This is a genomic window from Pseudomonas sp. SWRI179 (genome assembly GCF_014268705.1).
Lineage (GTDB): Bacteria > Pseudomonadota > Gammaproteobacteria > Pseudomonadales > Pseudomonadaceae > Aquipseudomonas > Aquipseudomonas zanjanensis.
In genome coordinates, this window is sequence record NZ_JABWRA010000011.1 from 56300 (window position 1) to 113526 (window position 57227).

The 57227-nt window shown below is 62.2% G+C and carries 51 protein-coding genes (2 of these 51 running past the window's edge); 26 read left to right on the forward strand and 25 right to left on the reverse strand.

Annotated features, from left to right (window positions below; all coding sequences use genetic code 11):
* Positions 1-244, reverse strand: the 5' portion of a protein-coding gene (locus tag HU767_RS08640) for a cupredoxin domain-containing protein (RefSeq protein ID WP_186729278.1). The gene continues 101 nt to the left of window position 1, outside the view; 244 of the gene's 345 nt are visible here — the first part of the coding sequence; it begins with the start codon at positions 242-244; the stop codon falls past the left edge of the window.
* Positions 245-246: 2 nt separating this feature from the next.
* Complete coding sequence (locus HU767_RS08645) at positions 247-777, reverse strand: iron transporter (protein ID WP_186705794.1); 531 nt, start codon at positions 775-777, stop codon at positions 247-249.
* Between the two features lie 204 nt (positions 778-981).
* Here HU767_RS08645 and HU767_RS08650 point away from each other — a divergent pair, with 204 nt between their 5' ends.
* Positions 982-1209, forward strand: coding sequence for a DUF3079 domain-containing protein (locus HU767_RS08650; RefSeq protein ID WP_186729279.1), 228 nt, complete (start codon positions 982-984; stop codon positions 1207-1209).
* Between the two features lie 158 nt (positions 1210-1367).
* Here the strand turns inward: HU767_RS08650 and HU767_RS08655 are convergent, their stop codons facing one another.
* From HU767_RS08655 to HU767_RS08665, 3 genes are all read right to left on the reverse strand, one after another.
* Entirely contained in the window at positions 1368-3107 is a 1740-nt protein-coding gene (locus HU767_RS08655) for a dipeptidase (RefSeq protein ID WP_186729280.1), read from the reverse strand.
* A gap of 319 nt (positions 3108-3426) precedes the next feature.
* Positions 3427-5427, reverse strand: coding sequence for a U32 family peptidase (locus HU767_RS08660; protein ID WP_186705797.1), 2001 nt, complete (start codon positions 5425-5427; stop codon positions 3427-3429).
* Between the two features lie 118 nt (positions 5428-5545).
* Positions 5546-7114 (reverse strand): sensor domain-containing diguanylate cyclase, encoded by a 1569-nt coding sequence (locus tag HU767_RS08665; protein ID WP_186729281.1) that lies wholly within the window; start codon positions 7112-7114, stop codon positions 5546-5548.
* 127 nt (positions 7115-7241) lie between these two features.
* Here HU767_RS08665 and HU767_RS08670 point away from each other — a divergent pair, with 127 nt between their 5' ends.
* On the forward strand, positions 7242-7700 hold the full coding sequence (locus HU767_RS08670; protein WP_186729282.1) for a YfcE family phosphodiesterase: 459 nt from the start codon (positions 7242-7244) through the stop codon (positions 7698-7700).
* A 4-nt stretch (positions 7701-7704) separates the two neighbouring features.
* Here HU767_RS08670 and HU767_RS08675 read toward each other — a convergent pair whose 3' ends face one another.
* From HU767_RS08675 to HU767_RS08685, 3 genes are all read right to left on the reverse strand, one after another.
* Positions 7705-8607: a sugar phosphate isomerase/epimerase gene (locus HU767_RS08675; protein ID WP_186729283.1), complete on the reverse strand. Its 903-nt coding sequence runs from the start codon at positions 8605-8607 to the stop codon at positions 7705-7707.
* Between the two features lie 151 nt (positions 8608-8758).
* On the reverse strand, positions 8759-9928 hold the full coding sequence (locus tag HU767_RS08680; protein ID WP_186729284.1) for a Gfo/Idh/MocA family oxidoreductase: 1170 nt from the start codon (positions 9926-9928) through the stop codon (positions 8759-8761).
* A gap of 18 nt (positions 9929-9946) precedes the next feature.
* Positions 9947-10870: a TIM barrel protein gene (locus HU767_RS08685; protein ID WP_186729285.1), complete on the reverse strand. Its 924-nt coding sequence runs from the start codon at positions 10868-10870 to the stop codon at positions 9947-9949.
* Between the two features lie 127 nt (positions 10871-10997).
* Between HU767_RS08685 and HU767_RS08690 the strand changes: the two genes are divergently transcribed.
* Positions 10998-12050 (forward strand): LacI family DNA-binding transcriptional regulator, encoded by a 1053-nt coding sequence (locus HU767_RS08690; RefSeq protein WP_186729286.1) that lies wholly within the window; start codon positions 10998-11000, stop codon positions 12048-12050.
* Positions 12051-12527: 477 nt separating this feature from the next.
* Here HU767_RS08690 and HU767_RS08695 read toward each other — a convergent pair whose 3' ends face one another.
* Together HU767_RS08695 and HU767_RS08700 are read right to left on the reverse strand one after the other, a co-directional pair.
* A complete protein-coding gene (locus tag HU767_RS08695) occupies positions 12528-13622 on the reverse strand; it encodes an alkene reductase (protein ID WP_186729287.1) in 1095 nt (364 codons plus the stop codon).
* A gap of 51 nt (positions 13623-13673) precedes the next feature.
* The gene (locus HU767_RS08700) at positions 13674-14513 is read right to left on the reverse strand and encodes a pirin family protein (protein WP_186729288.1); all 840 of its coding nucleotides are present in this window, start codon (positions 14511-14513) and stop codon (positions 13674-13676) included.
* 123 nt (positions 14514-14636) lie between these two features.
* On the opposite strand from HU767_RS08700, the gene HU767_RS08705 reads away from it, so the two are divergent.
* From HU767_RS08705 to HU767_RS08730, 6 genes are all read left to right on the forward strand, one after another.
* A complete protein-coding gene (locus HU767_RS08705; protein WP_186729289.1) occupies positions 14637-15551 on the forward strand; it encodes a LysR family transcriptional regulator in 915 nt (304 codons plus the stop codon).
* Between the two features lie 429 nt (positions 15552-15980).
* Positions 15981-17306, forward strand: a complete 1326-nt coding sequence (locus HU767_RS08710; RefSeq protein WP_186729290.1) for an NAD(P)/FAD-dependent oxidoreductase — start codon at positions 15981-15983, stop codon at positions 17304-17306.
* Positions 17306-17716 (forward strand): RidA family protein, encoded by a 411-nt coding sequence (locus HU767_RS08715; RefSeq protein WP_003201555.1) that lies wholly within the window; start codon positions 17306-17308, stop codon positions 17714-17716. The genes HU767_RS08710 and HU767_RS08715 overlap by 1 nt, the downstream gene beginning before the upstream one ends.
* Before the next feature lie 10 nt (positions 17717-17726).
* Positions 17727-18401 carry a DUF1028 domain-containing protein gene (locus HU767_RS08720; protein ID WP_186729291.1) on the forward strand — a complete coding sequence of 225 codons (675 nt, stop codon included), beginning with the start codon at positions 17727-17729 and terminating at the stop codon, positions 18399-18401.
* Positions 18394-19563: an acetylornithine deacetylase gene (gene argE / locus HU767_RS08725; protein ID WP_186729292.1), complete on the forward strand. Its 1170-nt coding sequence runs from the start codon at positions 18394-18396 to the stop codon at positions 19561-19563. Before HU767_RS08720 ends, argE begins: the two co-directional genes overlap by 8 nt.
* Before the next feature lie 183 nt (positions 19564-19746).
* Positions 19747-20787, forward strand: coding sequence for an ABC transporter substrate-binding protein (locus tag HU767_RS08730; RefSeq protein WP_186705811.1), 1041 nt, complete (start codon positions 19747-19749; stop codon positions 20785-20787).
* A 715-nt stretch (positions 20788-21502) separates the two neighbouring features.
* On the opposite strand, the gene HU767_RS08735 is transcribed toward HU767_RS08730, so the two are convergent.
* From HU767_RS08735 to HU767_RS08755, 5 genes are all read right to left on the reverse strand, one after another.
* On the reverse strand, positions 21503-22414 hold the full coding sequence (locus HU767_RS08735) for a LysR substrate-binding domain-containing protein (RefSeq protein WP_186729293.1): 912 nt from the start codon (positions 22412-22414) through the stop codon (positions 21503-21505).
* A gap of 212 nt (positions 22415-22626) precedes the next feature.
* On the reverse strand, positions 22627-23829 hold the full coding sequence (locus tag HU767_RS08740; protein WP_186729294.1) for an NAD(P)/FAD-dependent oxidoreductase: 1203 nt from the start codon (positions 23827-23829) through the stop codon (positions 22627-22629).
* A 236-nt stretch (positions 23830-24065) separates the two neighbouring features.
* A complete protein-coding gene (locus tag HU767_RS08745; RefSeq protein ID WP_186705814.1) occupies positions 24066-24440 on the reverse strand; it encodes a response regulator in 375 nt (124 codons plus the stop codon).
* Between the two features lie 101 nt (positions 24441-24541).
* A complete protein-coding gene (locus HU767_RS08750; protein ID WP_186705815.1) occupies positions 24542-25186 on the reverse strand; it encodes a response regulator transcription factor in 645 nt (214 codons plus the stop codon).
* Positions 25183-26634, reverse strand: a complete 1452-nt coding sequence (locus HU767_RS08755; protein WP_186729326.1) for an ATP-binding protein — start codon at positions 26632-26634, stop codon at positions 25183-25185. The genes HU767_RS08750 and HU767_RS08755 overlap by 4 nt, the downstream gene beginning before the upstream one ends.
* Before the next feature lie 678 nt (positions 26635-27312).
* Between HU767_RS08755 and HU767_RS08760 the strand changes: the two genes are divergently transcribed.
* Positions 27313-28254 carry a LysR family transcriptional regulator gene (locus HU767_RS08760; protein WP_272972215.1) on the forward strand — a complete coding sequence of 314 codons (942 nt, stop codon included), beginning with the start codon at positions 27313-27315 and terminating at the stop codon, positions 28252-28254.
* 25 nt (positions 28255-28279) lie between these two features.
* Here HU767_RS08760 and HU767_RS08765 read toward each other — a convergent pair whose 3' ends face one another.
* Positions 28280-29299: a GlxA family transcriptional regulator gene (locus HU767_RS08765; protein WP_238349436.1), complete on the reverse strand. Its 1020-nt coding sequence runs from the start codon at positions 29297-29299 to the stop codon at positions 28280-28282.
* 141 nt (positions 29300-29440) lie between these two features.
* Between HU767_RS08765 and HU767_RS08770 the strand changes: the two genes are divergently transcribed.
* The 4 genes from HU767_RS08770 (at position 29441) to HU767_RS08785 (ending at position 34180) form a co-directional block, all read left to right on the forward strand.
* On the forward strand, positions 29441-30433 hold the full coding sequence (locus HU767_RS08770) for a helix-turn-helix domain-containing protein (RefSeq protein ID WP_186729295.1): 993 nt from the start codon (positions 29441-29443) through the stop codon (positions 30431-30433).
* Between the two features lie 70 nt (positions 30434-30503).
* Positions 30504-31436: a transporter gene (locus HU767_RS08775; protein WP_186705817.1), complete on the forward strand. Its 933-nt coding sequence runs from the start codon at positions 30504-30506 to the stop codon at positions 31434-31436.
* Between the two features lie 12 nt (positions 31437-31448).
* Positions 31449-32705 (forward strand): MFS transporter, encoded by a 1257-nt coding sequence (locus HU767_RS08780; protein ID WP_186729296.1) that lies wholly within the window; start codon positions 31449-31451, stop codon positions 32703-32705.
* Positions 32706-32722: 17 nt separating this feature from the next.
* Positions 32723-34180 (forward strand): amidase family protein, encoded by a 1458-nt coding sequence (locus HU767_RS08785; RefSeq protein WP_186729297.1) that lies wholly within the window; start codon positions 32723-32725, stop codon positions 34178-34180.
* Between the two features lie 185 nt (positions 34181-34365).
* Here HU767_RS08785 and gstA read toward each other — a convergent pair whose 3' ends face one another.
* Positions 34366-34965, reverse strand: a complete 600-nt coding sequence (gene gstA, locus HU767_RS08790) for a glutathione transferase GstA (RefSeq protein ID WP_186729298.1) — start codon at positions 34963-34965, stop codon at positions 34366-34368.
* Positions 34966-35078: 113 nt separating this feature from the next.
* On the opposite strand from gstA, the gene HU767_RS08795 reads away from it, so the two are divergent.
* Together HU767_RS08795 and HU767_RS08800 are read left to right on the forward strand one after the other, a co-directional pair.
* Complete coding sequence (locus tag HU767_RS08795; RefSeq protein ID WP_186729299.1) at positions 35079-35984, forward strand: transcriptional regulator GcvA; 906 nt, start codon at positions 35079-35081, stop codon at positions 35982-35984.
* 84 nt (positions 35985-36068) lie between these two features.
* Entirely contained in the window at positions 36069-37424 is a 1356-nt protein-coding gene (locus HU767_RS08800) for a PAS domain-containing methyl-accepting chemotaxis protein (RefSeq protein WP_186729300.1), read from the forward strand.
* Here the strand turns inward: HU767_RS08800 and HU767_RS08805 are convergent.
* The 3 genes from HU767_RS08805 to HU767_RS08815 all read right to left on the reverse strand — a co-directional run bounded on the left by HU767_RS08805 (position 37405) and on the right by HU767_RS08815 (position 40603).
* Positions 37405-39054 (reverse strand): hybrid sensor histidine kinase/response regulator, encoded by a 1650-nt coding sequence (locus tag HU767_RS08805; RefSeq protein WP_189656154.1) that lies wholly within the window; start codon positions 39052-39054, stop codon positions 37405-37407. The genes HU767_RS08800 and HU767_RS08805 overlap by 20 nt on opposite strands.
* 93 nt (positions 39055-39147) lie before the next feature.
* Positions 39148-39645 carry a hypothetical protein gene (locus HU767_RS08810; RefSeq protein WP_186705823.1) on the reverse strand — a complete coding sequence of 166 codons (498 nt, stop codon included), beginning with the start codon at positions 39643-39645 and terminating at the stop codon, positions 39148-39150.
* A gap of 319 nt (positions 39646-39964) precedes the next feature.
* Positions 39965-40603, reverse strand: coding sequence for a response regulator transcription factor (locus tag HU767_RS08815; RefSeq protein ID WP_186729301.1), 639 nt, complete (start codon positions 40601-40603; stop codon positions 39965-39967).
* A gap of 101 nt (positions 40604-40704) precedes the next feature.
* Between HU767_RS08815 and HU767_RS08820 the strand changes: the two genes are divergently transcribed.
* Positions 40705-42312: a hybrid sensor histidine kinase/response regulator gene (locus HU767_RS08820; protein WP_186729329.1), complete on the forward strand. Its 1608-nt coding sequence runs from the start codon at positions 40705-40707 to the stop codon at positions 42310-42312.
* A 174-nt stretch (positions 42313-42486) separates the two neighbouring features.
* Complete coding sequence (locus HU767_RS08825; RefSeq protein ID WP_186729302.1) at positions 42487-44541, forward strand: pyridoxamine 5'-phosphate oxidase family protein; 2055 nt, start codon at positions 42487-42489, stop codon at positions 44539-44541.
* A 330-nt stretch (positions 44542-44871) separates the two neighbouring features.
* Here the strand turns inward: HU767_RS08825 and HU767_RS08830 are convergent, their stop codons facing one another.
* Positions 44872-45513, reverse strand: coding sequence for a LysE family translocator (locus HU767_RS08830; protein WP_186729303.1), 642 nt, complete (start codon positions 45511-45513; stop codon positions 44872-44874).
* 151 nt (positions 45514-45664) lie between these two features.
* On the opposite strand from HU767_RS08830, the gene HU767_RS08835 reads away from it, so the two are divergent.
* Entirely contained in the window at positions 45665-45919 is a 255-nt protein-coding gene (locus HU767_RS08835) for a YceK/YidQ family lipoprotein (protein ID WP_225917585.1), read from the forward strand.
* 78 nt (positions 45920-45997) lie between these two features.
* Positions 45998-46612, forward strand: coding sequence for a LysE family translocator (locus HU767_RS08840; RefSeq protein ID WP_186729304.1), 615 nt, complete (start codon positions 45998-46000; stop codon positions 46610-46612).
* Between the two features lie 152 nt (positions 46613-46764).
* Here HU767_RS08840 and HU767_RS08845 read toward each other — a convergent pair whose 3' ends face one another.
* Positions 46765-47634 carry an NmrA family NAD(P)-binding protein gene (locus HU767_RS08845; protein ID WP_186729305.1) on the reverse strand — a complete coding sequence of 290 codons (870 nt, stop codon included), beginning with the start codon at positions 47632-47634 and terminating at the stop codon, positions 46765-46767.
* Between the two features lie 141 nt (positions 47635-47775).
* Here HU767_RS08845 and HU767_RS08850 point away from each other — a divergent pair, with 141 nt between their 5' ends.
* The gene (locus HU767_RS08850) at positions 47776-48651 is read left to right on the forward strand and encodes a LysR family transcriptional regulator (RefSeq protein WP_186729330.1); all 876 of its coding nucleotides are present in this window, start codon (positions 47776-47778) and stop codon (positions 48649-48651) included.
* 6 nt (positions 48652-48657) lie between these two features.
* On the opposite strand, the gene HU767_RS08855 is transcribed toward HU767_RS08850, so the two are convergent.
* The gene (locus HU767_RS08855) at positions 48658-49116 is read right to left on the reverse strand and encodes a helix-turn-helix domain-containing protein (RefSeq protein WP_186729306.1); all 459 of its coding nucleotides are present in this window, start codon (positions 49114-49116) and stop codon (positions 48658-48660) included.
* Positions 49117-49383: 267 nt separating this feature from the next.
* Between HU767_RS08855 and HU767_RS08860 the strand changes: the two genes are divergently transcribed.
* A complete protein-coding gene (locus HU767_RS08860) occupies positions 49384-50625 on the forward strand; it encodes an MFS transporter (RefSeq protein ID WP_186729307.1) in 1242 nt (413 codons plus the stop codon).
* On the opposite strand, the gene HU767_RS08865 is transcribed toward HU767_RS08860, so the two are convergent.
* The gene (locus tag HU767_RS08865) at positions 50550-51440 is read right to left on the reverse strand and encodes a LysR family transcriptional regulator (RefSeq protein ID WP_003200706.1); all 891 of its coding nucleotides are present in this window, start codon (positions 51438-51440) and stop codon (positions 50550-50552) included. The two genes, HU767_RS08860 and HU767_RS08865, sit on opposite strands and share 76 nt — an antisense overlap.
* 168 nt (positions 51441-51608) lie before the next feature.
* On the opposite strand from HU767_RS08865, the gene HU767_RS08870 reads away from it, so the two are divergent.
* From HU767_RS08870 to HU767_RS08885, 4 genes are all read left to right on the forward strand, one after another.
* Positions 51609-52691 (forward strand): 4-oxalomesaconate tautomerase, encoded by a 1083-nt coding sequence (locus tag HU767_RS08870; RefSeq protein ID WP_186729308.1) that lies wholly within the window; start codon positions 51609-51611, stop codon positions 52689-52691.
* Positions 52692-52746: 55 nt separating this feature from the next.
* Positions 52747-54051, forward strand: coding sequence for a citrate:proton symporter (locus HU767_RS08875; protein WP_186705833.1), 1305 nt, complete (start codon positions 52747-52749; stop codon positions 54049-54051).
* 94 nt (positions 54052-54145) lie between these two features.
* The gene (locus tag HU767_RS08880; RefSeq protein ID WP_186729309.1) at positions 54146-55399 is read left to right on the forward strand and encodes an OprD family porin; all 1254 of its coding nucleotides are present in this window, start codon (positions 54146-54148) and stop codon (positions 55397-55399) included.
* Positions 55400-55697: 298 nt separating this feature from the next.
* Complete coding sequence (locus HU767_RS08885; protein WP_186729310.1) at positions 55698-56954, forward strand: MFS transporter; 1257 nt, start codon at positions 55698-55700, stop codon at positions 56952-56954.
* Positions 56955-57089: 135 nt separating this feature from the next.
* Here the strand turns inward: HU767_RS08885 and HU767_RS08890 are convergent, their stop codons facing one another.
* Positions 57090-57227: the final stretch of a histidine kinase gene (locus HU767_RS08890; RefSeq protein WP_186729311.1), read on the reverse strand. 606 nt of this gene lie beyond the right edge of the window; 138 of the gene's 744 nt are visible here — the last part of the coding sequence; its start codon lies beyond the right edge, outside the window; its stop codon occupies positions 57090-57092.

Consider the following 57227-nt stretch of genomic DNA (forward strand, 5'->3'; position numbering starts at 1 on the left):
CGCCGGGCGAGAGCACTTTCTCGACGCGCAATGGCGTGCTTTCGAACTCCGCCGGGCCCTGGCCGACATTTTTCAATACGATCTTGAAGCGTTGCCCGGCCGGTACTTCCAGTTGCGGCGGCGTGAAATGCCCGTCGCGGATGCTCAATTCATAAGTGGGCAGTTCGGCCTGGGCGATGGATGGCAGCAGCAGACCGGCCAGCGTCAGCCAGGCCAGGCAGGACGGCCAGGATCGGTGGCTCATGTTCAGTACCCGCCTTTTTTACCGATCCCGGCGTAGACGAATTCGTAGTGCAGTTCGCAGCGTTCGAACCACGGCGCCACGCCGGTTTCCTTGTCGGTATGACGACCGAGGGAGGCGTGGCCGCCCGGTGGCAGGACGGTGAAGGTCAATTGATATTTGCCAGGGCCGAGCAGCTTGACGTTGTCGCCGTAGTGCGGCCCGTCGTTGGCGACCATGGCGTGGAAGTCGCCCTTGAGCGCGGTGTCGTTGCCTTGTTTCTTCAGTTGGAACGACACGTTCAGATAAGGCACGAAACTGCCTTCCTGGAAGCCTTGCTGGTTGTCCGCGGTGGCGCGGATGTCGGCTTCCAGGTGCACGTCGGACTCGGCCGTGGCGCGCATCATCCCGGCGGGGGCCATTTCGATCGGTTGCAGGTACACCGCGCCGACTTCCAGCCCCGGGCACAGTTGCGGTTCGCCGATGGGGTATTCCTTGGCCTGGGCCAATGTTGGCAGCAACAGCAGGGCGAGGGACAACGGAGCAAGGGTACGCATGATGACTTCCTGGTTGGCTAAAGGATGGCGCCGAGTCTAGGAAGCTTCGCTGCGAATAATAATGATTCTTGTCAATTTTCAGCGTGAATTTTTGATCGGTGAACGTCAGTTCGTTCCCGTGCGGCTGTTCTTGATCAGGATCAAGGGCGGCAGTGGCCCGCCGGAGTAGGGTACGGGTACACCCATTGGTTATACGGGGGCCTCATGGCAAAGCCGTTTCCCATCAGTCCCAAGCATCCCGAGCGCATTTGCTGGGGGTGTGATCGTTACTGTCCGACCAATGCGCTGGCCTGCGGCAACGGTGCCGATCGCACGATGCACCCGGCCGAGATGATCGGCGAGGACTGGTACCTGCATGGGGATTGGGGGCTGGAGTTGGTCGACGTTACCGCGAAGGTCATCGATCCAAGCGCTACTCACCTGAAGGAATAAGGTGAAGGAATAAGGGTAAACCTGTGGCCAGAGATTGCTCCCGCTGGACTGCGCAGCAGTCCCAAAAAACTTGCGGTCGCTGCGCAACCGAGCGGGAGCAAGCTCCCTCGCCACAATGATCACCCACAGGCCTTGATAACCGTCTCGCTCAGGGCCGATCAGAGCTTCGGCAACTGCCCGATCCGCCCCATCATCTCGGTCACGATCTGCAAGTCCAGCAGGAACTGCTCCACCGTCTTGAACTCATTGTCGTTGTGCCCGGTGTACTTGACGTTGGGCATCGCCAGGCCGAATTGCACGCCGTTGGGCAGGTCATGGACCGAGGTGGCGCCGGCGGAAGTGCCGAACGTGTGCTCCATGCCCAGGTTCTCCGTGGCGACGGCGAGTAGCGCCTTGACCCATTCACCTTCGGGATTTCGGTACATCGGTGCGTCGATAGTGTTGTCGAAGGCTACGGCGACCTGGGACTTCTTGGCCCAGGCGGAGAGCTTATCGTTGATTTCAGTCTTCAGCGTTTCGGTTGGCTTGCCCACCGGCACCCGCAGGTTGACCGCCAGCTTGAAGGTCTGCTCATCCATGCCGACGTAGGTCAGGGACGCGGTCAGCGGCCCCATGAATGCATCGGAGAAGCCAATCCCCAGCTTGTTGCCCAGATAGTCCAGCCCCCAGTTGTCGGCGGCGTAGCGGGCGGCGTCGGTGATATGGTTGTGCTTGAGGGCGACCTTGCCGTCGAGACCGTCGATGAACACCAGCATTCTGGAGACCGGGTTGACGCCTGATTCGGGCTCGGAGGAGTGGGCCGAAACGCCAGTGAAGGTCAGCTTGACCGCGTTGTCGGCCACTGCGCTTTTTACCTCAAAGTTGCCGCCATTGGCCTTGGCGAATTCGGTGCCGGCCTTGAGCAGGTTCGCTGCCAGATCTGTGGGCTGGTCGGTCACGAATGTCGCCACCGAGGTCGACGGGATCTGGTTGGTCGCCATGCCCCCCGTCAACGCGATGATTTCGGCGCCCTTGCCCTGGGCCGCGCGGCGAGGGAAGTTGGCCATGACCGTGCCGTAGCCTTTCTCGGCGATCACCACGGGGTAGCCGCCATCCAGCGCCAGGTTGTAATTGGGCGTCGGGTTGCGTTCGAAATAATAGGGGATGGCGTCGCCGGTGGTTTCTTCGGTGGTGTCGACCAGCAGCTTGAAGTTGCGCGCCAGCGGCAGTTTTTCTTCCTTGATGATTTTCATGGCGTAGAGCGTCACGACGATACCGTTCTTGTCGTCCTCGGTACCGCGGCCATACATGCGATCACCCACCAGGGTGACCTTGAACGGATCGAGGCGCGTACCGTCTTTCAACACCCAGTTCTCCGGCGTGACCGGGACCACGTCGGCATGGGCGTGGATGCCAACGACTTCATCGCCGCTGCCTTCTAGGGAAATCTCATAGACGCGGTTGTCGATGTTGCGGAAGTTCAGGTCGAAGGATTCGGCGAGGCGCTTGATCTCGTCGGCGATCTTGAGGAATTCCGGGTTCTCGTGCTGGGCAACGCCGTCCTTGCGATAGGTCGGGATGGCGACCAGTTCCTTCAGCGTCTCGGTGGCGGCTTCGCCGTATTTCACCCGAGCGTAAAGGCCCAGCAAGCGGTGGATTTCGTTCTGTTGTTCAGCGGTCAGCGTCTTGTTGTCTTGGAAGGCGCTGATGGCCGGGCCGAGGTCGGCGGTTTTGGCCAGGTCGCTCTTGGCGACCTCTCCAAGGAAGTGCCTGAAATCCTTGACGGAGGTGTCGGAGAAGGTTTTGACGATGGCCGCGCTTTGTTGTGCGGTGATGTTGGCGCTGGCCGACATCGCGAATGACGACAGGCTGGACAGTATGAGGGTGGCAATGGCAAGACGCTTGAACGGGAAGTTCATGGTGGCAGGCATTCCTTTGCAGGGGAGAAGTGTCGTTTGATGGAAACAATCACTTACAACCTAACACCATGAGCGCGCGGCGGGGGAGCCCCTTGAACACGATTTGTCGCCCGGAAAAGCGAAAGCGACGTAGAAATGAAACATCCATTCCAAGCACCCGATACTCTGTGTGGGAGCGGGCTTGCTCGCGAAGAGGCCAGCACATTCAACATCATCGTTGACTGTTATGCCGCCTTCGCGAGCAAGCCCGCTCCCACAGGGACCTGTGGTGGATGCATGTTTTGTGAACGCCCGAAACCCAATGTGGGCTTGCTATTGCTTAATGCGGTGCGCGCGGGATCGTCTTGAGCAGGTCTTCCGGGCTGATATGGCCTACCACGGGCTGCGCCGTGCTGCCGGGCAATGGCAGGTCGAGGATGTGGCCCTTGATCTTGCCGACCACGTGCATCTCGCAAGGTTTGCAGTCGAACTTCAGCGTCAGCACTTCATCACCGTGGATCAGCTGCATCGGCGCGACCTTGGTGCGCACGCCGGTGACGCCCTTGGCCTGCTTGGGGCACAGGTTGAACGAGAAGCGCAGGCAGTGTTTGGTGATCATCACCGGCACTTCACCGGTTTCCTCGTGGGCCTCGAATGCCGCGTCGATCAGCTTGACCCCGTGGCGATGGTAGAAGTCCCGGGCCTTCTGGTTATAGACGTTGGCCAGGAACGACAGGTGCGACTCCGGGTACACCGGTGGCGGGCTGGTCTCGGCCTTGCGGCCACCGCGTGGGTGGGCCTCGATGCGGGCGGCGGTCAGGGCTTCGATGGCTTCGCGGCGCAACGCCTTGAGCTGCGAGTTGGGGATGAAAAACGCCTGGGGCGCATCCAGCTCGATGGCGGTGGCGTGGTATTCGGTGGTGCCCAGTTGGCCGAGCAGGTCGTGCAGTTGCTCCAGGGCCTGTTCCGGCTTGTTCGCCAGGCCGAACGGCCCATCGAGGGCAACACTGGCGCTGATGCCTTCTTCGCTGGTGGCGGTCAGTTCCAGGCGTTCTTCACGCAGACACGCCACCCAGGCCAGGCCGACCCGACGCTCGGAAGAGGTCTTGAGCAATGCTTGCTGCCAATTGTGGTCCAGGTTGCGGCTCAACGGATGGTTGGGGCGCAACTGGTACATACCGGCTGGCATCTCGTTGGGTTCGACGCGGTAGCGGTAACGCTTCTGGCCGTCCTCTTCGAACTCACCCTTGGGCTCGGCGATGTTAGCGCGGAAACCGACGACTTCGCGCTTGACCAGCACGTTGAGGCCGTCGCCGTTGGACAGCGGATCGAAGGTCACCACTTGCAAGTCGCGCTTGCCGACTTTTTCCACCACGCCCACCGGCACGCCGGTGAAGGTCGGCGAGTCGAAGGCGCCGATGTCGATCTTGCGCTCGCTGACGAAATAGTCGGTGCTGCCACGGTGGAAGGTCTTGTCCGGGTCGGGAACGAAGAAGTGTGCGGTGCGGCCGCTGGACGCACGGGCCAGGTCCGGGCGGTCTTCAAGGACATCGTCCAGGCGCTGGCGGTAATAGGCGGTGATGTTCTTCACATAGCCCATGTCCTTGTAGCGCCCTTCGATCTTGAACGAACGCACGCCGGCTTCGACCAGGGCGCGGATGTTGGCGCTCTGGTTGTTGTCTTTCATCGACAGCAGGTGTTTTTCATAGGCGACCACCCGGCCCTGGTCGTCCTTCAAGGTGTAGGGCAGGCGACAGGCCTGGGAGCAGTCGCCACGGTTGGCGCTGCGGCCGTTCTGGGCGTGGGAGATGTTGCACTGGCCGGAAAAGGCCACGCACAACGCGCCGTGGATGAAGAACTCGATGGCCGCATCGGTCTCGTCGGCGATGGCGCGGATCTCCTGCAGGTTCAGCTCACGGGCCAGGACCAGTTGCGAGAAACCGGCCTGGTCGAGGAACTTGGCCCGGGCCAGGGTGCGGATGTCGGTCTGGGTGCTGGCGTGCAGCTCGATGGGCGGGATATCCAGCTCCATCACCCCCAGGTCCTGGACGATCAACGCGTCGACGCCGGCATCGTACAACTGGTGGATCAGCTGGCGGGCCGGCTCCAGTTCGTTGTCGTGCAGGATGGTGTTGATGGTCGTGAACACACGGGCGTGGTAGCGGTGGGCGAATTCCACCAGCCGGGCGATATCGCCCACCTCGTTGCAGGCGTTGTGACGTGCGCCGAAACTCGGGCCACCGATGTACACGGCGTCGGCGCCATGCAGGATGGCCTCGCGGGCGATGGTCACGTCGCGGGCGGGGCTGAGCAATTCCAGATGATGTTTGGGCAAGGACATTTGTTTTTAGTCAGGCTGGTCACGGTCGAAGCGCGCATTGTAGCCGCCAGGCGCCTCGCCGGCACCTGTGGACTTGGGTTTGCACGATTCTGACCGATGCGCGGCGCTCTCGCGGCGTTCACCCCGACGTCGTGCCAGCGCTGCACCAACGGTTTCGCCCGGTGTTTTTCGCCAGGTACAAGAAGGCGTCCGCGGCCTTGATCAGCACCGCCGGGGTTGCATCCTCGTCGCTCGGCTGGCTGGTGGTGATGCCGGCGCTGATGGTCACGATGCCCAGGGGATGATCGCCATGTTCAATGTTCAAGGCCCTGACGGCTTCGAGGATTTGCTGCGCGACCTTGGCCGCCCCGGCACTGTCGGTGTTGGGCAACAACACGGTGAACTCTTCACCGCCGTAGCGCACCGCGAGGTCGCCCGGCCGCTTGATGGTCTGCCCGATCGCGTCCGCAATCGCCCGCAGGCAATCGTCGCCGGCGGCATGGCCGTACCGGTCGTTGAAACGCTTGAAGTAATCCACATCCAGCATGATCAGGGCCAGGGATGAGCCCTGGCGCCTGGCCAGGCGTAGTTCATCGGCCAGGGCGATGTCCAGCCGCCGGCGGTTGCCCAGCCCGGTCAGGCTGTCGGTCAGCGCCATGTCGCGCATGGCCTGGTGGGCACTGCGAATCTGCTTTTCCATGGTCATGCGGTAGCGCAGCTGGCTCAACACGATGAGCCCGAAGCCCACCAGGATCGCAATGAGGAAAATCAGCACCAGGCCGGTCTTGAGCAGGTCCCGGCGCCAGGGCGCGATGATCGACTCGCGGGACAAGCCGGTTTCCACCACCAGCGGATACGTGGTCAAGGCCCGGTAGCCATACAGGCGCTCGGTATCGTCGACGACGGCCCTGGCTTCGGCGATCCCTTGGTTGGAGGTGGGTAAATGCTCCCTGAAGATCACGCTGTTGACGAGGCTCTTGCCAATCACCGAGGCGACGAAGGGACGTCGGACCAGGATCGTTCCGCTGCGCTTGGCCAGGACCAGCGCGCCTTTGCCATCGATTTTGAAGTCGCCGTAGTAGTCGACGAAATAGTTGACCTTTACGGTCCCCAGCATTACGCCGGCAAACGAGCCATCGGGGTTGTTCAGGCGGCGGGAAATGGGAATGATCAGGTCGTGGGTGGAACGGCTCTGGACCACGTCACCGATGCGCACGCCTCGATCTTCATGGGTGCGGTGGTATTGGAAGTAGTCGCGGTCGGCGTTGTTCGCCATTTCCGGGATGACTTCCTTGTCCGTCACCAGCCATTGGCCGTCCGGGCCGTAGATAAATAGCCCGTGCAATTGCGGCATGATCGCGGCTTGTTGCACCAAGAGCTTATGGATGCGCGGGACGTCCATGTTCTGCAGGCCATCGCCCTCCACCCGTTCGGCGAGGGCGGCGGTGACCACATCCACTTGTCGAATGGTGTCTTCGGCGTGCTGGGCCGTCGCCCGTGCCAGGTTCGTCACCGAGTCCCGGGCAGACGCAAACGCGGCACGGTAATCGCGCCAGGTTCGCCAGCCTTCGACGGCCAGGAACGCGATGACGACCACCAGCATGAAACTCACCGTCAGCCGAAATGCAGCTCCGGCCCGCACAGCCTGCTGGGAGAAGGCTTCATCCGGGCTTTCGATCTTGGGCTCTGGCTGCTTGCGTCCGAGCATTCACATATCCTTTCCACGACGGGTCTGCGCCTTTCCAGGCGTAGCCTATCCTATTCGATTTCAGCACGTTAGCTAACTGCGACGAGTCAGGTATAACCGGCGACACACGATCGAGGAGAAAGGTTTCGTGAAAATTGGCGTGATTTCGGACACCCACGGCCTGCTGCGCCCTGAAGCGCTTGCGGCGCTGCAAGGCTGTGAGCGGATCATTCATGCGGGTGATATCGGCAGCCCGGAAATCCTCGATGCCTTGGCTTCCATTGGCGAGCTGCGGGTGGTGCGTGGGAACAACGATCTGGACGCCGAATGGGCGAGACACCTTGCCGATTGCCTGCAATTCGACTTGGGGGGATGGCAGGTCCTATTGGTCCATGACATCGCGGACGTGCCGGCGCCACTCGACCCGGGCGTGCGGCTGGTGATCACCGGCCATTCCCATAAGCCGCTGATCGAGTGGCGTGGCGAGCGGCTCTATCTCAACCCAGGCAGCGCCGGCCGGCGACGGTTCAAGTTGCCGGTGACGCTGGCGCTGCTGGAGGTGAGCGAACAAGCGATCGAGCCGCGGATCGTGCCATTGCTCCCGTGACGATCTACCTGAAGTACTTGTCCACGTAGGCCTGTATTTCCTTGCGCATGAAACGCCCGGATTCGTCCGCCCGTTCTTCCCAGCCGAACACGCATGCGGTGACGATGCCGTCGAAGCCAGTCTTGGCCAGTTCGCTGAAAAACAGGTCCCAGTCGATCTCGCCCTGATGCATGTCCATGTGTTGGTGGACGGTGACCTTGGCGCCCGGGGGGTTGACGATGTAGCGCAGGCCGGACGAGGCCTTGTGGTTGTAGGTGTCGGCGATGTGGACATGGGCGATCATCGACCCGGCCTCGGCGATCATGGCTCGCATGTCGTCGCCGAAGTAGAAGGTGTGCGGCGTGCAGTACAGGAACTTGACGTTGTCCGAACCAATGGTCTTGAGCATGTCGAGGGCCGGGTGCAGGGTTTCGCACCAATCTTCCGGGTGAGGCTCGACGTTCAGCGTGACCCCCTCGCTTTCCAGGATCGGCACCAGTTCTTCCATCGAACGCCACCACGCCGCTTCGCTCGACTCATGGCTGTGCACGCCACCGCAGCAACTGACGGTATGCCCACGATCAGGCGACGGCCCACGGCCAAACTCCGAATTCATCGTCGTGCAGCCCATGTCCACGGCGACCTGGATCGCCTCCTTCCAGTAGTTCACCGCTGCCCGGCGTTCGTCTTCATGGGGGCTGGCCCAGCGGTACATCGGCAGCAGCGAGGCCAGTTGCAGGTCGTGGTCGCGCAGGGCTTTCTTGAGCTCGGCGATGCGCTCCTTATGGGCGCGGGGGCGTACCCACCAGGGCAGGAAGTCCTCCCGTGGCGACAGTTCCAAGTACTCGAAGCCGAGCTCGGCGGTCTTGCGGCACAGGTCCGGCAGGCTCAGGTGGCGATGCATGTAGGGGTCGAGGGCGATTTTCATTGTTGTTCTCCATTGGGCAACGTTCATTACCTGTGGCGAGGGAGCTTGCTCCCGCTGGACTGCGCAGCAGTCCCAAAAAGGGGCCGCTTCGCGACCCAGCGGGAGCAAGCTCCCTCGCCACAGGGGTATTGCGTTGACTGAATTACCGGGATCAATACGCGACCCAGGCGGCGTCGTTGTCAGCGGACTCCACGCAGCGCTCGACCCAGCGCACACCTTCCACACCCGCATCAATGTCGGGGTAGCGCAGGGCGGCCAGCGTTTCGCTGTCGCCACGGTTGGCTGCATCCATGGCCAGGGCGAAGCGGCGATAGAGGTTGGACCAGGCTTCGAACAGCCCTTCGGGATGGCCGCCACCGATGCGGTCGTCCTGCCGCGCGTCGGGGTGCAGGTAGCCCATGCCGCGCTCCAGGATCTGCGCGGGTTGGCCCTGGATCTCGACGCTCAGTTGGTTGGGCCGCTCGTCCCACCATTCCAGGCTGGCACGGGCGCCGATCACGCGGATCTTCTGCCCGTGCATCGAGCCGGCATTCACCGCGCTGGACCAGACCATGCCCATGGCGCCGCCTTCGTATTCCATCAAGGTGTAGGCGTTGTCTTCCAACGGCGCGCGGCTGGCGACGAAGCTTTGCCGGCTGCACATCAAGCGTTTGATCTTCAGATCAGGCAGCATCACCTTGGACAAATACAACGGGTGCGTGCCGACGTCACCCAGTACGTAGCTGGGCCCGGCCTGGCGCGGGTCGACGCGCCACTGGGTCGCCTGGTTCCCGGCCTCCACCGGCGCGCTGTGAAAACCATGGGCGAACTGCATGTGCACCATGCGGATCTCGCCCAGCTCCTGGGCCGCGATCATCGCCCGGGCTTGTTCGATCAACTGGTGCCCGGCGTAGCCGTAGGTCAAGCCAACGATGCGCCCCTTGGCGTGCGCCAGGCTGCGCAGGGCCTCGGCCTGTTCGAGGGTAAAGCACAGCGGTTTTTCGCAGACCACATGCAGTCCGGCTTCCAAGGCGGCGTGGGTGATGGCGTAGTGGGTGCCGTTGGGCGTGGCGATCGACACCGCTTCAATCCCATCGGAACGTTGCGCCTCCAGCTCGAACAGACTCAGATAATCCGGATAGCAGCGCTCGGGGTCGATGCCCAACTGCTGGCCAAAGACTCGGCCCCGGGTGGGATCGATATCCAACGCCGCGGCGACCAATTCGAAGTTCCGGTCGCGCAGGGCGGCCGAGCGATGGATGTAGCCGATCTGGCTGTGTTCGCCGCCACCGACCATGGCCCAGCGGATGGGGCGCGTGAGGGTTTTGCTGCCGTTGATCATGTCGTTGTCCTTGTGTGATCAGAAACCTATGCCAGCCAGGTAGGCGCGACTGGCGGCCACGTCGTCGAGGCTGCTCCCGGCGTTGCGTGGGTCGCGTTCCTGTTCGACGGTGATGCAGCCCACATAACCCAATTCATGCACGAGGCTGTGCAGCGCCGGGTAATCGATGACACCGCGCCCGATAGGGCACATCACGCCCCGGGCGCAGGCGGCGAAAAAACGGAGGTGTTCGTTCAGGACCTGATCGAACACCATAGGGTCGATGTCCTTGAAGTGCAGGTAATCCAGGCGATGGGCGTAGGTGCGCAGCGACGCGACCGGGTCCATGCCGGCGTAGTACAGATGCCCGGTGTCCAGGCACAGCCCGGCGACTTCATGGGGTATGTCGTCCACCAGGCGCGCCAACTCGTCGGCGAACTCGATGTATCCACCCGCGTGAGGATGGATGACGGCGCGAATGCCGTATTGATGCCAGGCGATGTCGGCGATGGCGCGGATGTGCGCCATCATTGCGTTCCAGCGTGCATCGTCCAGGCGCGGGGCGCGGTCCGAATGGCCGGCTGCGTAGTCGCGCACTTCGTGGCCCCAGTCGATGATCACCAGATAGGGCCCGGCATGGCGCTGGCCGGCTTGCTGTTCCATGGGCGGCAGCTGTTTGAGCAGCGTGCAGATTTCATGGGTCTGGCGCAGCAGTCCGGGCAGGTTGGCGGGGCTGACGAGGTCGTCGAAGATCGTCCCGGCGACCACCTGCAGACCCTGTTCGGACAGGGCCGGACTGATGATGTCGGGGTCTAGCGGCAGGTAACCGTAAGGCCCCAGCTCGATCCCGCGATAGCCGGCCTCGGCCGCATCCCCAAGCACCCGTCGCCACGAAGGCAGGAAAGGGTTCTTGACGTCGTCGACGCCCCAGCAGCAGGGCGCGGTGCAGATATGGATCGTCATGGGGCACTCCGGCTGTGTTTGTTTTTATGTGCTTGGCCTGATGCTATTGAGTTGTCGGTAAGGGGGCCATGGGGCGATGGCTTAATCTGTCAAAACCCCTCATGATGCCAGGCAGAGGTGTCAAAACATGTCAGAACGCCGCCGTAAACTGCGCCCCACCATGGCCGATGTTGCTCGGGAGGCGGGGGTCAGCCTGTCCACCGTCGACCGGGTGCTGAACTTGCGCGCCGATGTGCGCGCCGACACCGCCCAACGCATCGCCGCGGCTGCCGCGCGGTTGGGGTTCCATGCCAAGGGTGTGATCGAACAACGGGTGCTCAACGACCGCCCGACCTTGCGGCTTGGCTTCTTGTTGCAAAAAAGCGGCGTGCCTTTTTACCAGGGGCTCGCCCATGCGCTATCGAACGCCGCCGCGACCTGCACGCGAGCACGGATCCGCGTGGTCATTGGTTATCTGGACGATCTCGACCCGGTCATCGTCGCGCAACGCATCCTGGCCCTGCGTGATCAAGTGGACGGCCTGGGCGTGGTGGCAGTGGACCATCCACGGGTTCGGGAGGCGGTTGCCCAATTGCGCGAGACGGGCGTTTCGGTGGTGGCGTTGCTGTCGGAGCTGTCCAGCGCCAGCGGCACGGGGTACGTCGGGTTGGACAATCGACTCACCGGCCGCACGGCAGGCTGGTTCATCAGCCGCCTGGCGGATCGACCTGGCGCTGCGGCTGTCATGCTCAGCAGTCAGCGTTTCCAGTGCCAGGAGCTCTGTGAACTGAGCTTTCGCAGTTACCTGGCCGAGCACTCCAACGAGTGGGAGTTGCTCGCTTCGCGCCTGACCCTGGAGGACGATGAGTTCGCGTATGGCAATACGCTGGATTTGCTGACGGCCGAGCCCTACCTGGCCGGGCTGTATGTGGCCGGTGGTGGCATCGCCGGCGTGTTGCGTGCCTTGCGCAGCCTCCAGGCGCAGCAGCTTCGCCTGCCCGTGGTGGTGTGCCACGACCTGACGCCATTGACACGCGAGGCGTTGAAGACGGGGTTGGTCCAGGCGGTGCTGTCTCATCCTGTCGTGGCAATGGCCGAACAGGCGGTAGAAGCACTGGTCGAGGCGGCGACAGCCACGCCACCAGGCTCGGCGCCGAGACGGGTGGTGCCGCTTCAGATTGATGTGTCGGAAAGTACTTGAGTGCCCGCTGCATTCTGAGCCGCCGCCATCTCAACATCATCGTTGACTGACATCCCGCTTTCGCGAGCAGGCTCGCTCCCACAGGGAGTTGATGGTGAATGTGAATTTTGCGGTCAACCGGCAACAGTGTGGGAGCGAGCCTGCTCGCGAAGGCAATTCCAAATTCAACATCATCATTGACTGACAATCCGCTATCGCTCCCACAGGGGATTGGTGGTGAATGCAGATCTTGCGGTCAACCGGAGATCTTGTGGGAGCGGGCTTGCTCGCGAAGGCCAAACCAAATTCAACATCATCATTGACTGACAATCCGCTATCGCGAGCAGGCTCGCTCCCACAGGGAACTGATGGTGAATGCAGATCTTGCGGACAACCGGAGATCTTGTGGGAGCGGGCTTGCTCGCGAAGGCAATATCAAATTCAACATCATCATTGACTGACAATCCGCTATCGCGAGCAAGCTCCCACAGGTCTCGGTTACGCCTCTTGGCCTGCTTGAGCCCCGTTCAAAATCGGATAGTCCGTATAACCACGTTCGTCGCCCTGGTAGAACGTCGAGGCGTCAGGGATGTTCAGCGCCTGGCCCCGTTTGAACCGTTCCACCAAGTCCGGGTTTGCCAAAAACGGCGTGCCGAATGCCACCAGGTCTGCTTCTCCACGGCTGATGGCCGTGGCGGCGCGTTCGGCGCTGTAGCCGCCATTGGCAATGTACGTCCCGCCGAAGCGACGCTTGAGTTCCAGGAAGTCGAACGAGCCTTCGCCCAATTCCACGATGTGCAGGTAGGCCAAGCCATAGCGGCTGAGCATCCTGGCCGTGTAGTCAAATGTTGCTTGCGGGTTGCTGTCGCTCATCGAGAAGTAACTGAAGATTGGCGACAGGCGCACGCCGACACGGCTGGCACCGAAGACTTCGATCACCGACTCGACCACTTCCTTGAGGAAACGGGCGCGATGCTCGATCGAGCCGCCGTAGGCATCGGTGCGTTGGTTGGTGCCGTCACGCAGGAACTGGTCGATCAGGTAGCCATTGGCGCCGTGGATCTCCACGCCGTCGAAACCGGCCAGCTTCGCGTTGGCGGCGGCCTGGCGGAAGTCGGCGACCACGCTGGGGATTTCATCGAGTTCCAGCGCCCGTGGCAGTTCGTAGGGCTTGAGGCCTTCGGGGGTATAGATCTCGCCATCGGCCTTGATCGCCGAGGGGGCGACGGGTTGGGCGCCGTTGACTTGCACCAAAGGATGGGAAAGACGGCCCACATGCCAGAGCTGCAAAAAGATCTGCCCACCCTCGGCATGGACCGCATCGGTCACCTGTTTCCAGCCGGTGACTTGCTCAGGAGTAAAGATCCCCGGTGTTCTCAGGTAACCCTTGCCCTGGGCCGACACCTGGGAGCCTTCGCTGATGATCAGGCCGGCGCTGGCCCGTTGGCTGTAGTACTCGGCCATCAAGGGCGTGGCGGCATCGCCAGCGCCTGCGCGGCTGCGGGTCATCGGCGCCATGACCATGCGGTTTTTCAGGGGCAGCTTGCCGACTTGAGTACGGGACAACAGAAGATCGAGACCGATGTCAGTCATGATTCACCTCTAAGGGATCGGGTATGAATGAGGGATTGAGTCGAGGGTCGGTCAGGCCAACCGACCCTCTTGTTGCAAAAGGGCGCCGATGCGCTGGATTTCTTTCTCGCCTTTTTCCAGGGCGGCCTCGCTGGTGTGCACCGAGTAGTAGCCCATCACCAGGCCATGGGGATGCTTGACCGCCGAACCGAGCACAAAGGAAGTCGCGCCCCGGGCAACGATGTCGATGGCCGCGCCGGATTCTTCGAACACCACCATTTCCCCGGCATTGACCTTGCCGTTGGCGCTGAGGCCGCCGCTGTTGACCGCCAGCCAGGCGACGGTATGCCCGGCCGGCGGCGTGTAGCGCCAGTGCTCGTTGTCCTGCAACTGCACGGCGAGGTAATTCATGCCTGCCGGGGAGGCGACGCTGCTGCGGGCTGCGCCGTATTCGCCAAGCAACACCAGCGCCGGACCTTCACGGGGAATCTCGGAAGGGGCCAGGTAGACGCTGCGGGCCGGAGAATTTTCTTCTGCCGCCGGCAGCGCAACCCAGAGCTGGAAGCCTTGGATCGGCGAACCCGCAACCGGTCGAGCGGTGTGCCATACGCCGTTGCCGGCCTGCATCCACTCCATGCCGCCGCTGGGCAGGGTGCCGGACTGGCCGGTGGTGTCTTCGTAGATCACTTGGCCTTCGATCATGTAAGTCAGCGTGGCGATCCCGGAATGCGGATGCATGCCGAAACTTCTTTGCAGGGCATCGGCGTTGAAGGCGAAGTGATCGAGAAACACGAATGGCTTGCAGAGCTGGCCCAGGTCGCCGGGGCTCATGAGCCGGGTGATTGGCCCATGGCTGCTGCCAGCAGTGCGATGGACGATGGCGCGGGGTGGCGCTGCGACGATGCTGTTCATGGGATTTGCCTCCGAATCATGGGCGTTGGGCCTCGATGGGCGAAGGATAAGTGCCTGCCAATGGTTTGATTAGTCGATACAATCGGATTGAACTCATCCATAAATCGAAGGAATGTGCGCGCCATGCTCGATCTCAACGATGTTGCGCTGTTCGTCCAGGTGGTTCGCAGTGGCAGCTTCGCTGAAGCGGCCAGGCGGCTGGGCATGCCTTCGAACACGGTCAGCCGACGGGTCCAGCAGTTGGAGGCGCAGTTGGCGTCACGACTGCTGCAGCGCTCGACCCGCAAGCTCACGTTGACCCATGCGGGCCAGGGGTTCTATGAGCGTTGCGTGGACGCTGTGGACGGCTTGATGGACGCAGGGCAGGAACTGATGATGGGCGGCGAAGCGCCTAGTGGCCTGGTGCGCATTGCGGCGATGGCGGATTTCTTCGACTTTTTCCCAATGGAGTGGGTCGCCGACTTTTTAGCCGAGCATCCTCGCGTGCAGCTCGACTTCGTACTCAGCGATGCCCGGGTCGACCTGATTGCCGACCGCATCGACGTGGCCTTTCGCGGCGGTCCGTTGCAGGACTCGGGGTATGTCGGTCGCCAACTGCTCAGCAATGACGGCGACGGCATGGTTGCCAGTCCTGCCTACCTTGCCGCACGTGGCGCACCGCGTTCGCTGCAGGACCTGGCTCACCACGACGGCGTGAGCTTCGCCCAGCCCAGCGGCCTGACCGACTGGCGATTCGTCGGTCCGGGCGGCATCGAGGAGCACGTGCAGATCGCCAGCCGATTCCACGCCAACACCGCCCAAGCGTTGCGCCGGGCGACCGTCGCCGGCCTGGGCATCGCCGTGTTGCCGGGGGCGCTGAGCAGCCTCGACCTGGAAGCCGGAAGGCTGGTGCGGGTGCTGCCGCAATACCAACGCATCGGCTTCGGCCTGAATGTGCTCTATCCGAGCCGGCGGCAGTTGCCGCTGGCGGTTTCGGCATTCATCGGGTTGGTGATGGAAAAGCTGGAACTCAAGGCGTTTCCGGCGCGGATGCAGTGAGTGAGTCACTCAGGCCGGCGTCGTGGCGGGATAAGCCATTGTCTGCCGCACCGCAATACCGTGGCGAGGGAGCTTGCTCCCGCTGGCTGCGCAGCAGCCTAAAAAAGCTGAACGCTATCCGCCTGACTGGCCGCGGTGACGGGTTTGGGGCCGCTGCGCAGCCCAGCGGGAGCAAGCTCCCTCGCCACAGGTTCCCGTTATCAAGTCCAAATGAGACGCGCCTTGTTGTCGTGACCATCCCACCCGCGCAGTAGCCCATTTTTTTCCTTCCCAGCAACGACAAAAACCCTCGTTTCGCAAATCCCCGCCTGCCAACACAATCGCCTCGACACCTCATCTCGATCATCGCAACCGCAGAACAACAAGAAAACCAAACCCGAGGCGGCGCCATGCCCGCCTGAATCAAACCTACTGCCGGAAGTGCAAGACATGCCCGATGAAACCCTACGTATCGATACGCTTGTGATAGGCGCCGGCCAGGCCGGCGTGGCCATGAGTGAGCACTTGAGCCGTCAAGGCGTGCCTCATCTCGTCGTGGAGCGAAGCCGCATTGCCGAGGCCTGGCGCACGGCGCGTTGGGATTCCCTGGTGGCCAACGGGCCGGCCTGGCATGACCGCTTCCCAGGGTTGGAATTCGAAGGGCTCGACCCGGATACCTTCGCGACCAAGGACCAAGTGGCCGATTACTTCGAAGCCTATGCCCGTAAGTTCAACGCCCCGATCCGTACCGGCGTGGAAGTCAGGGGCGTCGAGCGCAATGTCGGCCGGCCGGGCTTCACTGTCGAAACCTCCGAAGGCCAGATCGAAGCGATCCATGTGGTGGTCGCCACCGGGCCTTTCCAACGGCCGGTGATTCCACCGATTGCGCCGGATCTGACGTCGGTCACCCAGCTTCACTCGGCCCAGTATCGCAACCCCGGGCAATTGCCCGAAGGGGCCGTGTTGGTGGTGGGTGCCGGGTCGTCGGGGGTGCAGATCGCCGATGAGCTGCAGCGCGCCGGCAAGCAGGTCTATCTCTCGGTGGGAGCCCATGACCGTCCGCCCCGGGCCTATCGCAACCGCGATTTCTGCTGGTGGCTGGGCGTGTTGGGCGAGTGGGATGCGGAGGCGGTCAAGCCGGGCAAGGAGCACGTCACCATTGCGGTGAGCGGTGCCCGTGGCGGCCATACCGTGGATTTTCGCCGGTTGGCCCACGAGGGCATCACCCTGGTGGGGCTGACCAAATCGTTCAACGGCAGCGTGGTGACCTTCGAACCGAATCTCGCCGAAAACATCGCTCGTGGCGACGAAAACTACCTGGCGCTGTTGGATGCCGCCGACGCCTACATTGCCCGCAACGGCCTGGACCTGCCCCTCGAACCTGAGGCCCGTCACTTGCTGCCCGACCCGCAATGCCTGACCCAGCCGATCCTGGAACTGGACCTGTTGGCCGCCGGCGTGACCAGCGTCATCTGGGCCACCGGCTACTCGGTGGATTACAGCTGGCTGAAGGTCGACGCCCTCGGCGCCAATGGCAAGCCTCGCCATCAACGCGGCGTTTCCAGCGAGCCGGGCCTGTATTTCGTCGGCTTGCCCTGGCTGTCACGTCGAGGCTCGGCGTTCATCTGGGGTGTCTGGCATGACGCCCGGCACATTGCCGACCACATCGTGAAGCAACGCATTTACCTCGCCTACCAAGATGCCGCCCAGCGCCAGGCCCCGGCCCTCGGCAGTGATTCGCACCGTTCGAAAACCAGTCTCTCGGGAGTCCGCTGATGCCTACTCACACACGTATTCGCATGTTCAACACCAAGGACACCTACCCGAACCAGACGCTGGACAACGACCTGTGCCAGGCCGTGCGCGCCGGCAACACCGTCTACGTGCGCGGCCAGGTCGGCACTGACTTCAACGGTCAACTGGTGGGCCTTGGCGATCCCCGTGCCCAGGCCGAGCAGGCCATGCGCAACGTCAAGCAATTGCTGGAAGAGGCCGGCAGCGACCTGAGCCACATCGTCAAGACCACGACGTACCTGATCGATCCGCGTTATCGCGAGCCGGTGTACCAGGAGGTCGGCAAGTGGCTCAAGGGCGTGTTTCCGATTTCCACCGGGTTGGTGGTCAGCGCCTTGGGCCAGCCACAGTGGCTGATGGAAATCGACGTGATCGCGGTGATCCCTGAATAAGGAGCGGAGCATGACCTTTTCCATCGTTGGACGCTGTGCCGAAACCGGCCAGTTGGGCATCGCCATCAGCTCCTCGAGCATTGCCGTCGGCGCCCGGTGCCCCTGGTTGCGGGCGGGGGTCGGCGCGGTGTCGAGTCAGAACATTACCCTGCCGGCCCTGGGGCCGCAGGTGCTCGATGAACTGGCCGGTGGCCAGGTGGCGCAAGCGGCGCTGGAGCGGATCCTGGGGCGCAACGGCTACAGCCAATACCGCCAGGTGGCGGTAATCGATGCCGAGGGCCGCACGGCGATGTTCAGCGGCGAACATACCTTGGGCACTCACAACGCCGTGGCCGGTGAGCAATGCGTGGCGGCCGGCAATCTATTGGCCAACGCTGCGGTGATCGAGGCCATGGTCACCGCCTTCGAGCAGGGCGGTGGCTGCCTTGCATCACGCTTGATGAGTGCGTTACAGGCCGGGCAGGCGGCGGGCGGGGAGGCTGGGGCGGTGCATTCGGCAGCGTTGTCGGTGGTCGATGACCTGACGTGGCCCGTCGTCGATTTGCGGGTGGACTGGGCCGAGGAAAACCCCATCGGCGAGTTGGAAAAGCTCTGGCTCGCCTATCAGCCGCAACTGCAGGATTACCTGACCCGCGCGCTCAACCCGACCCTGGCGCCGAGTTATGGAGTGCCGGGTGATGAGTGAGCTGCGCAGCCGGGCGTTGCTCGAACGGTTGGTTGGCTTTGCCACGGTCAGCCGCGATTCGAACCTGGCCTTGATCGAGTTCGTGCGCGACTACTTGCAAGGGCTGGGCGTGGATAGCGAGCTGATCTACAACGCCGAGGGAACCAAGGCGAACTTGCTGGCGAGCATTGGCCCGTCGGTGCCCGGTGGCGTGGTGTTGTCCGGGCACACCGATGTGGTGCCGGTGGACGGGCAGGCCTGGACGGTCGATCCGTTCCGACTGACCGAGATAGACGGCAACTGGTTCGGGCGCGGTACGGCGGACATGAAGGGATATCTGGCTTCGGTGCTGGCGGCGGTGCCGATGTTTCTGTCCAGCCCGCTGAGCCGGCCGGTGCACCTGGCGTTTTCCTATGACGAAGAGGTCGGTTGCCTGGGCGTGCGCAGCCTGTTGGAGGTGTTGTCACAACGCATCCCTCAACCGGCCTTGTGCCTGATCGGCGAACCCACCCAACTCCAACCGGTGTTGGGGCACAAAGGCAAGTTGGCGATGCGTTGCCATGTTCGAGGCGCGGCCTGCCATTCGGCCTATGCACCTTACGGTGTCAACGCCATCGAGCAGGCCGCGCGCCTGATGGGGCGACTGGGCGAGATCGGTGCAGAACTGGCCGAGCCGTCACGGCACGACCCGCGCTTTGACCCGGCGTTTTCCACGGTGCAGGTCGGCGTGATCCAGGGCGGTACGGCATTGAACATTGTCCCGGCCGATTGCCGTTTCGACTTCGAAGTGCGCGCCTTGCCGGATTTCAATCCGCACGTGGTGGTCGAGCAATTGCAAGGTTATGCGCAACAGACCCTGCTGCCGGCGATGCAGGCGGTGGCGGGGGATACGGCGATCCGTTTCGAGCCGCTGTCGGCCTACCCGGGCCTGGCCACTTCGCCTGAAAGCGCGGCCGCCCAACTGGTTGCGCGACTGTGCGGCAGCGACGCTTTCAGCACCGTCGCCTTTGGCACCGAAGGCGGCCTGTTTCACCAGGCCGGCGTGCCGACGGTGGTCTGTGGCCCCGGCAGCATGGACCAGGGGCACAAGCCCGACGAGTACGTGAGCGTTGAACAAATGGCTGCCTGCGATCGCTTGATGGATCGGTTGGCGAGCTATCTCAGTGAACCCAATGGTCCGTGACCAGGAGATGCCGAGGTGAACGATTTCCGTTGCAGGAAAATGCTGGCGGCCCGTCATGCCGCCATCAACGAATGGGCCGACCAGAGCCTTATTGCTGTAGACCACACCGCCCGCGCTTACGGCCACCCTTGAGTCCCGTCGCCGGCTCGTGCGGGCGAGCCGGCATTTTCGAGGAACCGCTCCATGTCCAGATCCTTGCGTTGCAATATTGCGTGTGCATTGGCGTTGTTGAGTTCCAGCGTCATGGCCGCGCCCCAGAGCTTGACCGTGATTTCCTTTGGCGGTGCCACCAAGCAGGCCCAGGACAAGGCCTACTTCCAACCCTTCAACGCCAGCGGTGCAGGAAGCATTGTGGCCGGCGAATACAACGGTGAGCTGTCGAAGATCAAGGCGATGGTCGCGGCCGGTCACACCAGTTGGGACGTGGTCGAAGTGGAAAGCCCGGAGCTGTTGCGGGGCTGTGAGGAAGGCTTGTTCGAAAAGCTCGACCTGACAGGCCTTGGCGACCCGGCGAACTATGTGCCGGGTGCGCTCAATGAGTGTGGTGTCGCCACCTATGTGTGGTCGATGGTCCTGGCCTATGACCAGACCAAGCTCGCCAAGGCACCCAGGTCCTGGGCGGATTTCTGGAACGTCGCCGAGTACCCGGGCAAGCGCGGCCTGCGCAAGGGGGCCAAGTACACCCTGGAGATCGCCTTGCTGGCCGATGGGGTCAAGTCCCAGGACTTGTACAAGGTGTTGAACACTCCCCAAGGCGTATCCCGGGCCTTCGCCAAACTGGACCAGATCAAGCCGAACATCCAGTGGTGGGAGGCCGGCGCGCAACCGGCGCAATGGCTGGTGGCGGGGGACGTGGCGATGAGTGCGGCCTACAACGGGCGTATCGCGTCGGCGCAGAAGGAAGGCATGAAGTTGAGCATTGTCTGGCCCCAGAGCCTGTACGACCCGGAGTACTGGGCCGTGGTCAAGGGCACCCCGAACAAGGCCCTGGCCGAGCAGTTCATTGCCTTTGCCAGCCAGCCGCAGGCCCAGAAGGTATTTTCGGAAAACATCCCTTATGGGCCGGTGCACCGCAAGACACTGGCGTTGTTGCCGACGGCGGTACAGGAACAGTTGCCCACCGCCGAGGCCAACCTGGCTGAAGCCCAAGCCGTGGACGCGGAATTCTGGGTCGATCATGGCGAGGAACTGGAACAACGGTTCAATGCCTGGGCGGCTCGCTAAACAGCGAACCGCGCTTTTGACGAGCCCCGCTTTGTGTATGGCTGGAGAGTGGGTGGGGCATTCAAACCCCATTCACTTGCAAAGACCGACCTGTGGCGAACACAGCCTTTTTGTGGCGAGGGAGCTTGCTCCCGCTGGGCTGCGTAGCAGCCCCAACGCGTTCACCGCGGTGTGCCAGGTTGATTGGGTCAGCTTGTTTTGGGGGCGCTTCGCACCCCAGCGGGAGCAAGCTCCCTCGCCACAGGGTCTGGTGTTTGACTGGGCGGTGGTGTGGGTTATTCAAAATCCATTATTGGCGACCACCAACCTTTGGCGAACCCCATTTTTTTGTGGCGAGGGAGCTTGCTCCCGCTGGGCTGCGCAGCAGCCCCAACGCGTTCACCGCGGTGTGCCAGGTTGATTGGGGCAGCTTGTTTTGGGGCCGCTTCGCACCCCAGCGGGAGCAAGCTCCCTCGCCACAGGGTCTGGTGTTTGACTGGGCGGTGGTGTGGGGCATTCAAACCCCATTCACTTGCAAAGACCGAGCCTGTGGCGAACACAGCCTTTTTGTGGCGAGGGGATTTATCCCCGTTGGGGCGCGAAGCGGCCCTAAAAGCTGACAACCTGGTGTATTAGACAGATTGGGTTGAGTGCTTAAGGGGGCTGCTGCGCAGCCCAACGGGGATAAATCCCCTCGCCACAAGGATTAATGTCTGGCGGGGTGGTGGCATGGGCATCAGGCCAGCCATTGCTTGAACTGTTCTTTGCAGTAATCCACGAACAATTGGGCCGGTTTGGTCAGGTGGGTGCGCTTGAGCCAGCCGGCCACCAGCGCCGAACCGGTCACGTCCTCGGCGATGTCGACGCACACCAGGTGCTGCCCGTCGTAGGTGCAGGTGGAGTGCGGGCGGGTCACCAGTACGGCGAAGCCGAAGGACTGGCCGACCATGCCTCGGACCATCTCGATGGACGGCGAGCTGAACACAATGTTGGGCGTCAGGCCCAGCTCTTCGAAGATGCTCACGAAGTAGGTGCGACTGGGCTGTACGTCCAGCAGGATCATCGGTTCGAGGGCCAGGTCACGCAGCGACACCTGGGCCTGATCGGCGAAGCGATGGCCCGCCGGCAACAGCGCATAGGGGCGTTGCGGTGCCGTCAGTGCTTCGGTCTCGATGGTGCTGTCGAGGTCGTGTTCATAGAAGATCGCCAGGTCGAAACGCCCCCCCGTCAGGCCCTGTACCAGCTCCTGTTGTTCGCCATCCTGTACGCGAATTTCCACCCCGGGAAAGCGCTCGCGGAAACCGGCGATCAGCCGCGGCAGGTAGAGCGGGGCGACGGTTTCGAAGCAGCCGATGTCGATCTGCCCGCTGACCACGTCGTTGTCGGCCAGCGCGTTCTGCTCGAACTCCCGGGCCATGCGCAACAGCTCCTGGGCCTTGCGGTAGAAACGCGCGCCACCGGGCGTCAACGATACGCCCTGGGCGTGATGACGAATGAGCAGTTGCACGCCGAAACTGTCTTCCAAGCCCTTGATGGCGGTGGCGATCGACGGTTGGGCGATGTACAGCTTGCGGGACGCTTCAGCGACGCTGCCACATTCGACGGTGGTGACGAAGTACTTCAGCTGACGCAAGGAATAGGACGCCACGGCACACCTCGATCCGGATGATTTCTGCCTACCTTACCTTGTGCACAAGGCGTAAGGGGCGGGCATTGCTACGGATTTTGCTGGGCAGTGACGATATTCAACCTGGCTTGGGGACGTGCGCCTAAAAAAAAACGCCTGCCCAAGTATCGTTGGCAGGCGTCCGGGAAAGACCGGCGCAGAAAGGAGGGACTGGCCGGGGTCGGATACGGGACTCAGGCTACCGGAATCGATGGATCGGCCGCGGCCAGGGCGGTCGCGCGATCAGCCGCTGGCGGATAGATCCACACGGTGTTGATCTGGGTCTTGAGCTCCTTGGCTTCTTGCCCGACCAATTTGAGTTGGCGATCCCAGCCTTCGGTATACACCGCGCCCCAGGCACCGAGGTCCAGGCAGGTCACGTACTTGGGTTGGCTGTAGGCCATCGGCGCGACGCCCAGCAAGTCGGCCGCGACGTTATTGCCGGCATAGCGGCCCAGGGCGATGGCGTGCTGGCAGGACATCGCGGCGTAGTTGCCCAGGGTGTCGGTGGCGGCGTAGGCCACGTCACCGGTGGCAAATATGTCGTTCTGGCCCAGGACTTTCAGGTTGGCATCGACGTGCAGGCGACCCTGGCGATCACGGGTGCCGGGAACCTGCTGGGTCAGCGGACTGGCGCGGAACCCCACGGTCCAGATCACGGTATGGGACTCGATACGCTGGCCGCTCGACAGGGTAACGCCACCGGCATCCACCGACTCGACCGAGGCGTTGAGGACCCATTCGATACCCAGGTGCTCGGACGCTTCGACAATGGACGGGCGAATACCGTCGCCCAACGCTGCGCCGATCTGCGGTCCGCGATCCACCACGATGACACGGATGTCCGCGTCATCGCCGAGGACAGCGCGCAGGCGTGCGGGCATTTCGGTGGCGGTTTCGATCCCGGTAAAGCCGCCGCCAGCCACCACCACCGTGTTGCGGGCCGGGCTGTCTGGCAGATTTTTCAAGGATTTGAGGTGGGCCTCGAGACGGGTGGCCTGTTCGATTTCATCAACGTCGAAGGCGTGCTCGATCATGCCTTCGAGGTCAGGGCGAACCAGTTGGCTGCCCGCCGCGAGCACCAGGCGGTCGTAGCCCAGGGTGCCCTGGGTGCCGAACACATCCACGTAGCCAACCCGCTTATTGTCGACATCGATACTGCTCGCCGAGCCTTGGACGAATTTCACGCCCACCGCGTCGAACAGGTCACCCAGCGGTGCGGCCATGGTATGAACGTCTGGCTCGTAGAAGCGAGGTCGGATGCGCAGTTCAGCCTGGGGGGCCAGGACGCTGATCTGCACGTCATTGCGATCGTGTTGGTCCAGTAGGCGGGCGGCGCTCAATGCGCTCCAGACTCCGCCGAAACCTGCGCCAACAACCAGAATATGTTGTTTCATGATGAGCTCCCGAAGACAAAATCGATACGTTGATTTGTTTAACTGTTTCAGCGTGACCGTGTCGCGAACTACTCCAAAAATGCCGAGCTTCAATGAATTGATATCGAGCACATTCAGTTTCGGTTCGCTGTGGGAAAGCTTATTGGCAGGACCTGTGTTTAACACTTCTACATAAGGTCATCGGGGCTATGCCTGGGTAGGGGTGATCTATACGAAGGTATGAAGGGGCGCAGTGGTCAAGCAGACCGGGTGAGTACCGACTCGATGCAGGCGATCAACTCAGCGCAGTCAAAGGGTTTCGGGAAAAATGCCACTGGCTTGGGTGCAGCAACGCTGACACGAGGGGGGACGCCGGGATATCCAGTGATGAAGATGATCGGGATAAGAATGCCCAGGGTCGCCAATCGATCGTACATTTGAATACCGGTCATGCCGGGCATTTGAACATCCGATATCAGGCACGCCGTGCTTTCAAGTTCACCAAAAGATAGAAAATCCAAGGCGCTGGCGTATGTTTTAACTTGGTAACCATGGGAACGTAACAAGCCATCCAATGCAATTCGAACTGACTCATCGTCATCAATGATTGAAATAATTGCCGTGTTGGACATGTCGATACCTGGAGGTGATATCAGGTAGCCATAAAGGCGCCCGTGTCACTGCAAGATACGCCGTCCGATGGTTCCGCCAAGTATACGTGGGTATGAACTTTCTAATGCTTGCCGCGCAGTTCCAACACCTGGGCCATGCGCACCAGATCGGCGAACGAGCGCGCGCACATCTTGCGCATGGCCTGGCCGCGGTGAATTTTTACGGTGATTTCACTCAAGCCCAGTTCCCCAGCGATCTGCTTGTTCATCAGGCCCGACACCGCCAGCGCCATGACCTGCTGTTCCCGGGGCGTCAAGGTGGCGTGGCGCTCAAACACTTGCTGATGGCCGCGTTCGGACTCGCGCCGCTGGCGGTCCTGGTGATGGGCGGCGGTCACGGCGTCGATCAGGTCTTGTTCGCGGAACGGTTTGGCGAGGAAGTCCACGGCACCGGCTTTCATCGCCCGCACGGTCATGGCGATGTCACCGTGACCGGTCATGAACACGATCGGCAATTGAACATTGGCGGCGGCCAGCTGCCGTTGGCAATCCAGGCCGCTGGTACCTTGCAGCCGGACATCCAGCACCAGGCAACTGGGCACGTCTGGCCTGGGATGGCCCATGAACTGCGCGACCGAACCGAACAGATGGACCTGCAGGCCGATGGAGCGCAGCAGGCTACCAAGGGATTGGCGCAGCGGTGCGTCGTCGTCAACGATATAGACGATGGGGTCGTTGTCGATGACCGGGCTCGTTATGGCGTTCATTGGCTGCTTGCCGACAGAGCGGTGCAAGTGAGCCGCGGCAGCGCGAACCTGAACGAGGTGCCTTGGTCGGCCTCGCTGGTCGCCCAGATCCTGCCGTCATGGAAGTCGATGATGGAGCGGCAGATGGAGAGGCCCATGCCCAGGCCGTTTTCCTTGGTGGTAAAAAACGCATTGAACAATGACGGCAGGACCTCGGGCGCAATGCCGGTTCCGTGGTCGGTCACCTCCAGCAGCACTTCGTCATTCTCCGTCCAGGTGCTTATGTGCAGAGTTCGTTCGTGGACCTTGACCCCATCCATGGCGTGGCAGGCATTGATGATCAGGTTGATGATCACTTGCTGCAGTTGTACCCGGTCCGCGCTGATCCGGCCATCGGGCGCTGCCAGGTCCACCTTCGTCCGGACTTTATGATGCGCCAGTTGCTGCTGGACCAGGTTCAGGGTCTCGCGAACGATGTCGTCCAGTCTCTCGGGTTGGCGCAACGGATCGCACTTGCGCGACAGCGCCCTGATACCGCTGATGACCTCGCTGGCGCGACAGCCGTTGGCGACGATCCGATCGAGACAATCCAAGGCTTCCCCAAGGTCCGGCTCGGGACGTTCGAGCCACCGGCGGCAGGCCTCGCCGCTGCTGGTGATGGCCGTCAGCGGCTGGTTGACCTCGTGGGCAATGGACGCGGCCATTTCCCCCAGGGAGGTCAAGCGCGTGACGTGGGCCAGTTGGCTCTGGGCGCGGAACAGCGCTTCTTCGGCCTGCTTGCTGGCCGTCACGTCCATGAGTGCGCCGAGGTACTGGCATCGGCCGTGCTGGAGCAACAGGGGGCTGGCGATCATGTGGATGTGCTTGATGCGTCCATCCGGCATCAGCAGGCGTAGCTTGACCTCGATCTGCGGTTCGCCAGCGGCGGCCTGTAGGAAAACCCCACGAGCCAACTCCAGGTCTTCAGGGTGGGTGCGCTCGAGCATCATCGACACTGTCGGTGTCTTGTTGGGCGAGTACTCGAAGATCCTTGCCGACTCTAGCGACCAGGACAGCGCTTGCCGATCACCGCGAAAGCCCACGCTGCCTGTCTGGCTCAGGCGCTGGGCGCCGATCAGGTAGGCCTCGTTGTGCCGTAGATTGTCGCAAGCCCGCTTGCTGCGCAGGGCCAGGAAGGCGATCGCCGACAATGCGGTCAGGCAGCGGAAGAAGCCGGTGGTCGATTCCCAGCGGTGATAGCCGCCGTTGTACAAGAACATCGCGGTGAGCAGGCCCATGCACATCAGCGCGACGGTGATCACCAGGTTGATGGAAAACAGGTTGGCTGCCATTAACAACAAGGTGATGTACAGCAGGGTCGGGGCCAGGTCGGAATGGGTTTCGGAATTGATGATGAAAATCCCGCAGGCCACCACCAGGCCCACCGCCCAGCCCAGGGCATTGACCAGTGGGTGGGTGCTGATGCCCATCGACGGCCGAGACCCACCCTGGCTTGGCGTGTATCGCAGGCTGTCATAGACATGCTTGAGCATCGCGGAGGGTAGGGGCACGCTGGCAGACCTTCTGTTATTACATGGTCTCGCTCTGGGATGTCGGGGGCAGAGCATCGACTCGTATCTTACGAAGCGCGGCTTTGCCTGAGGTAGGACATATAACCCTGAAATCCCGCCAGGCCGTGACAAAGAGGGGGCCGCTGCGCGGCCCAGCGGGAGCAAGCTCCCTCGCCACAAAGTGCACTGTTCGCCACAGGTTGGGGGCGCAAATAATGGGATTTGAACAATCCACGCCATCGGCCAACAAAACACAAACCTGTGGCGAGGGAGCTTGCTCCCGCTGGGGTGCGAAGCACCCCCAATCCAAGCGGACTGGATCAACCTGGCACACCGCGTTGACAGTGTTGGGGCTGCTGCGCAGCCCAGCGGGAGCAAGCTCCCTCGCCACAAAGGCAGGGGGCGTCCGGCGTGGGTGTATACCGAAGTATCGATGGCATGGCCCAAAGGGTGAGACGAGTGTCCCCACGTACAACAGACCGGGTGCGCCGCGGGGATTACGCTTTCAACACCTCGTCGCCGTAGGCCTTGATGGAGGACGCAGGCGATGAACGTGTCCACTCCTGACTCAATGGCCTGGTGCCTGGGGCGACGACTATGATGAACAGAAATGACCTGCGTCGTGCTGACATCAACCTGCTGGTGGTCTTCGAAACCATGATGCACGAGCGAAACGTGACCCGCGTCAGCGAAAAGCTGTTTCTCGGTCAGCCAACGATCAGCAGCGCCCTGGCGCGGCTGCGGTTGATGTTCGATGACCCCTTGTTCATCCGTTCCGGACGGTTGATGGAGCCGACTTCCCGGGCGCAGGAAATCTTCTCCAATCTGTCACCGGCCCTGGACGGCATCGCCGCTGCCTTGAGCCGTTGCCAGGCATTCGAGCCGGCCACCAGCGAGGCGACCTTCCATGTCGGCCTTTGCGATGACGTCGAGTACGCGTTGCTGCCGGAGCTGTTGCGCCGCCTGCGGGTCGAGGCACCAGGCACCACCTTGGTGGTGCGCCGGGCCGATCAATGGCAGGTATCCCAACTGTTGGCCAGCGGCGAGATTTCCCTGGGCATCAGCCCGACCCTGGAACTGCCGGCCAATGCCCGGCGCAAGACACTGCGGCCAATTCGGCCGACGCTGTTGCGCGCCGACTCGCAGCCCGGCGAACTGACCTTGGACGAATTCTGCCGTCGGCCCCACGCCGTCGTGTCGTCCATGGGCAATGTCATCGATGATTCGGACCGCGCGTTATGCCTGATGGGCCGCCAGCGCCGAGTGGTCTTGACCGTGCCGCAGTTCAGCGCCTTGCCCATGCTGTTGGCCGAGAGCGATATGATCGCCATCGTGCCGGATTACGTTGCCCAGGCCATGGCTGTGACGACCGGCATGCGCGCGCAAGCGGCCCCCATCTGCTTGCCCCAGCACGCGCTTTCCATGGTCTGGCGCGGCGCCTCGCACAATGATCCGGGGGAGCGTTGGTTGCGTTCCCGTTGCAGCGCGCTCCTGGCCGAGCAGGGCGAGTCGCAGGAGGGATCCAGGCAAGTGGCCTGACAGGACGACGCCGCAGGGCTCGCGCTCAGCGGGAAAACCGGTTGCGATACTCCCGGGGCGAAATCGACAGGTGGCGCTGGAACGTGTGGCGCATTCGTTCCTCGTCCCCGAAGCCGCAGGCGCGGGCAATCTGGTCGATGTTTCGCTGGGAGTCTTCGAGCATTCGACGCGCGGCTTCAAGGCGGAACATTTCCACGGCTTTGGCCGGGGTTCGCCCGGTGTGGCGTTTGTAGACCCGGGCAAAATTGCGTGGGCTCATCCTGGCTTGGCGGGCCAACCGCTCGACGGTGAGGTCATTGTCGTCCAGGTGTTCGGAGATCCAGACGTGCAACTCGTCGAACCCGGCGCTCTCCTGCATCTGCAATTGCAACAGTTGGCTGAACTGCGCCTGCCCGCCGGGGCGCTTGAGAAACACCACCAGCTCACGGGCCACCTGCAAGGCCACGTCGCGACCGCAGTCGGCTTCGACCAATGCCAGGGCCATGTCGATGCCGGCGCTGACCCCGGCCGAGGTCCACACGTTGCCCTGCTGGATGAAGATCGCATCGAGGTCCACTTCGATCGACGGGAACCCACTCTTGAGCATCTCGCACATGGCCCAATGGGTGGCGGCCCGGCGTCCGTCCAACAACCCGGCCTGGGCCATGAGGAAGGTGCCACTGCACACCGATGCGGTGCGCCTGGCCTGGGCCGAAGCATCGCGCAGCCATTGCACCAGGTCGACACAGTCGATCATTGCCTGCCGTATGTCCGGTGCACCGGGGACGATCAGGGTGTCGATGAGCGTCCCATCAAGTTCATGCAGGGCACGGGTGTCCACGACCAGGCCCTCGGCGCTTTGCATCAACCCGCCTGCCAGGCTGGCGGTGTGCATGGCGTAGCCGGGCAGGCCGCGTTCGGTCATGGCTTTGGTGGCGGCCCAGAACACGGTCTGGGCGCCGGTCAGGTCCAGCAGGCCCATCTGCGGGTAGGCGAGGAATACTAAAGTGCGCGGTTGGCAAATGGACTCGGCGACGATGCCGATATCCAGGGTCATTTCGTTCATGATCGCTTCGCGCTGGATTTTTGTCAGGAGAGGTGAAGGAGTCTATCCGTTTTCGGCACAATTGAACGAGTGGCCTGCCAGGCGGAATGGAACTTGCCTGGGTTTGATCCATAAGCCCTGGAATCATCAAAGGTCGGGTCAATGAACAATGACAACATGGCGCAGCCCGTGGTCTCGTCGGATGGGTTGCCGATGCTGCCGATCAATCGGTTTCGCACCACGGACATCGACGAGCACGCCCGGAACATGGGCGGTTGGCAGGTTTGCTATGACCAGTTGACCCCCGGGCGCTTCGACGGTGAATTGATCGAGTTCCGCTCGGAGTGGATGCAGCTGGTGCGCGACCGCTCTAACCAGGCCCTGACCAAGCAAGGCATGGCCTGGGAGGGGTCCATCACTTTCAGCGTGCCACTGAGTGCGGACGGGCCGGTCTTTTGCTCCGGGCACCCGATTGTCGAGTCCAGCCTGTTGGTTGCCCGTGGCCATAACCTGCCTGAGCTGCGCACGCCTCAACATCTGGACCTGCTCGGTGTCGCCATCGACGAGCAGGCGTTGGAGCATGTGCTGGAACGACAGGGCAGTCGCTTTCGAATTACCGATCTTCCCAAGTGTTACCGTCTCGGCAACTCGACGTTGCCCGCCGAGCTTACGGCGTTGTTCGATGAGCTTGAAGGCGGCGAGCAGGGGCGTGACTCGTTACTGGGTTACGAGTCGATCCGCCGTGGCCTGCGTGACACGGTGATGCTGCACATACTGGAACTGGTGGCACCGGATGAGGCGCCGCCGCTCAACCCCACGGCGCGCAAGCGCATGGTCGACCGCGCTCGGGAATATGCCTTGACCCATGTCGATGAGCCGCTGTCGATCCTCGACCTGTGCAACCACATCGGTGCCAGCCGGCGAAAACTGCAGTATTGCTTCCAGGAGACGCTGGGCATCAACCCCGTGGCCTATTTGCGGGCGTTGCGCCTCAATGCCGTGCGTCGTGAACTGCGCAGCGGCGGCCATGCCCAAGGTGTACAGGAGGTGGCGGCACGCTGGGGCTTCTGGCATTTGAGCCGGTTTTCCAGCGACTATCGAGTGCTGTTCGGCGAGACACCTTCACAAACCCTGCGTCGCACGCATCTGTGCTGAAAACGGATAACGGCTGACTGGCCGGCTCCCTAGGATGACCCCTACACCACATGGTCGGGAGGGGCATTCGATGAATCAGAAGAATAAAACCAACGTCTTGCGCTGTACTGGGTTAACCCTGGGATTGATCGCTGTCTGTAGCGCTGCCCATGGCACCGAAAACGGTGCGCCGACCACGGCGTTCGGGGTCTACGACTTCGGCGCGGGGATGATGCCGCCGGCCACGCCCTTTGGCACCGTCGGCCTGCGCACCGCGTTCTACTCGGCCAACGTGCAGAAGGATCGTCACGGTAAGTCCGTGGACAACAATTTGTCCCTGGATATCTTGTCCCTCGGCGTCGCCTACATGCACATGACCGATTACACCGTGCTGGGCGCCAAGTACGGCTTCGGCGCCGTCGTGCCGTTCTTCCAGATGGACGCCTCGGTGCGGGTGCAGACACCCATCGGCCCGCTGGACCTGGAAGCCGATCCGTTCCGCATGGCCGATATACAGGTGCTGCCGGTGATCCTGCAGTGGACCTTGTCGCCGAACCTGTTCGTCAACGCCCAGTTCCAGATCCAGGCCCCCACGGGCGACTACGACAAGGATCGCTTGATCTCACCGGGTCTCAACCACTGGACCTTCTCACCGATCCTCAACGCCACGTACATCTCCGACAGCGGTTTCGAGGTGTCTTCGAGCTTCGAAGCCGACATCAATACGCGCAACCACGCCACCGACTACAAGAATGGCGTCGAGTACCGTCACGAGTTCGCCGTGGGCCAACACGTCGGCCCATGGACCGTCGGCGTGGGCGGTTTTTACTACCGGCAATTCACCGACGACGATGCGCCGGGCCTGGAAGCGGGCAATCGCGCCCGGGTGTTGGCGGTCGGGCCGGCGGTGAGCTACTTCAAGCCCGGCATACCCCCGGTGTGGCTGCACGTCTACAAGGAGCTCGATGCGCGAAACCGCGCCGAGGGCTACACCACGGCGCTGCGTATTTCTCACAGTTTCTAAAAGAGGCTCGCCATGAACCAGTCAAATTCCGTTTCACCGGCGGCCACTCCGTCGCGCCAGGCCGGTTGGCGCGAAGGCGGGGTGCTGATGCTGGGCAGCAGCCTGACGATCATGGGCGCGGTGATGGTCACGCCCATCCTGCCCAGGTTGGGCGCCGAATTCGGCCCCTTGGAACCGCGGGCCGATCTGCTGGTGCCGTTGGCGATCACCGGCCCGGCCCTGGCGATTGCCGTGTGCGCGCCTTTGGCGGGCTGGTTGGCCGACCGGGTCGGGCGCAAGGCCTTGCTGGTGATTGCCACGGTGCTCTACGCCTTGCTCGGCGCGTTGCCGGCCATGCTCGAGAGCCTGCCTTCGATTGTGGGGGCGCGGCTGTTGTTCGGCTGCACGGAGGCGGCGGTGATGACCTGCTGCGCGACGCTGATCGCCGACTATTGGCAGGGTGAGGAGCGGCTGCGCTACGTCAATCGCCAGGTGGTGACCATCGGCCTGGTGGGCGCGCTGTTTTTCGTGGTGGGCGGTGTGCTCGGCGAGCATTCGTGGCGCGCGCCGTTCCTGCTGTATCTGCTGCCGTTGCTGCTGGTGCCGGCGATGCTGAGAGTGCTCTGGGAACCGCCGGTGGCGAAGCCGCAACTGACCGAGCCGCGCGTCGACGCGTCGGGGCCGGCCAAGGTTGCCGTGCTGCCACTGCTGGCCGGCTACCTGATGATCCTGGGCGGCATGGTCCTGACGTTCGTCATGCCGATCCAGGCGCCGACGCTGTTGGTCAGCCTGGGCATCACCTCCAGCACCATGATTGGCCTGGCCGCGGGACTGAGCCTGCTGGCGACCTTGGGTGGTTCGCTGATGTGGCCGTTGCTGCGCCGGCGTTTCGGCATTGCCGGTTGCAACGCGCTGCTGCTCGGCCTGATGGGGTTGGGGCTGTGGCTGCTGATGCGCGGGCAAAGCTACAACGACGTGCTGGTGGCGGTGTTCGTCCAGGGCCTGGGGGCGGGGTTGCTGGTGCCCAACGTGATGGCGCCGGTGATGAATGCCTTGACCGCCAGCACCCGCGGCCGGGGCATGGGCGGGTTTACCTCGTGCCTGTACATCGGCCAATTCGTCAGTCCGCTGGTGGTGGCCTTGGTAATTGTCTTCGCCGGCGACCTGCGTCACGCCATCCAGTGGCTGGCCCTGAGCAGTTTTGCCTTGGCGCTGCTCTGGGTCGTTGTCGGCCTGCGGAGAAGGGCTCAGGGACAAGCAAGCACCGTCGGCTCACATCAATCGTCGTGACATAAGGAACCTGAAACATGGGTATGCAAGACATTCACCAACTGATGGACAGTGAAGATGCCACGGCGCTGGCCGAGTGGGTCAGGCGTGGCGAAGTCCAGCCCGGCGAACTGCTGGAAACCGCCATCGAGCGCCTGGAACGGGTCGAGCCACAGCTCAATGCGGTGGCCGAGCGCTTGTACGATTCGGCCCGGCAGGCGGCGCGCACGCCACAGGTTGGCCAAGGCCTGCTGGCCGGTGTGCCGACCTTGATCAAGGATCTGTTCTCGCCGGTGCTTGGCGCGGCGATGACCAACGGTTCGCGCGCGCTGGGCGACTGTCGGGCGGATTTCGAATCGGAAGTCGTGACGCGTCTGCGCCGTGCCGGATGCCAGGTGATGGGCACCAGCACCTCGCCTGAGTTCGGCACGTCGTATTCCACCGAGTCCGCGCGCTTCGGTGCCACCCGCAACCCCTGGAGCCACGCACACAGTGCCGGTGGCTCCAGCGGCGGCGCTGCCGCGTTGGTGGCGGCCCGCGTGGTGCCGTTCGCCCATGGCAACGACGGCGGCGGTTCATTGCGCGTGCCGGCGTCCTGTTGTGGTGTGTTCGGGTTCAAGCCCAGCCGTGGCCTGATGCCGTCGGGGCCGGTAATGGGCGAGGGCTGGGCGGGGATGGGCACGCCGCATGCGATCACGCTGTCAGTACGCGACAGTGCGGCACTGCTGGATGCCACCGCCGGGATGGACCTGGGCGCGCCCTATGCCGCGCCGGTCCAGGCGTTGCCCTATGTGATGGCGGTGCAGGCGGATCCCAAGCCGCTGCGCATCGCCCTGGTCGAGCAGCTCGGGCCTTGGCCTACGTCACCACAGAGCCTTCAGGCAGTGGGCGAGGCCGCGCGGTTGTGCGAGGCGTTGGGGCATCGTGTCGAACCGGTGAGCCTGCCGGTGGGGTTGCTGGAGTTTTTCGACCATGTATTCACCATCATTGGCGCCAGCTCTCGGCACTATGTCGACCTGCTGGGCCAGATGCGCGGGTTTGCCGTGCAGGCGGAAGAGCTGGAGGTGCGTACCCGGATTATCTTGCGGGACAAGGGCAACGTCAGCGGCGCCCAATATGCCGCGGCGGTGGGATGGATTCATGCCCTCGGCCGGCAGTTGGCGGTATTCATGCAGGATTACGACGTGATCCTGAGCCCGGTGCTGACCCGCGAGCCGGTGCGGATTGGCGAGCTGGACCTGCAGGATGTGTGCATGAGCCTGGACCAACTGATCGAGCGCTACCACAGTTATTCGCCATTCACTGCACTGTTCAATGCCAGCGGTCAACCGGCGATGTCGGTGCCCTTGTCCTGGAACGCCAATGGCTTGCCGATGGGCGCGCATTTTGCCGGGCGCTTTGGTGAAGAAAACACCTTGCTGGCCCTGGCCGCCCAACTGGAACGCGCCCAACCCTGGCGCGGCCGAGTGCCGCCGGTCAACGCCTGCGGGCGGTGAAACGGTGGGAGTGGCTTGCTATGGCGTTGGGGCAGTGGGCTCATCATTGACTGACCCTCCGCTATCGCGAGCAAGCTCAGCTCCCACAGGGGGGTGTGGTGGTCGCGAATGCCTTGGACGACTCAAAAAAACTGTGGGAGCGAGCCTGCTCGCGATAGCGTTGGGTCAGTTTGCACTGGAATGGATTATGCCGCTTCTGCCGCCATCGCCGCCTGGACGCTGGGCCGTGCCGCCATTCGGGCCATGAACGACGCCAGTACCGGCCAGTCGCCGATCGCGATGTTGAACAACGGCAACCAAGTCAAAACGGTGAATAGATACGCGTCGGCCAGGCCGAAGCGGCCCATCAGGTAATCCTGTTGCTCAAGGGCCTGGCTGAGGTAGTCCAGGCGCTTGAACAGTCTTGCCTTGAAGATTGCCTTGGTTGACTCGGCGATATCGGCATTGAACAGCGGGGCACAGCCGCTGTGGATCTCGGTGCTGATGAAGTTCAACCATTCCTGCAGACGAACTCGCTCCCAAGTGCCATTGGCCGGCGCAAGTGTATTTCCGGGGACCCGATCGGCCAGATACTGGACGATGGCGGGCCCCTCGGTCAGGACCTCACCGTTATCCAGCACCAAGGCGGCCACGTAACCCTTGGGGTTGATGCTAAGGAAGTCGCGGCCGTCGGCGGTGCGCTTGGTCTTGTTGTCGACCCGGATCAATTCAAAGGGCAAGCCCAATTCCCGCAACACGATGTGCGGGGACAACGAGCAGGTCAGGGGCGCGAAGTACAGTTCCATGGTTTCCTCAAGAATGGGGGATATGCCGGCAGAATCCGTGAAGGCCGGAACATTTTCAAAGGACATCTTCAGTGCTAGCGTATGACAAAATCTCATGAGCATGCGCCCCCATCATGGCCGACAAAATCCCATCCTTGAACGGCCTGAAAGCCTTCGAATCGGCAGCTCGACACATGAGTTTTACCAAGGCTGCCGAAGAGCTGAACGTCACCCAGACAGCGGTCAGTCATCAAATTCGCCGGCTCGAAGAGGAGCTGGGTGTGCGCTTGTTCTTGCGGCTCAAGGACGGTTTGGCCCTGACAAACGAAGGCCAGGCCTATTTCCCCGGCGTTCGTTCGGCCTTCCATGAGTTGCGCTATTGCACGGAGATGTTGCTGGAGAGCCGCAACAACAGTGTCTTGACGATCAGTACGCTGGTTTCATTTGCCTCCAAATGGCTGCTGCCGCGGCTGGCGTCGTTCCAGCAGGCGTGTCCCACTATCGATGTGCGCGTCACGGCGTCCACTGAACGGGTGGATTTGCGCAAGGGCGGCATCGATGCGGCCATCCGTTACGGTGTCGGCGACTGGAAGGGCGTGCGCGCCGACTGGCTGATGGCCGATGACATCTTCCCGGTGTGCAGCCCCAGGTTGCTGCAAGGTCCGACCGCGTTGCGGACCCCGGACGACCTGGCCCAGCACACGTTGTTGCAAATCAGCGGGGTGACCAGCGGCGATTGGAGCGCGTGGCTGAGCGCCGCCGGCCAACCCACAAAACTGGCCGAAGGCAGCCGGCTGACATTCGACCTGGCCATGATGGCCGTACAGGCAGCGGTGGACGGCCTGGGTGTGTGCATCGGTCGCTCAACCTATGTCGAGGATGACCTGAGGGCTGGACGACTGGTAGCACCCTTTGACCTGCGCTTGAGGTCCGACCTGGGCTTCTATTTCGTCACCCCCCATGAACTGGCCGATTCGCCAAAAGTGCAGGCCTTTAGAAGCTGGTTGATGGATTCGGTGGGTTTTGGCGCCGAAACATAATTACGCCGTACCGTTCAGCCCCCAGCCAACCCGCCGATATGAATAGAAGGTCCGGTCACTTTCAGGGTTCACCGAGGGTACGTCATGTTTAATAAAACACTAAAAAACGAACTGACGGCTAGGACGGCCGAATTGACAACCTACAAAGGACTGGTCGGCGCCCTTGAACGGTCGATGGCGGTTATCGAATTCAGTCCAGACGGCAAGGTGCTGCGGGCGAACGAGAACTTTCTGAAAACCATGGGCTACCGTGCGGAGCAAGTGACCAGCCTGTCCCATCGGGATTTCTGCACCCCGGCGCTGGCGGGCAGCGCCGAATACCGCGAATTCTGGAACCAGTTGCGCGCCGGTCAATTCGTGTCCGGCACGTTTCAGCGCCGCAGTGCTTCAGGCCAGAACGTGTGGCTGGAAGCCAGCTATAACCCGGTACTCGATGAACAAGGCCGCGTCGCGAAAGTGGTCAAGTACGCACTCGATGTGACTGTCAAAGTGGCCACTGAGGCCGAAACCCGTGGCCGGCTGGCTGCCCTCGACCGGGCCATGGCGGTGATCGAATTCGACCTGGGCGGCAACATCCTGACCGCCAACGACAACTTCATGAATGTGATGAATTACTCACTGGCTGAGCTCAAGGGCAAGCACCACCGGATGTTTTGTGAACCGAGCCTGGTGGGCAGCTCGGAGTACAGCGATTTCTGGCGTCGTCTTAACGCCGGTGAGTTTTTCAGCGGTCAATTCAAGCGCCTCGGCAAGAACGGCAGAGTCGTCTGGCTGGAAGCCAGCTACAACCCGGTCTACGACGCCGAAGGCAAGCTGTGCAAGATCGTGAAGTTCGCCAGTGACATCACCGAGCGGGTGGAGAAATTCGAAGAGGATTCGCGCGGCGCGTCCCGGGCTTACCACATCTCCGCCGAGACCGAGCGCGTGGCTGAACAGGGCGCTCTGGTGATCCATCAAACCGCCAAGGAAATGCGCGAAATCGCCGACAACATCGGCGCCTCCGCGCGCCTGGTTGGGCAACTGGGGGCGCGTTCGGAAGAGATCACCGCCATCGTCAACACCATTCGCGGCATTGCCGACCAGACCAACCTGCTGGCCCTCAATGCGGCCATCGAGGCGGCACGAGCCGGCGACCAGGGGAGGGGCTTCGCGGTGGTGGCCGACGAGGTCCGGCAACTGGCCGGGCGCACCAGTCGCTCCACGTCGGAGATTGCCGAAATGATCGGCATGATCCTCTCCGAAACCCGCGATGCCGTCGCGAGCATGAACGTCACCCATGAGGGCGCCTTGCGTGGCGTCACCCTGGCAGACCAGGCCGGATCGGTCATCGTGCAGATCCGGAACGGGACCACCGATGCCCTCGATGCGGTGAGTATGTTTGCGTCCAAGCTCGACGAGTCCGAGGTGATTCCCAAGACGGCTATCGGCTGGGTGGGTTGAGGTGAGCTGAGTCCACGCCCTTGCGATCCATGCGCTTGACGAGCTCGAGCAATACCGCTCGCAGCTCCGGCGGTCGCACGGGCTTGGCCAGCACCGAGATGTTCAGGCTGTGCAGCGATTGACGTATCCGCTCGATCTCATGCCCGGTGATGACCAACGCCGGGACTTGCCAGCCGCGCTGCTCGCGTATCGCGGCAATGCACTCGGCGCCCGAGACTTTCGTGCCCAGGTCGAAATCGGCGATGACAATGTCGCCATCGCTGGTCAGTCCCTCGCCGTCGCTGTGGGTTTCAACCTCGCAACCCCATTTCTCCAGAAGTGCCGACGTCGCCATCAGAACGTTGGCGTCGTCCTCTACCAAGCACACCCGTAATCCGTCCAGACGATGCTGGACGGGCGTCACCTTGGGCTCCATGGCCCTTGGCGCCGCCAGCTCCAGGCCGCTGATCGCCACCTGGGTGCCTTGGCCGACCTTGGAGCGGATGTGTATATCGACGTCGAGTATCTGGCTGATGCGCTTGACGATGGACAGGCCCAGGCCAAGGCCCTCGACATCCTTGTCTCGGACATGGCGCACGCGGTAGAACTCCTTGAACACTTCGGGCAAATGTTCGGCGGCGATGCCACGGCCCTTGTCGTAGATCACGACGGCCAGGCGCTTGCCCCGGCGCCGTACGCCAATCAACACCGGCTGGCCAGGCGCGTATTTGAGGGCGTTGGACAGCAGGTTCTGGACCATTGTGGTCAGCATGCCTGGATTGACGTTGACCCAATAAGGGCAGGTGCGCAGGCGCAGTTCGACCCCGGCCCAGCGAGCCGCCTCGGTGTTCTGCTTGACCACTTCTTGCAATAGAGTCCCTAAGTGAATGGTGTCGGCCTGCGGTACGAGCTTGCCGTGGTCCAGGGTGTAGATATCGAGGATCGAACGGAACAACTGCGAGACGGTGTGCAGCGAGCGGTCGATATTGTCCACTAGCCGCAGTTCTTCCATGCCCAGCCTAGCGTCACGCAGGCAGGCGGTGAACAGACCGATGGAGTGGATCGGTTGGCGCAGGTCGTGGCTGGCCTGGGCGAGGAAGCGCGACTTCTCCTGGTTCGCGGCAATCGCCTCTTCCGAAGCGATACGGGTACGGGTCAGCAGGATATGCGCATAGGCTGGCACCACGATGGTGGTGACGATCAGCATGAGGAACATGTAGGGCTGGGTACGCCAGAAGGGCTGAAGGCAGAAAATCACCACCAGGGTCGCCAGCGCGATAGCGGTTGCCAGCGCCAGGTAGCGCGAGCCGAAACGCATGCCATTACCCAAGGTTACCCAGAGCAGTGCTGCGTAGATCGGCAGTGCAGTTTCACCTCCCAGCACCATGGCGAACGCGATGCCTGTGTAGTCATGCAGCATCGTGAACAGGCGTCGCCAGAAGAAGTGTCCCGGCCAGCGCTTGATGATCATGCGCAGGAACACCGAGACGAAAATGAACGTGCCGATGTAAATAATGATGGGCACGTAGCTGGCGGCGTCTTCTGGATACAGGCCGGCCAGGATGCCGATATACACGAGCGCACAGGCGCTGACGGTCAGGCGTAACGTGGCTTGGTCGAATTCGCTGTTCTTTTCCACCGGCTTTGGCATCTCAAGACTTCTGATGCCTCCAAGCGTAGCCGCTAGCCTGGGTGAAAGTTGGGGACAGGCTGGACGCCGTCCCCAACGGATGGCGCCATTGCGTCAGTAGACCCTGTAGTACTTCACAACGTCGTCGACGAAATAGATGGTCAATACCGAACCCTGGGTCTGGCTTTGGCCTGTTTTCGTGCCGGTCACGCTGCTGACGTCGTTGGCCACGGTTTGTGCCTTCGCCAGTTGTGCCGAGGTTTCATACATCTTCAGGCTCGTTTCGGTCGACACGTACTTATGGGCCAGCTTCATGTACTTATCGAGGCCCTCATCATTCTTTTCATAGGTCCAGTTCGACTCGTTGCTGGTGCTGGTCGAATTGAGTTCCTCGTTGGTCGGCGCACCGAACATCTGCGTGATCTGGCCTTTTGTCGTCTTGCCCGGAATGATCGTTTGCTTGAGGTAGGTGACGTCGTATTTCTGGGTTCCCTGGTTCAGGGTGTTCATCAACTTACCCAAGTCCCCGGTGTTTGCACAGCCGTTGAGTACGCCCGCCAGCACGCACAGTGCCAATCCATTTCCAAGTGTTTTTCCATAGTTGAAGGACATAATGACTTTCCTTGAGTTGATGTCAGGACCCTTCCACTTCAATCGGGCAGACGGTGAAGTTGATCCAGCATTGCGCCGCCGATCGATTTATTTAATCCACGGGCTTGGCACGCCGTAACTTTTCAATAGGCACAGTGATACGGCACGGCGTCTGTATGGCGCGTTGGTATTGTTTTATGTTTGGCTGTTCGAGCCGCTTTTTTCAGAGCGTCTTCAGCTTAGGGGGAGAGTACGGAGCGAAGCTATAGTACAAGTGTGCTATGGCCTTGGCGGCGGGCAGGGGGGATAACGCTCAATGATTATTCACGACGTCATACCTTCACGTCTGCGGTTTGCCCAACCATCCGCCATCGCCTGGAACGTTGGGAAACTGCGCCGCAGCCGCTGAACGTGTGGGAACACCCAGGGATTTGAGCAGGCTTGAGACATGGATGCGTACCGTGAAGGGGGAAATGCCCAGCGCCCGGGCTATTTCCTTGTTGGTCTTGCCGGCGGCGATCAAACCAAGCACTTGTCGCTGACGAGCGGTCAGTTGCGAAAGTGCATCATCGAGGATGGCGTTTTCCGCCTGATACTTGACCACTACTTCGCCTTCGCGAATCGCCATGATGGCGTCGGCGATATCGGCGGGGTCGATATTCTTACCGATGAAACCGTCGGCACCCAGCGCCATGACCTGGGAAATAACATCCCTGTCATCCACCATCGAAACCACAATGATCGAGGTGCGTTTGAATTCATGACGCAACTGGCTTATGACCTGCAGCGATTTAATACCGGGGAAGCGCAAATCCAGCACCAAGGAGTCCACTTCGATGCCGGACCGCGCCAGAGCCAGCACTTCGTCCAGGTTGCCAGCTTGTTCTATGGTGGCCGTCGGCAGAAGCCGTTCAATGGTTCTTAACATACCTTCGCGAAACAAAGGATGGTCATCGGCCACAATAACTAGGCAGGTCATGCTTCAGATCCTTCTGACTTCAAGTTCGCGCATCGTAACCTAAACTGCCCCCTTGGGTTTCAAGTTTGAAACAACTTTCATGTTGGAATAATCCTTTGAATATGACGGAAAAGAATAGCGAGCTTGATCAGGCGACGTTGAGGTTGACGGTCGGTGCCTGCACCGCGCTCTACATCATTGTGGTGGCCTGTCTGGCCAGTGATTTCGAAACCTATGTACCGATCCTGTGGTACATGGCCTTTTTCTTTGGTGCCGCGGTCCCGCTGCGGATGGCGATCAAGCGTTGGCCCGGGCACTTTTTCCTGCGTCGTCTTTTTGCGATGACCCTGGATTACGCAAGTCTCGCCTTCGCCTTGATCGTGGGTGGGGAGGGCCTGCTACCGGTGTACGCTGCATTGCTCTGGGTCACGTTGGGCAATGGCATGCGTTTCGGCTCGCGCTACCTGGCGCTGGCAACCGCTATCGCCCTGGCGACCCTGGTGGTGATTTTCCTGCTCACGCCGTTCTGGCGTGGCCAGCCCTACCTGTTCCTGATGCTGATCGTCACCACCATTGTGGTGCCTGCCTACGCGCATATCCTGCTGACCCGTACCCGCATCGCTTCGGAAGAGGCGATTGCCGCGAACCAGGAAAAATCCCGCTTCCTGGCCCAGGCCAGCCATGACTTGCGCCAGCCGATTCACTCGATCGGTTTGTTTACCGCTTGCCTGCGCGATGCCCGGCTGGGGCAGGAAGAGTTGCGACTGGTAGACAATATCGACCGCTCGTTGCACATCGTGTCGCAGCTGTTTCGTTCGATCCTGGACATCTACACCCTCGATAACGGCCAACTTGAACCGCAGGCCGAACCCGTGCACCTGGGCAGGTTGCTCCAGGACGTGGTCAAGCAGAACACCGAAGCCGCCCGCTGGGCCGGTGTCGAGTTGCGCCTGCGGCCTTGTCGGCACTGGGTCAATGTCAACGCCGGGCTGTTGGCGACCATGGTGCAGAACCTGGTCTCCAATACCCTCAAATACGCCCCCGGCCAACCGGTGTTGATCGGCGTGCGTCCCAGAGGCCGTGGCGTCGCCATTGTCATTTACGACAAGGGCCGGGGCATTGCCGCCGAGCATCTGCCCGAGGTATTCAAGGAGTTTTATCGGGTACGCCACGTCCGGGACAAGGACGTCGAAGGGCTGGGCCTGGGGTTGTCCATCGTCAAGCGCATCAGCCAGTTGATCAACCTGGACATCCGGTTGGACTCCCGGCTGGGCAAGGGTACACGCGCGATGATCCAGGGGCTGGAAACGGTCGCGCCAAGGGTCGCGGCACACAGGCCGGTGCCCACGCAAGGCCGTTTGCAGGGTTTGCGGGTGTGCCTGGTAGAGGATGACGCCAACGTGCTGATGGCGACGTCCGCGCTATTGGAGAAATGGGGCTGCGAAGTGGAAACCCATAGCGACGGGGTCGGCGTGACCAGTGACTGCGACATCATCATTGCCGACTTCGACCTGGGTACGAAGGTCTCCGGTTCCGAATGCATCGCCGCGATTCGGGAACAACGGGGCTGGGAAGTCCCCGCCATGATCATGACCGGCCATGAAATCGAAAGAATTCGTCATTCGTTGCACCACATGAACATTTCAATCCTGGCCAAGCCCGTGCGACCTCCGGAGTTGCGGGTGACCCTGCTCGAATTGACCAAGCATTTCGCCGGTGTCAGGACCTGAGCCCATCCTTCCATTTTATGAAACGGTGGATTGCAGTTTGTGCGTATTCCTGCGCAGCCGCTTTGGGCAGAAGATGACGCCAGCCACTTGCACGCCCGTGCAGAAGCTGGCGGAGAGTCCTTAACCATAGCGCACTGGCGCAGGCATTCATGCTGCGGGTGCGAGGAGTCGCTGATGGACGAAGTCGTGAAAGCCCAAACCTCGCCCTGGCACGAAGGCGAGCTGACCCTGCAGCGCGCCGTCGGGGCCGTCGACATGATGGCCAGTGTCGGCCAACGGCAACTGGCCCGCACGTGGATGCCGGACCAGCACCGGGCGTTCTACGCCCAGTTGCCTTTCGTGGTGCTGGGTGCGGTGGATCGCCAAGGCGATGTCTGGGCGACCCTGCGCGCAGGACAACCGGGCTTCATGAACTCGCCCGATCCGCAGACCCTGCACATCAACCTCGAGCCCGAGCCGAACGACCCGGCTCAGGAAGGCATGGGCGAGGGCGATGCCATCGGCATGCTGGGGATCGAATTGCACACCCGGCGACGTAATCGCATGAACGGCGTCGTGCGCCGTCAGCTTGCCCCAGGGCTGGAGATTGCCGTGAGCCAGGCCTACGGCAACTGCCCTCGCTACATCAATCTGCGTCAGTACCAATTTGTCGATGCGCAGGCTGTTGCGCCGCGTCAATTGACCGTCTCGGACCCGTTGGTGCGGCGCCTGGTGACGGCGGCCGATTCGTTTTATATCGCCACCTATGTGGTGCGTGACGGCGAGCGGCAGGTCGATGCCTCTCATCGCGGCGGCAAGCCGGGCTTCGTACGCATGGACGAAGACGGATCGCTGACCATCCCGGACTTTTCCGGCAATCTGTTCTTCAACACCCTGGGCAATATCCTGCTCAACCCACGGGCCGGGCTGGTGTTCGTCGATTTCCAGAGCGGCGATCTGCTGCAAATGAGCGGTTCGGCGCAAGTGCTGCTGGACGATCCCGAGATCAGTGCCTTCCAGGGCGCCGAGCGGCTGCTGCGCTTCACGCCGCAGCGCATCGTCCATCGCCCGGCCGCCATCGCGCTGCGTTGGAAGGACCAGGACGAGGGCGACTCGCCCAATTCATTGATGACCGGCAGTTGGGAGCAGGCCGCCGAGCGCTTGCAGGCCGAGGCGCTGCGCAGCCGTTGGCGTTCGTTGCAAGTTGAGCGGGTGGTGGACGAGAGCCCCGACATTCGCTCGTTCTATCTACAGGCGAGCGATGGCTTGGGTTTGCCCCGGTTTGAAGCCGGGCAACATGTGCCCGTGCGGATTTTGTTGGAGGGGCACAAAACCCCGTCGATCCGGACCTATAGCGTCTCCAGCGCACCGTCGGATGATTTCCTGCGCATCAGCGTCAAGCGCGATGGATCGGTGTCGTCCCATCTGCATGAACAGGTGCGGGCGCTGCATGAGATCGAAGCGCGGGCGCCCCAGGGCCACTTCACGGTCCAGCCCACCGAGCGCCGTCCGTTGGTGTTGCTGGCTGCGGGGGTGGGCATCACGCCGCTGTTGTCGATGTTGCGCGAGGTGGTTTACCAGGGGCAGCGTATCAGCCGCATGCGCCCGGTCTGGCTGGTGCAAAGCGCCCGCTCGGTGGCCGACCTGGCGTTCCGTGAAGAGATCGACGAGCTGGCCGCCCGTGCCGGCGACAAGCTGCAGGTGCTGCGCATGGTCAGCCAACCGCCCACCGAGGCGGGGGCAGGTGAAGGCTACGATCTGGCAGGCCGGATCGATGTGGAACTGCTCAAGCGGCTGCTGCCGCTCAATGACTACGATTTCTATCTGTGCGGGCCGGGCAGCTTTACCCAGGCGCTGTATGACGGGCTGCGTAAATTGCGCATTCCTGACGACCGCATCCATGCGGAAACCTTCGGGCCCTCCACCCTTGTGCGGGATATCGAAGTCAGTGTCCCGGCGCCCCAGCAAGTACCGGCCGCGAGCGAGGCGGTGAAGGTCTTGTTCGCCAGTTCCGGTAAGGAAGCTCGTTGGGAACCTGGCAGTGGAACGCTGCTGGAGTTGGCCGAAGCGCGCGGCCTGACCCCGGAATTCAGTTGCCGCGGCGGTTCCTGCGGCACCTGCAAAACCCGCTTGAGCCGTGGCCAGGTGCATTACCTGAGCCAGCCGGCCGAACCGGTGGGCGAAGGTGAAGTGCTGATCTGCTGCGCCGTGCCGGCCCAAGGGAGCGAGCCGTTGGTGCTTGAGGTTTAGATCCCTCGGCGCAACGAAGGCGGTGTGTCAGTTTGCGGTGATGTTGGATGGGCCGGCCTCATCGCGAGCAGGCTCGCTCCCACATTGGATACTCAGTGCACACAAATCTTGTGCCCGGCCCCAAATCCCTGTGGGAGTGAGCCTGCTCGCGAAGGCGGCGTGTCACTTTGCGGTGATGTTAGATGGGATGGCCTCATCGCGAGCAAGCCCGCTCCCACAGGGTTATGCGGCGTATGGGCATTTTTGTGGCTGCCGAAAATCCATGTGGGAGCGAGCCTGCTCGCGAAGGCGGTGGTTCAGTCACCTGGATTCACGCAGCAAGCTCCCCTCCTAAGCGGCTGGCCGACGCATCGCCAGGATGGCCGCGCCGAAGCCGATGAAGGTCGAGCCGACGAGCCGGCTGATCCACACGGAAAATTCGGGCCGTCTCAACACGCCTTTGGCCTGGGCGGCAATGGCTGCATACAGGCTCAAGGACACCAGCGACAAGCCGGCGAATATCGATGTCAGAATCAGGAACTGCGGCAGCAGCGCGGCGCTCTGGTCGATGAATTGCGGGAACAGGGCGGTGAAGAACATCGTCGCCTTTGGGTTGGTGATGGCCGTCAGGAACGCCGACTTGTACAGTTTTGAACGCGATGGCTTGCGGGTCGTGCCATCCACTTGCATATCCGGCGCGAGTATCGGGCTCTTCTTGAACAACTGCTTGGCACCCAGGTAGAACAGATAACCGGCCCCCAGGACTTTCACTGCATTGAACAGCCATTCGGAGCTGGCGAGCAACGCGCCGAGGCCCAGCATGGCGGCGGCCGACAGGCAGAACAGCCCGCTGGCGTTGCCCACCGATGACCACACCGCGTAGCGCGGGCCGTAGGCCAGGCTGTTATTGATCGCCATCAAGGTGGCAGGTCCAGGGCTGGCGATGGCGATGGCCGCGACCAGGGTAAAGGCGAGAATCGAGTGCAGTTCCATTGTTCACATTCGCGACTGATTGACAGGGTGAGCATCCTACAGGAGAACCTGGCGTCGCCGCTCCAGTCTTCCAACATGCCCTATAGGTCATCCGCCATCGGTGCTACAGTCCAGCCTTTCAGGGAGAGCGAGCGTCATGCGGATCGTAATAATGACTTTGATCATGGCGCTGCTGGCAGGCTGTGCGACGGCCAACGAAACCTTTGGCATGGGGCAACTCTGCGGCCGCCAGCCATACTGCGGTGCGGCCACCGATATCGAGATCATCAAGGGCGCGACGAACGACAACGACGTTTACTCACGCGCGCTGGCGCCGTTTGCAATCATTGACCTGCCTTTCAGTATCGTCGCCGATACGTTGATCCTGCCCTATACGATTTTTCATATGAGGCCTGCCGAGGAGTAGGCGCATTGTCCCGTGCACAGGGCAGCCATACGGCATTTTGGATGACGACCACCGCCTACAGAGTTCGCGAGGACGCACATGATCGACGGTTCCGCTGTCTTGACAGTTTTTTTGGTCTACCTGGCCGGTGTGGTGATTCCTGGGCCGAATTTTGTCGCGGTAGTCCATAAGGCGGTGGCTGCTACACGGTCTGAAGCGCTGGCCCTGGTCGGGGGAATCGTACTGGTCAACCTGTTCTGGTCTACCTGCGCGATTGCGGGCCTCGGGGTTGTATTCGCTGCACTCCCCTGGGCTGCGCTGTTGATAAAGGTCCTGGGGGCAGCCTACCTGATGTGGTTCGGGCTGCGCCTGCTGATCAATGCGGGCAAGCATGCGCCTGGCCTGCTAAACGATGCCGTCGCCGGTAGTTGCCGCCAGTCCTTTATCCAGGGTGTGGTGACCAACATCGGCAACCCCAAGTCCATGGCGTTTTATGCCGCTGTTTTCTCAGCCGCAGCGCCCGCCCACGTGTCGCCAGGCACGTTTTTGTCGATGCTGGCCGTGGTCGTGGTGGTTTCAATGGCCTGGTATGGAATGGTCGCCCTTGCTCTTTCCCAGCCCAGGATTGCGTGCGCCTATCAAGGGAGGAGAAAAGCAATTGATCGACTGTGCGGTGGTTTGATTCTGTCTCTAGGGATTCGCCAGTTGGCTTAGTCTGCTCTCAAGTGAACAGGGTGATCGCGCCTGTCAGCAGCGACAACCCAGAACCCTGGGGTTGATATCGCGGCGTGGTCGGGCACTGCCTCCAGTCGCGCAACGGCTGTTCGACTCGCGGGTGGCGATCGGGAAGTAGTGCCCTGCGCTGTTCAAACCCCGGCGACGGCCTCGCGAACGAAGTCTTCGTAGGTCCGCAACGGGCGTCCGAGGATCGCCTGTAACCGTTCCACGGTTCCTTCAGCGGCTTGCATGCCAAACGTCTGGATGCCAGCCATCATCAGGCGCATGTCATAAGCCAACCACGCGGGACCGTACGCGGCCAATTGCGCTTCGAAGGCGGCCACATCGTCACCGCCATAGGCGACTTCGCGACCCAGGGCGGCACTCCAGATCTTCGCCACGGCGGCACCGGTCAGTACTTGCGGGCCGACCAGGTCCAGGGTGATCCGATCCAGGGCCGAAGGCGCCCTGTCGCGGCGTAGCAGCTCGGCGACGGCGATGTCGGCGATGTCGCGGGCATCGATCATCGACACGCCCACCGAGCCGATCGGCATCGGGTACACCGAATAGTCCCGGATCGTCTGCTGGACCATCGATTCGTTCTGCATGAAGTAAGCCGGCCGCAGGATGGTCGCCGGGATGTCGAGGCTTTCGATCATGCGCTCGACCGTGTGCTTGCCGGTGAAGTGCGGCACATAGGTGAACTTGTCGGCATGGATCACCGACAGGTAGACGATGCGCTCGATGCCGGCTTCGCGAGCGAGGTTCAAGGTGATGAGGGCTTGCGTCACCTCGTCGGGGGTCACGGCGTTGAGCAGGAACAGCGTCCGTGCCGACGCCAGTGCATTGCGCAACGAAGGGACGTCGGTGAGGTCGGCAACGACTTCAGCGACGCCCGCCGGGAACGTGCCTTTGCCGGGCTGGCGCACGAGGGCTTTGACCTCGGCGCCTGCGCCGGCGAGGCGTTGAACGATGAGTGATCCGAGGGTGCCCGTGGCGCCGGTAACGAGAATGCTCATTTTGAATCTCCTGCAAAAGGGTAGGTGAGTCAGAGTCCGCAACGGCCTTGTCGGTCCGTGGCGATGGACAAACGATATTGTGTTGCAGGAGTAAAACGAAGACGCCAGGATGTAGACACTCCGTTGCATAAGTGGAACACCATGAACCTGAACGCGTTGACCGATTTCACCCTCGTGGCCACCAACGAAGGGTTGGGCAAGGCCAGCCGTGCCAGCGGCATATCCAAGGCCACCTTGTCGCGTCGTATCGCCGACCTTGAGGAACAATTGGGGGTCCGGCTGATCGAGCGCAGCGCCCGCGGCCTGAAGCTCACCGAGGCCGGCGCGCTGCTGCTGGCCCGGGCCGAGGGGCCATTGGCCGAGGTGGCGGAAGCCATGGCGGCGGCGAAGGAGGGCGTCTCGACGCCGCGCGGACGCTTGCGTGTCGCTGCCCCGGTCCTGTTCTCGCAGCTCGCGATGGGACGCATCGGCGCCGAGTTTTGCGCGGCCTATCCTGACGTCACGATCGAGGCCATTGCCGAGGACCGTGTGGTTGATCTCGTCGAGGAACAATTTGACGTGGCGATCCGGATCAACCCGAGCCCGGACAGCGATCTGGTCGGCCGCTGCTTCGCCAAGGACCGGCTGGTCGTCGTGGCTGCGCCTGAAGTACCCAAGCCTGCGCCCGGCGCTCTCCGTTCGGTTCCCGGCATTGTGGTGTCGAGTTTCGAGCCTGCCCATTGGACACTCGATGGCGGTCACCTGGTCCTGGAGCCGATCCCCAGGCTGCGTTTCTCTTCGTTCCTGATGATCCGCGACGCGGCCATCGCCGGTGGTGGGGCGGCTCTTCTCCCACAGTCGATCGCCTGGAACCCGTTGGCCAGTGGCGAGTTGGTCCAGTGGGGCACGGTAACGGGCAAGGAAGCCGAACTCTGGGTCCTGCACACGTCCCGGCGGCTGGCTGCGCCGAAGGTGCGGGCCTTTGTCGATTTCATGTGTGCCAGGTACCCGGACCTGTCGCTGGTGTTGCAGGGATAAAAGCGCTCACGTTGGGTTGTTGGCCATGAGCCTCACCCTGTGACAGTCGGTCGGGCCGAGTTTCTGGCCACTTGAGGAACGAACCTCCATCGGCATGAGGGCCTGGCCGGAGGCGTTGTCCAGCAGCACGGAGCGCGTTTCTCCCGGCTCGAACAGGAAGCGTTCACCCCATTGCCGCAGGCTCACCACCACCGGAAAGATCTCCCGTCCTTTCTCTGTCAGGACGTATTCCTTGTAGGCGCTTCCATCCGAGGCGGGGCGAACGTCGAACACGCCGACCTCGACCAAGGCTTTGAGCCTCGATGCCAGGATGTTCTTGGCCACGCCCAGGCTTTTCTGGAATTCACTGAAGCGGCGGATGTCGTCGAAGGCGTCGCGGATGATCATCAGCGACCAACGATCGCCAATCACGCCGAGTGTCCTGGCGACCGGGCATTCGTTGTTTTGCGTTGAAGCGGTTTCCATTTTTTGACCCTTTGGAAAGCAATGCCAAGTTGGCCGGCATTTGTGGTTGCAAATAAAAACCTGATCGGGCAACAATTCAATCGGGTTTTTAATTGAAACTAGTTTAGCGCCAAGGAGACATGCATGACAGCAGAGGCCGATGGTTTCACCTCGCAGTCTTCGGACAACCAGCGTGGCGAGGGAGCTTGCTCCCGCTTGAGTGCGAAGCGCTCACAAGAGGGGCCGCTTCGCAGCCCAGCGGGAGCAAGCTCCCTCGCCACGGGTTCCTTGAGTACGCAGCAGTGCCCAGGCCTTTCGCCGTCGCTCACGTTACTGTTCTCCGTGACCTGCGCACTGGCCGTCGCCAACGTCTACTTTGCCCAGCCCTTGCTCGCGTCGATGGCCGAGAGTCTGGGCGTCGCTTCAGGGTTGATCGGGGTCGTGGTGACGGCCACCCAGGTGGGTTACGCGCTGGGGTTGCTGTTCATCGTCCCGCTGGGGGACAAGGTCGACCGTAAACGGTTGGTGTTCGCCCAATTGGTGTTGTCTGCGATTGTGCTGGCGGCCGTCGGCGCAGCCCAGCATTGGTTGGCGTTGCTGGGCGCCCTGATTGTGATGGGGCTGCTGGCGGTGGTCGTCCAGGTGCTGGTGGCCTATGCCGCCGCGCTGTCCTCGCCCTCCCAACGGGGACAGGCCGTGGGAACCGTCACCAGTAGCGTCGTCCTGGGGATTCTCCTGGCGCGGTTCATCTCTGGAGTGATCGCCGATCTGGCGGGCTGGCGCGGGGTTTATTTCGTTTCCTCGGGCTTGATGCTGATCATCGCAGCGGTGTTCTGGGCCGTGGTGCCTGCCGCCGTGTCGCCCCGCAACCGGGAGCCCTATCTGGCGCTCATCCGTTCGCTGTTCATGCTGTTCGTGACCGAGCCGATGCTACGGACCAGGGGGCTGCTGGCCTTGCTGGTCTTTGCCGCTTTTTCGGTGTTATGGACGGCCATGGTGCTGCCGTTGAGCGCCGCGCCGCTGGCGCTTTCCCACACCACCATCGGCCTGTTTGGCCTGGCTGGCGTCGCAGGAGCCCTGGCGGCGAGAAGCGCCGGACGTTGGGCTGACCAAGGTTTTGGACAACGGGTGACCGGCTGGTCCCTGGGGCTTCTGGCGCTTTCCTGGCTGCCCATCGCGTTGACCGAGACCTCCCTGATTGCGCTGGTCTGCGGTGTAGTGTTGCTCGACTTCGCGGTGCAAGCCGTGCACGTCACCAACCAGAGCCTGATTTTCGCTGCACGGCCTGACGCCCAAAGCCGCATGGTCGGCGCCTACATGTTTTTCTACTCGGTGGGCAGTGCACTGGGCGCGATTGCCGCGACCCAGGTCTATGCGCTGTGGGGCTGGATGGCGGTCAGCCTGCTGGGCGCCTCGATCAGCCTCGCCGCGCTGGTGGTGTGGCGGCTCTCGCTTCATTGCGGCCACTGTTCAAGCAGGATCGAGACGAATTTCTCCGCGGCCGGGGAGAGCGATGCGCCCCGGCGGTAGACCAGGCCCAGCGAGCGGTTTACCACTGGCTCGATCAGCGGCACGCTGACCAGCGTTGGATGGTCCCCGGCCGGCATCGCCAGGCTGGGCATCGCCGACACGCCCAGGCCAGCCTCCACCAGTCCCAATGACGTGGACAAGTGCTGTACTTCGTAAAACCACTGGGGGCGCCAGCTCAGGCCCGACAGCGCGTGGTCCAGCAGCATGCGGTTGCCGCTCAGGCGGCCAACGCCGATCAACCGGTAATCGCTGAGTTCCGACCAGGTGACCGCGCTGCGTTCAGCCAACTCATGGTCGCGCCGGCAGGCCAGCACAAAGGGTTCGTTGACCAGGGGCACGAACTCGATGTCCGGGTGCTGGCCGCTCATCATGTTGATGCCGAAATCGGCTTCGCCGCGCAACACCGCTTCGAGCCCTTCATTGGCGCTGAGGTCGAGCAGGCGGATGCGGATTTTCGGGTAGCGCTCGTTGTAGAGGCGGATCACCGAAGGCAGGAAATAGAACGCCGCCGTGGGGATGCAGGCCAAGGTCACCCGGCCGATCTGTCGCTCCGCCAGCTCGCGGATATTGAGGATCGAGTCGTCGAAATCATCCAGCAGGCGTCGCGCCTTGGGCAGGAAGTCACGACCGACGCTCGTCAGGCTGACCTTGCGGGTGGTGCGATCGAGCAAAGCGGTCCCCAAGCCTTCCTCGAGTTTTTTCATCCGCCGGCTCAAGGCGGGTTGGGACAGGTGCAATGCATCGGCGGCCTCGTGGAAACTGCCCAGTTCAGCGATTTTCACGAAAGATCGTATGTCCTGCAGTTCATATTCCATGTTTTCTCTCGCTGGGGAAGGGCGGTGGGCCCTGGGCGAATCCTAGAATGATTCTTTTGTGAAACGCAATAATGGCGACGATATTTGCATTGGAAACACTTTTTAAACCCTGCCACTCTTGTGTCCAGAACATCAATTATCCAGATTGATCAACAAGAGTTAATGTTCATGAAGCGAATTCCTTGTGTGCTGATGCGCGGCGGTACGTCAAAAGGCCCGGTGTTTCTCGCCTGGGATCTGCCGGTCGCCATCGCCGAACGTGACGAGCTGCTGATCAACCTGATGGGCTCCGGCCACGAACTGGAAATCGACGGCATCGGCGGCGGCAGCCCACAGACCAGCAAGGTGGCGATCGTCAGCCCATCGCTGCACCCGGAAGCCGACGTCGATTATCTGTTCGTTCAAGTCATGGTTTCCCAGCGTCGGGTCGACACCGCGCCCAACTGCGGCAACATGCTCTGCGCCGTCGGCCCGTTCGCCATCGAGCAGGGGCTGGTCAAGGCTACCGGCGAGCTGACCCGGGTGCGCATTCGCAATCTCAATACCGGGACTTTCGTGAATTCCGACGTGCAAACCCCGAAAGGCAAGGTCAGCTACGAAGGCGACACCGCCATCGATGGCGTGCCCGGCACGGCCGCCCCGGTGCAACTGACCTTCCTCGATGCCGCGGGCAGCAAGACGGGGAAGCTCTTCCCGACCGGGCAACCCCTGGACATGATCGACGGCATTGCGGTGACCTGCATCGACATGGCGATGCCGATGCTGATCGTCGAGGCCAGCCAACTGGGCAAGCGCGGTGACGAAGGCCCCGCTGAACTGGACGCCGACAAGGCCTTCATGCAGCGCCTGGAATCCTTGCGGCTCAAAGCCGGCCGGGCGATGGGCCTGGGTGACGTCAGCGACATGGTGATCCCCAAGCCAGTCCTGGTGTCGCCGGCCAAGTCTGGCGGGACCCTCCAGGTGCGCTACTTCATGCCCCACAGCTGTCACCGCGCCTTGGCAATCACCGGCTCCATCGGCCTGGCGACGGCTTGCGTGACCCACGGCAGTGTCGCGGCCAACCTGATCGGTGGCGGCAGCGAGCCTCGTTTGGAGCAGGTTCGCATCGAGCACCCTAGCGGCGGTATCGATGTCGTGTTGTCCTACACCGGCGAAACGGGTGAGACCATTCGAGCCTCGGTAGTACGCACCGCCCGCCGCCTTTTTTCAGGTTTTGTATACGCCACGGTTTCCCGGCGCCTGGCCGGCTAGCCAGGCAGACCTCGTCATTGCATCAGCGACTCAATAACAACAAGAGATCTGACATATGCTCGCTTTACTTGGCTTGGCCATGGTGGTGGTCTTCACCTTCCTGATAATGACCAAACGGCTGTCGCCCATCGTCGCCCTGACGGTGGTGCCGATCGTCTTTGCCGTGCTTGGCGGCTTTGGCGGGACCACCGGCAAGATGATGCTGGATGGCCTGAAGATGGTCGCGCCGTCAGCGGCACTGCTGTTGTTCGCGATCCTGTTTTTCGGCCTGATGATCGACGCCGGTCTGTTCGACCCGCTGATCCGCAAGATCCTCAAGCGGGTCAATGGCGACCCGATGAAAATCGCCGTGGGCACTGCGCTGCTGTCGCTGTTGGTGGCGCTGGACGGTGACGGCACGACGACGTACATGATCACCTGTGCCGCGATGCTGCCGCTGTATAAGCGCATCGGCATGAACCCGATGATCCTGGCGACCGTTTCCATGCTCTCCTTGAGCATCATGAGCGGCATGACCCCTTGGGGCGGCCCGGCGACCCGTGCCATCGCAGCCCTGGGCCTGGATGCCGGTGAGTACTTCGTGCCGTTGCTGCCGACCATGATCGGTGGGGCCGCATGGGTGGTGTTCACGGCGTTCCTGTTGGGCCGTGCCGAGCGCAAGCGCATCGGCAATGTCCAGCTGCAAAGCGGCGGTGGTAATTGCTACATCAACGCGATCATGGAAGACACGCCACACAAACGTCCGAAACTGGCCTACGTCAACCTGCTGTTGGTGGTCGCGGTGATGGTCGCGCTGGTGATGGGGCTCATGCACTCGGCGATCCTGTTCCTGATCGGTTTTGTCCTGGCGCTGATGATCAACTATCCGCAGCTGGATATTCAGAAGGAACGCATTCTCGCCCATTCGGGCAACGCCATGACCGTGGTCCTGCTGGTGTTTGCCGCGGGCATTTTCGCCGGGATTTTCTCCGGGACGAAGATGGTCGATGCGTTGGCACAAACCCTGGTGGACTGGATTCCGCCGTCCTGGGGCCATCTGTTCCCGTTGGTGGTGGCGATTACCAGCATGCCGCTGACGTTCGTGTTGTCCAACGATGCCTACTACTTCGGTGTCGTGCCGATCCTGGCCAACGCCGCGGCGGCCTACGGGATCGATCCGGTGGAAATTGCCCGGGCGTCCATTCTTGGCCAGCCGGTGCACCTGATGAGTCCGCTGGTGGCCTCGACCCTGTTGCTGGTGGGCATGGTCGACCGCGACCTGGGCGACTTTCAGAAAGCCACCATCAAATGGGCGGTGCTCACCTCCCTGGTCATTACTGCATTGGCCCTGCTGACCGGGGCGCTGACGCTGTTTTCCTGATTCATCCGCCGCACTTTTAGCTGCCTGCCTGACACGCCCCGCAAGGGGGTGTGCGCCGGCCTGCACGCCCAATAACAACAACGAGTAGCTCGACATGACCACTTTGCTTACCCGCGGGGCTTTGTTTCCACTCCTTGGCCTGTTGCCCCTGGCCTCGGCCAGCGCCGAAGGTTTCATCGACGACAGCAAGCTCAAGCTGCAATTGCGCAACGTCTATTTCAACGAAAATTTCCGCGATGAGCACGGCATGAGCGCACGGGCGGCGAGGACGGCCAAGAGTGAGCGCACCGAATGGGCCCAGGGTTTCCTGCTGGATTACCAGTCAGGCTTTACGCCGGGCACGATCGGTTTCGGCGTCGATGCCCTGGGCCTGCTCGGGGTCAAGCTCGACTCCGGGCGCGGCCGCAGCGGCACCGGCCTGCTACCGGTGCATGACGACGGTCGCGCCGCCGACGAGTTCGCCAGCGCGGGCATGACCGCCAAGGCCCGGTTCGCGAAGACCACGCTCAAGCACGGCACCTTGCTGCCCAAGACCCCAGTGCTGATCTACAACGATGCGCGGCTGTTGCCCCAGACCTACCAAGGCACACAGATCAGCAGCAGTGACATCGATAACCTCACCCTCACCGGCGGGCATCTGGAGCGTTTCAAACTGCGGGATTCGAGCGACAGCATGCCCATCGTGCCCGACGGCTACGGCGGCGATGAGTCCGGTGACTTCAGCTATGCCGGCGCCGACTACAAGCTGGGTAAAAATATCCGCCTGAGCTACTTCTATGGCGAGCTGGAGAATTTCTATCGACAGAATTTTGCTGGTATCCAGCATGATCTGCCCTTGGGTGCCGGGGTACTGACCAGCGACCTGCGCTATTTCAACAGCGTCGATTCGGGTTCGGCCTACGGCGGCAAGATCGACAACGACATGCTCAGCGGGTCGCTGTCCTACGCCGTTGTCGGCCATACGTTGAGTGCCGGTTACCAGACCCTCAGCGGTGAGGCGGGCCTGCCTTACATCAGTGGCGCCACGGTGTATTCCTTCAGTAACGTCGGGATCGGCAAGTTCATCGAGGAAGACGAGAAGACCTGGATGCTCGGTTACGGCTACGACTTCGCGCGCCTCGGTGTGCCGGGCCTGACATTCTCCACCCGCTACCTGAGCGGTAACGACGGCAAGTCCAACACCACGGTCAAAGAGTGGGAACGTGACGCGGAGATCGCGTACGTGGTGCAGCAGGGCACGTTCAAGGGGCTGGGGGTGAAGGTGCGAAACTACGTCTATCGCTCGGACTTTTCCCGGGGGCGTGACAGCAACCGGATCTACTTCACCTACGACATCGCGCTTTGGTAGGGCGTGCAGTTCACTTAAGAAACAATGACGGACCTGTGGCGAGGGAGCTTGCTCCCGCTCGGCTCTGTAGGAGCTGGCGAAGCCTGCGATCTTTTGATCTTTTGATCTTTCGCTTGAGATTCAAGTGCTTTGGAAAGATCGCAGCCTCGCTTCGCTCGTCAGCTCCTACAGGTCCAGCGGGAGCAATCTCTGGCCACGGTTTTCTCAGTGGCCTCGGGTTCATCACGGTGGCTCGGTTCGATGCTTTGCGACATCATGGCGCCAATCATCTTTGGGCAAAGCCCTCGTCGAGGCCGCTGTGGATCGAAACCAAGACCGACGCAACAACCTTTCCCTGGATGGCCTGAATTTTTTCCTCGCGGATGTCCGCGATGGTTTGGGCCCATACCTGGCGATCTACCTGTTGGCGGTGCATCGCTGGGACGCGGCCAGCATCGGCGTGGTGATGACGGTGGCGGCGATGGCCGGGCTCGTTGCCCAGGCGCCGGCTGGCGCGTTGATCGACCGGGTGCGCAGCAAACGTGCCGTGGTGGCCGTGGCGGCCTTGGTGGTGACGCTCGGTTGCCTGGTGTTGCCGTTCACGTCGTCCTTCGGCCTGGTGGCGTTGACCCAGCCACTCGGCGCGGTGGCGGCGTCGGTCTTCGCGCCGGCGATCGCGGCGATTTCCCTGGGCATTACCGGCGCCAAGGCCTTTACCCGGCGCACCGGGCGCAACGAAACATTCAACCACGCCGGCAATGCCTGCGCAGCGCTGCTGGCGGGTGGGTTCGCCTGGCTGTTCGGTCCCATCGCGGTGTTTTACCTGATGGCCGCCATGGCCTTGGCCAGCATCGTGGCGGTCAGTTGCGTGTCCGCCGAGGCCATCGACCATGACGTGGCCCGAGGGCTGGAGGCGGGGCAGGTGGTCCACGGCCCGGTACCTTCGGCGCTGCGGGTCTTGCTGGATAACCGCACGCTGCTGTTATTCGCCATGTGCTGCGGGCTGTTCCACCTGGCGAACGCGGCGATGCTCCCGCTGGTCAGCCAGAAGCTCGCCCAGGCCAACGTGCACCTGGCCACGCCGCTGACGTCGGCCTGTATCGTTGCGGCGCAGCTGGTCATGGTGCCCATGGCGTGGCTGGTGGGGGTCAAGGCCGACGCCTGGGGCCGCAAGCCGTTGTTGCTGGCCGGCTTCCTGATCCTGCCCATCCGCGGTGTGCTGTATGTGCTTTCGGACGACCCCTATTGGTTGGTGGCGGTGCAACTGCTGGACGGTATCGGTGCCGGACTGTTTGGCGCGCTGTTTCCTCTGGTGGTCAAGGACCTGACCCAGGGCACCGGGCGTTTCAACGTCAGCCTCGGGGTGTTGTCGACGGTGTTCGGGCTGGGCGCCGCGTTGAGCAACAGCCTGGCCGGCTTCGTGGTGCAGGGGGCTGGCTACAGCGCTGCATTCCTGACCCTGGCAGCGATTGCCGCCTTGGCGTTCGGCCTGTTGCTGGCGATGCCCGAGACTTTCCGGCCAAGCCGCGCTCCACAGCCCGGCACGCTTGCGGTGCCTGACGGCGGGATTGCCTGAGGCCGCGTATCACCCCTGTGTGGGAGTGAGCTTGGCCCAGTCAAAGTGGATGCAAGCTGACCCACCGCTTTCGCGAGCAAGCCCGCTCCCACAGGAGGACTTGCTTACCACAGGGGAAATCGAAACGCCCGGCAATCAGAGTCTGGGTACCGGCCGTTCCACCACGCTCCAATAGGACGACGTGTCGATGAGGCTCAAGACGCGCCCTTGTTCCATGTCCTGGTTCAGCACACCCCGGGTCAGATCGCCGGCCAACCAACTCGCCGTATTGGC

Bases quoted from the DNA above. Each gene is read 5' to 3' on its own strand.
- HU767_RS08645 (WP_186705794.1), bottom strand. From the start codon at position 777: ATGCGTACCCTTGCTCCGTTGTCCCTCGCCCTGCTGTTGCTGCCAACA.
- HU767_RS08650 (WP_186729279.1), top strand. From the start codon at position 982: ATGGCAAAGCCGTTTCCCATCAGTCCCAAGCATCCCGAGCGCATTTGC.
- HU767_RS08655 (WP_186729280.1), bottom strand. From the start codon at position 3,107: ATGAACTTCCCGTTCAAGCGTCTTGCCATTGCCACCCTCATACTGTCC.
- HU767_RS08660 (WP_186705797.1), bottom strand. From the start codon at position 5,427: ATGTCCTTGCCCAAACATCATCTGGAATTGCTCAGCCCCGCCCGCGAC.
- HU767_RS08665 (WP_186729281.1), bottom strand. From the start codon at position 7,114: ATGCTCGGACGCAAGCAGCCAGAGCCCAAGATCGAAAGCCCGGATGAA.
- HU767_RS08675 (WP_186729283.1), bottom strand. From the start codon at position 8,607: ATGAAAATCGCCCTCGACCCCTACATGCATCGCCACCTGAGCCTGCCG.
- HU767_RS08680 (WP_186729284.1), bottom strand. From the start codon at position 9,928: ATGATCAACGGCAGCAAAACCCTCACGCGCCCCATCCGCTGGGCCATG.
- HU767_RS08685 (WP_186729285.1), bottom strand. From the start codon at position 10,870: ATGACGATCCATATCTGCACCGCGCCCTGCTGCTGGGGCGTCGACGAC.
- HU767_RS08690 (WP_186729286.1), top strand. From the start codon at position 10,998: ATGTCAGAACGCCGCCGTAAACTGCGCCCCACCATGGCCGATGTTGCT.
- HU767_RS08695 (WP_186729287.1), bottom strand. From the start codon at position 13,622: ATGACTGACATCGGTCTCGATCTTCTGTTGTCCCGTACTCAAGTCGGC.
- HU767_RS08700 (WP_186729288.1), bottom strand. From the start codon at position 14,513: ATGAACAGCATCGTCGCAGCGCCACCCCGCGCCATCGTCCATCGCACT.
- HU767_RS08705 (WP_186729289.1), top strand. From the start codon at position 14,637: ATGCTCGATCTCAACGATGTTGCGCTGTTCGTCCAGGTGGTTCGCAGT.
- HU767_RS08710 (WP_186729290.1), top strand. From the start codon at position 15,981: ATGCCCGATGAAACCCTACGTATCGATACGCTTGTGATAGGCGCCGGC.
- HU767_RS08715 (WP_003201555.1), top strand. From the start codon at position 17,306: ATGCCTACTCACACACGTATTCGCATGTTCAACACCAAGGACACCTAC.
- HU767_RS08720 (WP_186729291.1), top strand. From the start codon at position 17,727: ATGACCTTTTCCATCGTTGGACGCTGTGCCGAAACCGGCCAGTTGGGC.
- argE (WP_186729292.1), top strand. From the start codon at position 18,394: ATGAGTGAGCTGCGCAGCCGGGCGTTGCTCGAACGGTTGGTTGGCTTT.
- HU767_RS08730 (WP_186705811.1), top strand. From the start codon at position 19,747: ATGTCCAGATCCTTGCGTTGCAATATTGCGTGTGCATTGGCGTTGTTG.
- HU767_RS08740 (WP_186729294.1), bottom strand. From the start codon at position 23,829: ATGAAACAACATATTCTGGTTGTTGGCGCAGGTTTCGGCGGAGTCTGG.
- HU767_RS08745 (WP_186705814.1), bottom strand. From the start codon at position 24,440: ATGTCCAACACGGCAATTATTTCAATCATTGATGACGATGAGTCAGTT.
- HU767_RS08750 (WP_186705815.1), bottom strand. From the start codon at position 25,186: ATGAACGCCATAACGAGCCCGGTCATCGACAACGACCCCATCGTCTAT.
- HU767_RS08755 (WP_186729326.1), bottom strand. From the start codon at position 26,634: ATGGGCATCAGCACCCACCCACTGGTCAATGCCCTGGGCTGGGCGGTG.
- HU767_RS08760 (WP_272972215.1), top strand. From the start codon at position 27,313: ATGATGAACAGAAATGACCTGCGTCGTGCTGACATCAACCTGCTGGTG.
- HU767_RS08765 (WP_238349436.1), bottom strand. From the start codon at position 29,299: ATGAACGAAATGACCCTGGATATCGGCATCGTCGCCGAGTCCATTTGC.
- HU767_RS08770 (WP_186729295.1), top strand. From the start codon at position 29,441: ATGAACAATGACAACATGGCGCAGCCCGTGGTCTCGTCGGATGGGTTG.
- HU767_RS08775 (WP_186705817.1), top strand. From the start codon at position 30,504: ATGAATCAGAAGAATAAAACCAACGTCTTGCGCTGTACTGGGTTAACC.
- HU767_RS08780 (WP_186729296.1), top strand. From the start codon at position 31,449: ATGAACCAGTCAAATTCCGTTTCACCGGCGGCCACTCCGTCGCGCCAG.
- HU767_RS08785 (WP_186729297.1), top strand. From the start codon at position 32,723: ATGGGTATGCAAGACATTCACCAACTGATGGACAGTGAAGATGCCACG.
- gstA (WP_186729298.1), bottom strand. From the start codon at position 34,965: ATGGAACTGTACTTCGCGCCCCTGACCTGCTCGTTGTCCCCGCACATC.
- HU767_RS08795 (WP_186729299.1), top strand. From the start codon at position 35,079: ATGGCCGACAAAATCCCATCCTTGAACGGCCTGAAAGCCTTCGAATCG.
- HU767_RS08800 (WP_186729300.1), top strand. From the start codon at position 36,069: ATGTTTAATAAAACACTAAAAAACGAACTGACGGCTAGGACGGCCGAA.
- HU767_RS08805 (WP_189656154.1), bottom strand. From the start codon at position 39,054: ATGCCAAAGCCGGTGGAAAAGAACAGCGAATTCGACCAAGCCACGTTA.
- HU767_RS08810 (WP_186705823.1), bottom strand. From the start codon at position 39,645: ATGTCCTTCAACTATGGAAAAACACTTGGAAATGGATTGGCACTGTGC.
- HU767_RS08815 (WP_186729301.1), bottom strand. From the start codon at position 40,603: ATGACCTGCCTAGTTATTGTGGCCGATGACCATCCTTTGTTTCGCGAA.
- HU767_RS08820 (WP_186729329.1), top strand. From the start codon at position 40,705: ATGACGGAAAAGAATAGCGAGCTTGATCAGGCGACGTTGAGGTTGACG.
- HU767_RS08825 (WP_186729302.1), top strand. From the start codon at position 42,487: ATGGACGAAGTCGTGAAAGCCCAAACCTCGCCCTGGCACGAAGGCGAG.
- HU767_RS08830 (WP_186729303.1), bottom strand. From the start codon at position 45,513: ATGGAACTGCACTCGATTCTCGCCTTTACCCTGGTCGCGGCCATCGCC.
- HU767_RS08835 (WP_225917585.1), top strand. From the start codon at position 45,665: ATGACTTTGATCATGGCGCTGCTGGCAGGCTGTGCGACGGCCAACGAA.
- HU767_RS08840 (WP_186729304.1), top strand. From the start codon at position 45,998: ATGATCGACGGTTCCGCTGTCTTGACAGTTTTTTTGGTCTACCTGGCC.
- HU767_RS08845 (WP_186729305.1), bottom strand. From the start codon at position 47,634: ATGAGCATTCTCGTTACCGGCGCCACGGGCACCCTCGGATCACTCATC.
- HU767_RS08850 (WP_186729330.1), top strand. From the start codon at position 47,776: ATGAACCTGAACGCGTTGACCGATTTCACCCTCGTGGCCACCAACGAA.
- HU767_RS08855 (WP_186729306.1), bottom strand. From the start codon at position 49,116: ATGGAAACCGCTTCAACGCAAAACAACGAATGCCCGGTCGCCAGGACA.
- HU767_RS08865 (WP_003200706.1), bottom strand. From the start codon at position 51,440: ATGGAATATGAACTGCAGGACATACGATCTTTCGTGAAAATCGCTGAA.
- HU767_RS08870 (WP_186729308.1), top strand. From the start codon at position 51,609: ATGAAGCGAATTCCTTGTGTGCTGATGCGCGGCGGTACGTCAAAAGGC.
- HU767_RS08875 (WP_186705833.1), top strand. From the start codon at position 52,747: ATGCTCGCTTTACTTGGCTTGGCCATGGTGGTGGTCTTCACCTTCCTG.
- HU767_RS08880 (WP_186729309.1), top strand. From the start codon at position 54,146: ATGACCACTTTGCTTACCCGCGGGGCTTTGTTTCCACTCCTTGGCCTG.